The organism is Solibacillus sp. FSL K6-1554 (genome assembly GCF_038005185.1).
GTDB lineage: Bacteria > Bacillota > Bacilli > Bacillales_A > Planococcaceae > Solibacillus > Solibacillus silvestris.
Map to the genome: position 1 here is coordinate 916,372 of NZ_JBBOSS010000001.1, position 57,671 is coordinate 974,042.

At 38.9% G+C, this 57,671-nt stretch carries 61 protein-coding genes and 1 other annotated feature (2 of these 62 only partly in view); of the genes, 53 read left to right on the plus strand and 8 right to left on the minus strand.

Annotation, left to right across the window (positions count from 1 at the left end; all coding sequences use genetic code 11):
* The 3 genes from typA to MHB58_RS04365 form a co-directional block, all read left to right on the plus strand.
* Positions 1–66, plus strand: partial view of a translational GTPase TypA gene (typA, locus tag MHB58_RS04355; RefSeq protein ID WP_008403451.1) — the 3' portion only. The gene continues 1,785 nt to the left of window position 1, outside the view; 66 of the gene's 1,851 nt are visible here — the last part of the coding sequence; its start codon lies off the left edge, out of view; its stop codon occupies positions 64–66.
* A 24-nt stretch (positions 67–90) separates the two neighbouring features.
* Positions 91–489, plus strand: a complete 399-nt coding sequence (locus MHB58_RS04360) for a YlaH-like family protein (RefSeq protein ID WP_008403450.1) — start codon at positions 91–93, stop codon at positions 487–489.
* A 126-nt stretch (positions 490–615) separates the two neighbouring features.
* Positions 616–1,254, plus strand: coding sequence for a fucose permease (locus MHB58_RS04365; protein WP_340734760.1), 639 nt, complete (start codon positions 616–618; stop codon positions 1,252–1,254).
* Positions 1,255–1,293: 39 nt separating this feature from the next.
* Here the strand turns inward: MHB58_RS04365 and MHB58_RS04370 are convergent, their stop codons facing one another.
* Both MHB58_RS04370 and MHB58_RS04375 read right to left on the minus strand, forming a co-directional pair.
* Complete coding sequence (locus tag MHB58_RS04370) at positions 1,294–1,497, minus strand: YlaI family protein (protein WP_008403448.1); 204 nt, start codon at positions 1,495–1,497, stop codon at positions 1,294–1,296.
* Positions 1,498–1,509: 12 nt separating this feature from the next.
* The gene (locus MHB58_RS04375; RefSeq protein WP_008403447.1) at positions 1,510–2,010 is read right to left on the minus strand and encodes a hypothetical protein; all 501 of its coding nucleotides are present in this window, start codon (positions 2,008–2,010) and stop codon (positions 1,510–1,512) included.
* A 170-nt stretch (positions 2,011–2,180) separates the two neighbouring features.
* Here MHB58_RS04375 and MHB58_RS04380 point away from each other — a divergent pair, with 170 nt between their 5' ends.
* From MHB58_RS04380 to pyc, 3 genes are all read left to right on the plus strand, one after another.
* Positions 2,181–2,462 carry a YlaN family protein gene (locus MHB58_RS04380; protein WP_008403446.1) on the plus strand — a complete coding sequence of 94 codons (282 nt, stop codon included), beginning with the start codon at positions 2,181–2,183 and terminating at the stop codon, positions 2,460–2,462.
* A gap of 61 nt (positions 2,463–2,523) precedes the next feature.
* Positions 2,524–3,696 carry an FtsW/RodA/SpoVE family cell cycle protein gene (locus MHB58_RS04385; protein ID WP_008403445.1) on the plus strand — a complete coding sequence of 391 codons (1,173 nt, stop codon included), beginning with the start codon at positions 2,524–2,526 and terminating at the stop codon, positions 3,694–3,696.
* 17 nt (positions 3,697–3,713) lie between these two features.
* Positions 3,714–7,148, plus strand: coding sequence for a pyruvate carboxylase (gene pyc / locus MHB58_RS04390; RefSeq protein ID WP_340734761.1), 3,435 nt, complete (start codon positions 3,714–3,716; stop codon positions 7,146–7,148).
* A 438-nt stretch (positions 7,149–7,586) separates the two neighbouring features.
* Here the strand turns inward: pyc and MHB58_RS04395 are convergent, their stop codons facing one another.
* Entirely contained in the window at positions 7,587–8,498 is a 912-nt protein-coding gene (locus MHB58_RS04395; RefSeq protein ID WP_340734762.1) for a COX15/CtaA family protein, read from the minus strand.
* Between the two features lie 893 nt (positions 8,499–9,391).
* On the opposite strand from MHB58_RS04395, the gene coxB reads away from it, so the two are divergent.
* The 6 genes from coxB (at position 9,392) to MHB58_RS04425 (ending at position 15,262) form a co-directional block, all read left to right on the plus strand.
* Positions 9,392–10,459 (plus strand): cytochrome c oxidase subunit II, encoded by a 1,068-nt coding sequence (coxB, locus tag MHB58_RS04400; RefSeq protein ID WP_008403442.1) that lies wholly within the window; start codon positions 9,392–9,394, stop codon positions 10,457–10,459.
* Between the two features lie 38 nt (positions 10,460–10,497).
* Positions 10,498–12,438: a cytochrome c oxidase subunit I gene (locus tag MHB58_RS04405; RefSeq protein WP_014824560.1), complete on the plus strand. Its 1,941-nt coding sequence runs from the start codon at positions 10,498–10,500 to the stop codon at positions 12,436–12,438.
* Positions 12,438–13,064, plus strand: coding sequence for a cytochrome (ubi)quinol oxidase subunit III (locus MHB58_RS04410; RefSeq protein WP_008403440.1), 627 nt, complete (start codon positions 12,438–12,440; stop codon positions 13,062–13,064). Before MHB58_RS04405 ends, MHB58_RS04410 begins: the two co-directional genes overlap by 1 nt.
* A gap of 1 nt (position 13,065) precedes the next feature.
* The gene (locus tag MHB58_RS04415) at positions 13,066–13,410 is read left to right on the plus strand and encodes a cytochrome C oxidase subunit IV family protein (RefSeq protein WP_008403439.1); all 345 of its coding nucleotides are present in this window, start codon (positions 13,066–13,068) and stop codon (positions 13,408–13,410) included.
* Between the two features lie 392 nt (positions 13,411–13,802).
* Positions 13,803–14,714 (plus strand): cytochrome c oxidase assembly factor CtaG, encoded by a 912-nt coding sequence (gene ctaG / locus MHB58_RS04420; protein ID WP_008403438.1) that lies wholly within the window; start codon positions 13,803–13,805, stop codon positions 14,712–14,714.
* A gap of 86 nt (positions 14,715–14,800) precedes the next feature.
* Complete coding sequence (locus MHB58_RS04425) at positions 14,801–15,262, plus strand: DUF420 domain-containing protein (RefSeq protein ID WP_008403437.1); 462 nt, start codon at positions 14,801–14,803, stop codon at positions 15,260–15,262.
* A gap of 85 nt (positions 15,263–15,347) precedes the next feature.
* Here MHB58_RS04425 and MHB58_RS04430 read toward each other — a convergent pair whose 3' ends face one another.
* Positions 15,348–15,704: a YugN family protein gene (locus MHB58_RS04430; protein ID WP_008403436.1), complete on the minus strand. Its 357-nt coding sequence runs from the start codon at positions 15,702–15,704 to the stop codon at positions 15,348–15,350.
* A gap of 149 nt (positions 15,705–15,853) precedes the next feature.
* Here MHB58_RS04430 and MHB58_RS04435 point away from each other — a divergent pair, with 149 nt between their 5' ends.
* From MHB58_RS04435 to MHB58_RS04445, 3 genes are all read left to right on the plus strand, one after another.
* Entirely contained in the window at positions 15,854–16,903 is a 1,050-nt protein-coding gene (locus MHB58_RS04435; protein WP_065216476.1) for a CAP domain-containing protein, read from the plus strand.
* Positions 16,904–16,979: 76 nt separating this feature from the next.
* Entirely contained in the window at positions 16,980–18,461 is a 1,482-nt protein-coding gene (locus MHB58_RS04440) for a UDP-N-acetylmuramoyl-L-alanyl-D-glutamate--2,6-diaminopimelate ligase (RefSeq protein ID WP_008403433.1), read from the plus strand.
* Between the two features lie 48 nt (positions 18,462–18,509).
* Positions 18,510–18,956: a YlbF family regulator gene (locus MHB58_RS04445; protein WP_008403432.1), complete on the plus strand. Its 447-nt coding sequence runs from the start codon at positions 18,510–18,512 to the stop codon at positions 18,954–18,956.
* 229 nt (positions 18,957–19,185) lie between these two features.
* On the opposite strand, the gene MHB58_RS04450 is transcribed toward MHB58_RS04445, so the two are convergent.
* Entirely contained in the window at positions 19,186–20,094 is a 909-nt protein-coding gene (locus MHB58_RS04450; protein WP_014824557.1) for a glycerophosphodiester phosphodiesterase family protein, read from the minus strand.
* 276 nt (positions 20,095–20,370) lie between these two features.
* Between MHB58_RS04450 and MHB58_RS04455 the strand changes: the two genes are divergently transcribed.
* Complete coding sequence (locus MHB58_RS04455; protein ID WP_008403430.1) at positions 20,371–20,643, plus strand: YlbG family protein; 273 nt, start codon at positions 20,371–20,373, stop codon at positions 20,641–20,643.
* An 8-nt stretch (positions 20,644–20,651) separates the two neighbouring features.
* Here MHB58_RS04455 and MHB58_RS04460 read toward each other — a convergent pair whose 3' ends face one another.
* Entirely contained in the window at positions 20,652–21,041 is a 390-nt protein-coding gene (locus MHB58_RS04460; protein ID WP_008403429.1) for a DUF7147 family protein, read from the minus strand.
* 54 nt (positions 21,042–21,095) lie between these two features.
* Here MHB58_RS04460 and MHB58_RS04465 point away from each other — a divergent pair, with 54 nt between their 5' ends.
* From MHB58_RS04465 to coaD, 3 genes are read left to right on the plus strand one after another with little or no spacing between them, the layout of a single operon-like run.
* Positions 21,096–22,505, plus strand: coding sequence for an RNA polymerase II (locus MHB58_RS04465; RefSeq protein ID WP_340734763.1), 1,410 nt, complete (start codon positions 21,096–21,098; stop codon positions 22,503–22,505).
* 39 nt (positions 22,506–22,544) lie between these two features.
* Positions 22,545–23,117, plus strand: a complete 573-nt coding sequence (rsmD, locus tag MHB58_RS04470; protein ID WP_340735890.1) for a 16S rRNA (guanine(966)-N(2))-methyltransferase RsmD — start codon at positions 22,545–22,547, stop codon at positions 23,115–23,117.
* Positions 23,114–23,599 carry a pantetheine-phosphate adenylyltransferase gene (coaD, locus tag MHB58_RS04475; RefSeq protein ID WP_340734764.1) on the plus strand — a complete coding sequence of 162 codons (486 nt, stop codon included), beginning with the start codon at positions 23,114–23,116 and terminating at the stop codon, positions 23,597–23,599. Before rsmD ends, coaD begins: the two co-directional genes overlap by 4 nt.
* A gap of 86 nt (positions 23,600–23,685) precedes the next feature.
* Here coaD and MHB58_RS04480 read toward each other — a convergent pair whose 3' ends face one another.
* On the minus strand, positions 23,686–24,564 hold the full coding sequence (locus MHB58_RS04480) for a hypothetical protein (protein ID WP_051032371.1): 879 nt from the start codon (positions 24,562–24,564) through the stop codon (positions 23,686–23,688).
* A 213-nt stretch (positions 24,565–24,777) separates the two neighbouring features.
* On the opposite strand from MHB58_RS04480, the gene MHB58_RS04485 reads away from it, so the two are divergent.
* Positions 24,778–25,827 (plus strand): SepM family pheromone-processing serine protease, encoded by a 1,050-nt coding sequence (locus tag MHB58_RS04485; RefSeq protein ID WP_340734765.1) that lies wholly within the window; start codon positions 24,778–24,780, stop codon positions 25,825–25,827.
* On the opposite strand, the gene MHB58_RS04490 is transcribed toward MHB58_RS04485, so the two are convergent.
* On the minus strand, positions 25,824–27,032 hold the full coding sequence (locus MHB58_RS04490; RefSeq protein ID WP_340734766.1) for a nucleotidyltransferase: 1,209 nt from the start codon (positions 27,030–27,032) through the stop codon (positions 25,824–25,826). The two genes, MHB58_RS04485 and MHB58_RS04490, sit on opposite strands and share 4 nt — an antisense overlap.
* Before the next feature lie 184 nt (positions 27,033–27,216).
* Between MHB58_RS04490 and MHB58_RS04495 the strand changes: the two genes are divergently transcribed.
* The 33 genes from MHB58_RS04495 to ileS form a co-directional block, all read left to right on the plus strand.
* Positions 27,217–27,750 carry a YceD family protein gene (locus tag MHB58_RS04495; protein WP_340734767.1) on the plus strand — a complete coding sequence of 178 codons (534 nt, stop codon included), beginning with the start codon at positions 27,217–27,219 and terminating at the stop codon, positions 27,748–27,750.
* A gap of 23 nt (positions 27,751–27,773) precedes the next feature.
* Positions 27,774–27,947, plus strand: coding sequence for a 50S ribosomal protein L32 (gene rpmF, locus MHB58_RS04500; protein WP_008403415.1), 174 nt, complete (start codon positions 27,774–27,776; stop codon positions 27,945–27,947).
* Positions 27,948–28,102: 155 nt separating this feature from the next.
* The gene (locus MHB58_RS04505; RefSeq protein ID WP_340734768.1) at positions 28,103–28,867 is read left to right on the plus strand and encodes an enoyl-CoA hydratase/isomerase family protein; all 765 of its coding nucleotides are present in this window, start codon (positions 28,103–28,105) and stop codon (positions 28,865–28,867) included.
* Between the two features lie 245 nt (positions 28,868–29,112).
* Complete coding sequence (locus MHB58_RS04510; protein WP_008403412.1) at positions 29,113–29,499, plus strand: transcriptional regulator; 387 nt, start codon at positions 29,113–29,115, stop codon at positions 29,497–29,499.
* A 134-nt stretch (positions 29,500–29,633) separates the two neighbouring features.
* Entirely contained in the window at positions 29,634–29,846 is a 213-nt protein-coding gene (locus MHB58_RS04515; RefSeq protein ID WP_014824550.1) for an acetyl-CoA carboxylase biotin carboxyl carrier protein subunit, read from the plus strand.
* 17 nt (positions 29,847–29,863) lie between these two features.
* Positions 29,864–31,402, plus strand: a complete 1,539-nt coding sequence (locus MHB58_RS04520) for an acyl-CoA carboxylase subunit beta (protein ID WP_340734769.1) — start codon at positions 29,864–29,866, stop codon at positions 31,400–31,402.
* A gap of 69 nt (positions 31,403–31,471) precedes the next feature.
* A complete protein-coding gene (locus MHB58_RS04525; RefSeq protein ID WP_340734770.1) occupies positions 31,472–32,365 on the plus strand; it encodes a ketopantoate reductase family protein in 894 nt (297 codons plus the stop codon).
* A complete protein-coding gene (locus tag MHB58_RS04530; RefSeq protein WP_008403407.1) occupies positions 32,362–32,757 on the plus strand; it encodes a DUF3397 domain-containing protein in 396 nt (131 codons plus the stop codon). Before MHB58_RS04525 ends, MHB58_RS04530 begins: the two co-directional genes overlap by 4 nt.
* 145 nt (positions 32,758–32,902) lie before the next feature.
* Positions 32,903–34,519 (plus strand): bacillithiol biosynthesis cysteine-adding enzyme BshC, encoded by a 1,617-nt coding sequence (bshC, locus tag MHB58_RS04535; protein WP_340734771.1) that lies wholly within the window; start codon positions 32,903–32,905, stop codon positions 34,517–34,519.
* Between the two features lie 175 nt (positions 34,520–34,694).
* Entirely contained in the window at positions 34,695–35,126 is a 432-nt protein-coding gene (mraZ, locus tag MHB58_RS04540) for a division/cell wall cluster transcriptional repressor MraZ (protein WP_014824545.1), read from the plus strand.
* A 118-nt stretch (positions 35,127–35,244) separates the two neighbouring features.
* Positions 35,245–36,195: a 16S rRNA (cytosine(1402)-N(4))-methyltransferase RsmH gene (gene rsmH / locus MHB58_RS04545; RefSeq protein WP_008403404.1), complete on the plus strand. Its 951-nt coding sequence runs from the start codon at positions 35,245–35,247 to the stop codon at positions 36,193–36,195.
* Positions 36,196–36,198: 3 nt separating this feature from the next.
* Positions 36,199–36,579 (plus strand): cell division protein FtsL, encoded by a 381-nt coding sequence (gene ftsL, locus MHB58_RS04550; protein ID WP_008403403.1) that lies wholly within the window; start codon positions 36,199–36,201, stop codon positions 36,577–36,579.
* Between the two features lie 38 nt (positions 36,580–36,617).
* Positions 36,618–38,798 carry a penicillin-binding protein gene (locus MHB58_RS04555; protein ID WP_340734772.1) on the plus strand — a complete coding sequence of 727 codons (2,181 nt, stop codon included), beginning with the start codon at positions 36,618–36,620 and terminating at the stop codon, positions 38,796–38,798.
* A gap of 59 nt (positions 38,799–38,857) precedes the next feature.
* Positions 38,858–40,774, plus strand: a complete 1,917-nt coding sequence (locus MHB58_RS04560; RefSeq protein ID WP_014824542.1) for a penicillin-binding transpeptidase domain-containing protein — start codon at positions 38,858–38,860, stop codon at positions 40,772–40,774.
* A gap of 141 nt (positions 40,775–40,915) precedes the next feature.
* On the plus strand, positions 40,916–41,890 hold the full coding sequence (gene mraY / locus MHB58_RS04565; protein WP_087615480.1) for a phospho-N-acetylmuramoyl-pentapeptide-transferase: 975 nt from the start codon (positions 40,916–40,918) through the stop codon (positions 41,888–41,890).
* Positions 41,887–43,239 (plus strand): UDP-N-acetylmuramoyl-L-alanine--D-glutamate ligase, encoded by a 1,353-nt coding sequence (gene murD / locus MHB58_RS04570; RefSeq protein ID WP_087615479.1) that lies wholly within the window; start codon positions 41,887–41,889, stop codon positions 43,237–43,239. The genes mraY and murD overlap by 4 nt, the downstream gene beginning before the upstream one ends.
* Positions 43,240–43,281: 42 nt before the next feature.
* On the plus strand, positions 43,282–44,340 hold the full coding sequence (locus MHB58_RS04575; RefSeq protein ID WP_087615478.1) for an FtsW/RodA/SpoVE family cell cycle protein: 1,059 nt from the start codon (positions 43,282–43,284) through the stop codon (positions 44,338–44,340).
* Positions 44,341–44,345: 5 nt separating this feature from the next.
* Positions 44,346–45,212, plus strand: a complete 867-nt coding sequence (locus tag MHB58_RS04580; RefSeq protein WP_340734773.1) for a cell division protein FtsQ/DivIB — start codon at positions 44,346–44,348, stop codon at positions 45,210–45,212.
* A complete protein-coding gene (locus tag MHB58_RS04585; protein WP_087615476.1) occupies positions 45,193–45,933 on the plus strand; it encodes a DUF881 domain-containing protein in 741 nt (246 codons plus the stop codon). The genes MHB58_RS04580 and MHB58_RS04585 overlap by 20 nt, the downstream gene beginning before the upstream one ends.
* A gap of 23 nt (positions 45,934–45,956) precedes the next feature.
* Entirely contained in the window at positions 45,957–46,664 is a 708-nt protein-coding gene (locus MHB58_RS04590) for a DUF881 domain-containing protein (RefSeq protein ID WP_340734774.1), read from the plus strand.
* Between the two features lie 14 nt (positions 46,665–46,678).
* Positions 46,679–47,044, plus strand: coding sequence for a small basic family protein (locus MHB58_RS04595; protein ID WP_087615474.1), 366 nt, complete (start codon positions 46,679–46,681; stop codon positions 47,042–47,044).
* Between the two features lie 102 nt (positions 47,045–47,146).
* On the plus strand, positions 47,147–48,442 hold the full coding sequence (ftsA, locus tag MHB58_RS04600; protein WP_008403392.1) for a cell division protein FtsA: 1,296 nt from the start codon (positions 47,147–47,149) through the stop codon (positions 48,440–48,442).
* 36 nt (positions 48,443–48,478) lie between these two features.
* Complete coding sequence (gene ftsZ, locus MHB58_RS04605) at positions 48,479–49,642, plus strand: cell division protein FtsZ (RefSeq protein ID WP_008403391.1); 1,164 nt, start codon at positions 48,479–48,481, stop codon at positions 49,640–49,642.
* Between the two features lie 317 nt (positions 49,643–49,959).
* Positions 49,960–50,781 (plus strand): sigma-E processing peptidase SpoIIGA, encoded by an 822-nt coding sequence (locus tag MHB58_RS04610; protein WP_008403390.1) that lies wholly within the window; start codon positions 49,960–49,962, stop codon positions 50,779–50,781.
* 13 nt (positions 50,782–50,794) lie between these two features.
* Positions 50,795–51,505 carry an RNA polymerase sporulation sigma factor SigE gene (gene sigE, locus MHB58_RS04615; RefSeq protein ID WP_008403389.1) on the plus strand — a complete coding sequence of 237 codons (711 nt, stop codon included), beginning with the start codon at positions 50,795–50,797 and terminating at the stop codon, positions 51,503–51,505.
* Between the two features lie 90 nt (positions 51,506–51,595).
* Positions 51,596–52,366, plus strand: coding sequence for an RNA polymerase sporulation sigma factor SigG (gene sigG, locus MHB58_RS04620; RefSeq protein WP_008403388.1), 771 nt, complete (start codon positions 51,596–51,598; stop codon positions 52,364–52,366).
* Positions 52,367–52,487: 121 nt separating this feature from the next.
* The gene (locus MHB58_RS04625) at positions 52,488–52,727 is read left to right on the plus strand and encodes a PRC-barrel domain-containing protein (RefSeq protein WP_008403387.1); all 240 of its coding nucleotides are present in this window, start codon (positions 52,488–52,490) and stop codon (positions 52,725–52,727) included.
* Between the two features lie 75 nt (positions 52,728–52,802).
* Positions 52,803–53,471 (plus strand): YggS family pyridoxal phosphate-dependent enzyme, encoded by a 669-nt coding sequence (locus MHB58_RS04630; RefSeq protein WP_340734775.1) that lies wholly within the window; start codon positions 52,803–52,805, stop codon positions 53,469–53,471.
* Between the two features lie 11 nt (positions 53,472–53,482).
* Positions 53,483–54,019: a cell division protein SepF gene (locus MHB58_RS04635; RefSeq protein ID WP_008403385.1), complete on the plus strand. Its 537-nt coding sequence runs from the start codon at positions 53,483–53,485 to the stop codon at positions 54,017–54,019.
* Positions 54,020–54,041: 22 nt separating this feature from the next.
* Positions 54,042–54,302 carry a YggT family protein gene (locus MHB58_RS04640; RefSeq protein ID WP_008403383.1) on the plus strand — a complete coding sequence of 87 codons (261 nt, stop codon included), beginning with the start codon at positions 54,042–54,044 and terminating at the stop codon, positions 54,300–54,302.
* 199 nt (positions 54,303–54,501) lie between these two features.
* The gene (locus MHB58_RS04645) at positions 54,502–55,290 is read left to right on the plus strand and encodes a YlmH family RNA-binding protein (RefSeq protein WP_340734776.1); all 789 of its coding nucleotides are present in this window, start codon (positions 54,502–54,504) and stop codon (positions 55,288–55,290) included.
* A gap of 95 nt (positions 55,291–55,385) precedes the next feature.
* The gene (locus MHB58_RS04650) at positions 55,386–55,931 is read left to right on the plus strand and encodes a DivIVA domain-containing protein (RefSeq protein ID WP_008403380.1); all 546 of its coding nucleotides are present in this window, start codon (positions 55,386–55,388) and stop codon (positions 55,929–55,931) included.
* Between the two features lie 66 nt (positions 55,932–55,997).
* Positions 55,998–56,220, plus strand: a binding site (T-box leader).
* 237 nt (positions 56,221–56,457) lie between these two features.
* On the plus strand, positions 56,458–57,671 hold the start of the coding sequence (gene ileS / locus MHB58_RS04655) for an isoleucine--tRNA ligase (RefSeq protein WP_014824538.1). The gene runs 1,552 nt beyond the window's last position; 1,214 of the gene's 2,766 nt are visible here — the first part of the coding sequence; it begins with the start codon at positions 56,458–56,460; its stop codon lies off the right edge, out of view.

Consider the following 57,671-nt stretch of genomic DNA (forward strand, 5'->3'; position numbering starts at 1 on the left):
ATCCTTGATAAAGGTGAACGTGAACGTGTTGCTAAAAAGAAAAAGAACGCTGAGTTAGAAGCTTAATTGGCGTCATTAAGGAAAGGTTGAATGATGTTGAATATGATGGCTGTGTTTGGTAGCTATTTTAATTTAGTATTACTGGCAACTGTATCTACAAATGAAAGTGATTACGTGTTTAATCGTATGTCCGGAATTACAAGATATTTATACGAAAATTTACCTAGCTACGAAATAGCTGGCTATGCAACATTTGTTCTTGTATTCCTTATGTCGGCAATTGTATATAAACTAGGCTTTGCAAAAAAACTTTCATTCGGCAGAAATGTCATCATTTATACGTTCCTGTTTTTAGGATGTATGGTATTAACATTTTTGGCCCTATTCTTACCGATGATTGAAGGTTTAATTGTAGCTGCGTTAATTCTGATCGTCTATAAATCACGTTTATGGCGTGAAAAACGAGAAGAAGCGAAACAAATAAATTAATAGAGAGGGGAGTGTGTTAATTTGGACACATTCCCCTCTTTTTTTAAGACAATTTAATTGAAAACGCTTTATTCGGAGCGTTATAATTCATAACTGGGGATAATAACTAAAATGGAGTAGAGGAAAATGCATCTTACTAAAAAGCAGATCTTTATCATTGTTGGGTTAGCGCTAATTATTATATCTTGCGTTATTTTTATACCTGCAGTATTATCAGCAAAAAATGAAGATAATGCAGCAGCGGAATTAAGTGAAATTTATAATGACCAATTTGTTGTTACAAAGTCTACGGCACCTGCAATCGGGGACGATTTTGAAGTGACGGTCCAATCGGAAACTTCAAAAACAGTGTATGATTTTGATGTAAAAGACGGTAAATATTTTGGAGAATATTATGGTGAAAATGTAAATATGCAAGTAAATGAACTGATTCAACCGATCGTTGGGGAAGAGATATTAGTGATGTCAAATGTATTCCAGAAAGACTTGGAAGAAGAGACAGCACTTGAAGATGTGAAAGCGGAGAAAGCTACTGTGCACTTATTAGTGGACGAAGAAATTTCAGAAGCAACAGCACAGCAAATTGCAGATGCTTTAAAATCACACTTTGGCGAAATTCCAGTAACTGTTGAAGCATATGTCGTTGACGAAGAACGAGTTTTTGAAGGGGTAAAAACAGAAGTATTAAACTTCTTCCAGTTAAGCAAAATTAACGGAAAAAGCTTTGTCGACTTTAAATTCCACGAACAGTCTTTTGAATATTAATAAAAATGCGACGAGCTCTTTTAATGAGCCCGTCGCATTTTAAAATTCTTCATCAAATTTTGATGATGTTCGGAAAAAGCGGAATTTTCCTGTTGCTATTCTTGTATGTGTGTTTTCGGAAATACGTTCCGAACATTCTGTGCACATAAAAGTATGGATGGGACGATTGCGTAATTTTTTCGCTAAAGGTAAATCGTTTGGTAGTTCATGTAGTGTATCGCAAATGACACATTTTACACGCATGACGAAATCCTCCTATTGAATACGAATCGCACGCACATTTTTTATTGGATTTTCTACATTTGAACCATCAGCAAATAGCACATGTACTGGTCCATCTTCCAAAAGAGGTTTGCCATCCTGGCTGAATTTTAAAATGAAAGTTTCAGCCTGTTGTAATGGAAAAGCAAATTCCTCGCCTGTTGTACATTCAAAAACAACTTCATTTGCACTATCAGCAATTTCGGCATTTTTCAGAAATGGTTTAATTTCCATTCCGAATGTACCTGTCATCATGCCTTTACGGTCAAACTTACGTTCAGTTTTTAATGTAGGCGGAAATACTGCACCTTCCATAATTTCACGCGACCAGTGTGCGCCCATCTCACGTAAATACTTTTCGTTATTTTCTTCAACTTTTTCTGAAACAAAATATGTATTCAGATCTAGTTTACGATCATCAAAAATCCATACAGTAGGATCTAATGTTAGTTCAAATTTAACCGCGCCTTTAATTGGAATGATTGTTTCGGTCATTTTTCAGTCCCCCTTCACTATGTTCCTTCATAATTATAACGCGATTCCTCATAGAAAGAAATATAATTGAATTGAATGTAAAACATACAAAGACACTTGCATTTTTGAATGTAAAAAGATACACTTTACTAAGATAGAATCGAAGAAATATCATAGATGGGGGCGTCCTCATGGATACGAAAGCACAAGCTTCCTTTCAGGAAAAAGCATTAGAGCTGTTAACTGCGGATGCAGATAAAATTGCTCGATTAATTCGCGTACAAATGGATAATCTGACAATGCCATCTTGTCCGTTATATGAAGAGGTTTTAGATACACAAATGTTTGGTTTATCGCGTGAAATTGAATTTGCCGCGAAACTCGGGCTGATCGAACGTGAACAAGGCAAGCAAATTCTCGATTCGTTAGAGAAAGAGCTTTCTTTACTACATGATGCGTATACAGACAAATAAAAGAAAACTCAAACGCAACAATGCGGTTTGAGTTTTTTTTTTCAAAGATGAGGTTTTTAACATGAAACAATATTTTAAAAATTATTTTCGCAATTTTGATTATGGATTGTTGTTCGTTTACATTTTGTTAATGTTATTTGGACTTGTCATGATCTACAGTTCGAGTATTTGGGTATCTATTATTCAATATGATGCAAATCCGAACTTTTATTATAATCGCCAGCTCGTCAATATAATTTTAGCGTTAATTTTGTTTACGGTCGCTGTCATTACGCCCTATAAAAGATTATCCAATAAATCTATATTAGGTCTTTTGCTGGCAGTTATGTTTATACTAGAGTTATGGCTTTTAATAGCCGGTAATAGTGTTAACGGTTCTAGAAGTTGGATCAGCCTGTTCGGCCTTATGAATTTCCAGCCGTCCGAATTTGCCAAACTCTTTATTATTATTTTCTTTGCGGGAACTTTTTACCGTAAAAGTGTGAACCGTGGTTCGATGCAGCTATTAACATTTGATGATGTGTCGTATCCTCTGGGCATGTGGCTATTTATCGTACTTGTTGTCGGTTTTGAAACTGATTTAGGTGCACTTGTTATTATTGTTGCTATTGCACTTGTTGTCGTTATTACGAGCGGACTTAGAGGTAAGACGCTCGGCAGAATTTTTGGACTGCTCTCTGCTCTAGGGGTTGTCGGAATGATCGGAATCTTAATTTTCAAATGGGACACGGTTTTTAACGCAAGTCGGAGAGGCCGGATTACTTCCTATTTAGATCCTTTCAGTGATCCGCTTAATTCCGGGTATCATGTTGTCAACGGCTATTATGCAATCGGAGCAGGGGGCTTGGAAGGTCGAGGGCTCGGTCAGTCGATTCAAAAGCTGGGATATGTACCTGAACCGCAAACCGATTTCATTATGGCGATTATTGCCGAAGAGTTAGGGATTTTTGGTGTATCAATTGTTATTCTTGGTTTAGGCTTTATTGTGATGCGCGGTTATTATATCGCGATGTCAACAAAAGATCCGCTTGCACGAATGTTAGCGGCGGGCATTTCTACATGGATAGGATTACAGACTTTTATTAATTTAGGTGGATTATCGGGACTTATCCCGTTAACCGGAGTAACGCTACCTTTCATTAGCTATGGCGGTACTTCTATATTATTGCTCTCAGTGGCAATGGGGATACTTATTAATGTATCCACACATCACAAATTGGAAAAAAGAAAGTAATTGGGGGTTAAGGAGAAATGAAGTCGATTCAAAAGATTTTAGTTGCAAACCGTGGCGAAATCGCCATCCGTATTTTACGCGCCTGTAATGAGTTACATATTAAAACAGTGGCAATTTATTCTCGTGAAGATAGCGGATCTTATCACCGTTATAAAGCAGACGAGGCATATATCGTTGGCGTAGGGAAAAAACCGATTGATGCTTATTTGGATATTGAAGGCATCATTAAGATTGCAAAAGAGGCCAACGTGGATGCGATTCATCCTGGCTACGGTTTTTTATCTGAAAATGTTGATTTCGCGCGTCGTTGTGAAGAAGAAGGTATTCAATTTATTGGACCGACTTCAAAGCATCTTGATATGTTTGGTGACAAAGTAAAAGCGCGTGAACAGGCAGTTTCTGCACAAATACCGGTTATTCCTGGTACGGATGGTCCTGTAGCAAACTTGCAGGAAGTAGAACAGTTTAGTGATTCATATGGTTTTCCGATCATGATTAAAGCGGCTCTTGGCGGTGGCGGACGTGGAATGCGTTTAGTTAATTCCAAAGAAGAACTGCAATCGGCTTATGAGCGTGCAAAATCTGAAGCGAAAGCCGCATTTGGCTCGGATGAAGTATATGTAGAGAAGGCGATTATTAAGCCGAAGCATATTGAAGTACAAATTATCGGGGATACACACGGTAATATTGTCCATCTCTATGAACGGGATTGTTCGATTCAACGTCGTCATCAAAAGGTTGTGGAAATTGCACCGTCAAATTCCATTTCCGAACAGCTCCGTAATGATATTTGTGATGCGGCTGTGAAGTTGATGAAAAATGTCGGCTATATTAATGCAGGGACTGTCGAGTTTTTAGTTGCAGACAATCAATTTTATTTCATCGAAGTAAATCCGCGTATTCAAGTTGAACATACGATTACGGAAATGATTACCGGTCTTGATATTGTGCATGCACAAATTAAAGTTGCAGAAGGACTTGACCTTCATTCAAAAGAAGTAGGAATTCCTGCGCAAGACAAAATTCCGCTGTTCGGTTACGCAATTCAGTCTCGTGTTACAACGGAAGACCCTGCGAATGACTTTATGCCGGATACAGGGAAATTAATGGTATACCGTTCAAGTGGCGGCTTTGGTGTTCGTCTGGACGCAGGAAATGGCTTCCAGGGTGCTGTTGTCACTCCATACTATGATTCCTTGCTTGTGAAAATCTCGACTTGGGGAATGACGTTTGAAGAAGCTGCGGCGAAGATGGACCGTAACTTACGTGAATTCCGTATTCGAGGTGTGAAAACGAATATTCCGTTTTTGGGAAATGTTGTCTTACATGAAAAATTCATAAAAGGCGAATTTGATACAAGCTTTATCGATACGACACCTGAATTGTTTGAATTCCCGGAACGTAAAGACCGTGGAACGAAACTATTAAACTATATCGGGAATGTCACATTAAATGGATTCCCAGGTGTTGAAAAACGTACAAAGCCTATTTTTGTACAGCCAGATAAGCCAAAATTAGATATTCTTATTCCTTCTCCAGCAGGCACAAAACAAATTCTTGATGCGCAGGGTGCAGATGGACTTGTGAAATGGATTAAAGAACAAGAAGATGTTTTACTGACAGACACGACATTCCGTGATGCCCATCAATCATTGCTTGCAACGCGTGTACGTACGCAGGATATGCTTGAAATTGCAGACGAAACTTCCCGTTTAATGCATGACTATTTCTCGCTTGAAATGTGGGGTGGGGCAACGTTTGATGTTGCATACCGTTTCTTAAGTGAAAATCCTTGGGACCGTTTGGAAAAACTTAGAAAGAAAATTCCGAATGTTCTGTTTCAAATGCTGTTACGCGGAGCGAATGCGGTGGGTTATACGAACTATCCAGATAATCTGATTCGTGAATTTATTCAGGAATCCGCTTCTTCAGGTGTGGACGTTTTCCGAATTTTCGACTCGCTTAACTGGATTAAAGGAATGGAAGTAGCAATCGATGAAGTACGCAATAGCGGAAAAGTGGCGGAAGCGGCAATCTGTTACACTGGCGATATTTTAGATGACAGCCGAGCGAAATATACGGTTCAATACTACAAAGATATGGCACGTGAACTAGAGGCGACGGGCGCACATATTTTAGCAATTAAAGATATGGCGGGACTATTGAAACCACAAGCTGCATACCGACTTATTTCCGAGCTGAAAGATGCGACTAGTCTGCCAATCCACTTGCATACACATGATACGAGCGGTAACGGAATTTTCTTATATGCGAAAGCAATTGAAGCGGGTGTTGATATTATAGATACAGCACTAGGTTCAATGGCTGGTTTAACATCACAGCCAAGCGCAAACTCATTGTACTATGCAATGAAAGGTTCTGAACGTAATGTACGTGGAGATATCGAAAGCCTGGAAAAATTGTCGTACTACTGGGAAGATGTTCGTAAATATTACGTTGATTTCGAAAGTGGCATGAATGCACCACATTCTGAAATTTATGTACATGAAATGCCTGGCGGTCAATACAGCAACCTGCAGCAACAAGCAAAAGCAGTCGGTTTAGGCGATCGATGGGATGAAGTAAAGACAATGTATTCCCGTGTAAATCTAATGTTCGGTGATATTGTAAAAGTGACACCGTCATCTAAAGTCGTAGGGGATATGGCGTTGTTTATGGTACAAAATGATTTAACGGAAGACAATATTGTTGAGCGTGGACAAACAATTGATTTCCCTGAATCTGTTATTGAATTTTTCCAAGGTTATTTAGGACAGCCGCATGGCGGATTCCCGGAAGAAATTCAAAAAGTTGTCTTGAAGGATCGTACGCCTATTACGGTTCGCCCAGGAGAATTATTGCCGCCTGTTGATTTTGATCAGCTGACAGCAGAATTGACTGAAAAGTATGGACGAGCACCATCTAAACAAGACGTATTGGCCTATGCGCTTTACCCGAAAGTATTTGAGCAATATATTGATGCTGTAAATGCATTCGGCGATGTTTCTGTACTCGATACGCCTACATTCTTCTATGGATTGAAAATTGGCGAAGAAATTGAAGTAGAAATCGAAAAAGGTAAGACACTGATTGTTAAGCTCGTATCAATCGGAGAACCACAGCATGACGGAACACGTATTATTTATTTTGAACTGAATGGCCAATCTCGTGAACTGGTAATTCAAGACTTAACGGTTGAAGTTGACGGCAGCATTGCTTTGAAAGCCGATCCGTCCAACCCGAACCAAATTGGTGCAACAATGCCGGGTACTGTTCTAAAAGTCGTTGTTAATAAAGGAAGCACAGTAAAACGTGGAGAGCATTTATTAATTACTGAAGCGATGAAAATGGAAACAACAGTACAAGCGCCGAAAGACGGTATTGTAAAAGAAATCTATGCAAAAGCAGGAGATGCCATTTCGACAGGTGATCTGCTAATTGAATTAGAATAAGGTTAGAACATAATTAGTCCATTCAGCAGAACGAGAAATTGCACTATGCATTTTCTCGTTTTATGCATTTAAATATTTGGGAGTATACGTGAAAGGAAATATCATTTTTGAAGTAATTATTACGTAATGAAAATTTATATACTTGAAATTATGCAAGGTTCATTTTAAATAGAAAGATGATTTTTGTTCGTAGTGAAGGCGGCTAGTGCAACTGCCGGCTTCGCCTTTCGTTGCAGAGCGAAGCGGATTCGGAATAGTCACTCAACAGCTTCCTAGGGGACAAGCACGTGGGGGAGTGTACAGGCTCCACCCGTGCCCCCTGGAAAGCGTCCGCCGTAGCGGAAAACAATATATTCAACAGATAAAAATAAGACGTCCTAAACTTTAGAATTCAAAATTTGGGACGTCTTTTAATTTAAGATAATTTAATATAGGGTTTTATTTCGACCTTGAAACTAGCATAATCAAATAACATAATAAACCGAATAGAAGTGTTATTAATAACGAGTGCATTAATGAAACGAATAAGTGAAGTTTTAACAGGACTACGAGCATGCCTGCAATCACTTGTAAAATAACAAGTGAAAGGGCGATTGTCCAGCCCCAGAAAATTATCCGCTGATTTTTGTAGTTTCTGATAACATGGATAGCAATATAGGCAATCCAAATAACAAAGATTAACACTGCAAAACGGTGCCCCATCTGAACCCACTCATACATATTGTACGGCATCGTCATTGGCTGATCGTTACGGCAGAACGGCCAGTCCGGACAAACAAGACTAGCATCGGTATGACGTACAAGAGCCCCTGTATAAACAACTACATATGAATATAAAGTAACGCAAATAGTATGTATTCTTAATTTCCTGCTCATGTACAATCGATCGGCATCAAATTTTTTGTCGACTTCAAATACAATCAAGGTAAGCAGCAGTACAGCTGCAAATGAGATTAATGAAATTCCGAAATGTAACGCTAAAATAAAGTCACCTTGTCCCCATAATACTTGGGCAGCTCCAATGAGTGCCTGAAGAGCAAGAAAGAACAATGCCAAAAATCCTAAGAGCTTAACTTCACGAATATGGCCTAGTGCGCGCCATGTCCAAATAACAAGAATAAGTATAAAAATGGATACTGACCCTGTTACAAGACGGTGAGAAAATTCTATTAATACTTCGGTAGTAATTTCTTTCGGTATTAATGAGCCGTTGCAGTCCGGCCAGTTTCTACCACAGCCCAATCCGCTGTCAGTCTTTGTAACTAGTGCTCCACCTTGAAGGATGAGCAACATGCCGAGGGTAGATAAAACAGCAAACCATTTTAAAAATTTGTAATATTTTTGATGCATAAAATGAGCTCACCTACTTTAATTTTCGCTTCGCTACAAAGAGCGTCTCTAATTTTAGATAATAGCGAAAATATCTGAAAAATACAACCGTATTAAGGATTGGATTGTAAACGCAACCATTTTTTCACAAATTGTTCATAAATTCGTCTCCTTGCATTCACAAATATTGGCAAAAAATACATTACTATATAGTTGTTGATGTGGATTTCTGCATGTTTCGTCAAGTTTGAGATGAAGTAGTTTGAAATTTCATGAAACGTCTAGAAATCCTATCCAAATTTAGATATAGTTATGGTAACGGAATATGCTTACAAATTTGAAAGGAGAAGTAAGTTATTGGACTCTTTTACCAAAACCCGTCGAACTATGTATAATTTTAGCACAATTATTCTTTAAGTTTTCTTGCACTTATAAAGATTGAGATTGGTACTTCACATTAATGAAAACTTAAAGAAGAATTGAAGAATTCTAGAATTTTGCTTATTTTTCTAGCAAAATAGTTTAAACTATGAGTTAGTAGTGAAATGGGATATAAGTAAAAATGTCTCAATAATTGAAAAATCCTACTTGTTTCGTAAGCGGATTTTTGTAACCGATAGCAGCGACTGCTGTCAGCATGTGAGGACTAATAATTTTCTAAGCCATATCATTTAAGCGAAACTTTACTCAAATATCTTAGAATTTTTCCAATCGATCTGGAATTTTCGTTAATAGATTGGAAGAACAGGAGACTAATCAGTATTTGAATATAAAGTGAAGCAGCGATTATGGGCGGCTAATAAAATCGGGATTCTTTCCAGTATGGTATTGCACTGTACAAGAATTCACATAGACATAACCGCAGTCCTGGTTACACATTAAAATACAACAAAGAAAGAGGGGTTTATTAAGCTATGATGAAAGGGCTTAAAAAATGGCGTTTATTCTCGTTATTAACAGTAATGACAGTATTCCTTTCAGCATGTGGTGAAGAGTATATTTCGACGCTTCGTCCATCTGGTCAAGTCGGTAAAGAGCAATTAAACATCTTATATTTATCCATAGCTATTATGGCATTAGTCGTAATTGTCGTATCGACAATTTATTTAGTTGCTTTCTTTAAATTCCGCCGTTCAAAAGTTGGCGAAGACCATATGCCGAAGCAAGTGGAAGGAAGCCATACTTTAGAGGTGATTTGGACAGTTATTCCGATTATTTTACTACTTATCTTAGCTGTTCCAACACTGCACTATACGTATAAATTTTCAAATGTTGCTGCAATGGACAAAGTAGACGAAAGCGGTAACAATACAGCACTTACAGTAAATGTTACGGCAAAATTATACTGGTGGGAATTTGAATATCCAAACCAAGGAATTATTACAGCACAGGAACTGGTTGTTCCTACAGGAGAAAAAGTATACTTCAACTTAATCGCATCTGATGTGAAGCACTCATTCTGGATTCCGGCTATTGGCGGAAAAATGGATACGAACGTTGATGGTATCAACAAATTCTATTTACAGTTTGATAGAGAATCAGCCGGGTTAAACGATGGTGAAGGCGTATTCTACGGAAAATGTGCGGAGTTATGTGGTCCTTCACATGCTTTAATGGACTTCAAAGTAAAAGCACTTGAGCCGGAAGCGTTTAACGCGTGGGTAACAGCAATGCAGGCTACTGAAGGTGCTACAGCGGATAAAGAGTCATCTAATTTAGGTGAAGCGACATTTGCCAACTCTTGCTTAGGATGTCACGCAGTATCCGGAGTTGCAGGTAATGGATTAGGTCCTAACTTAACAACTTTCGGCGATCGTAACCGTGTTGCCGGTTACATGGAGCATACAGTAGAAAACACGGCAAACTGGATTTATTTACCTTCTGAATACAAACCAGGTAATACAATGCCGGATAAACTTGTGACAGAAGAAGAAGCACAAGCGATTGCTGACTATTTAATGACATTATCAGTTGAAAAGTAATTATATATTAGAGAGAAACATTGAAGGAGGTTAAAGGTGTGAGCTCTGTTACACAGAAAAAGGGCTTTGGAGCACATGTATGGGACTATTTAACAACGGTCGATCATAAAAAGATCGCGATCATGTATTTAGCAGCCGGTACTCTGTTCTTCGCAATTGCAGGATTTGAAGCGTTACTGATGCGTATTCAATTAATGTTCCCTGAAAGTACATTCATTTCTGCAGGCCTATTTAACGAACTATTAACGATGCACGGCACAACGATGCTATTCTTAGCAGCAACACCAATAATATTTGCCTTTATGAATGCGGTTGTACCACTTCAAATTGGTGCACGTGACGTTGCATTCCCATTTTTAAACTCATTAGGGTTTTGGTTATTCTTTATTGGAGCAGTATTCCTTCACCTTTCATTCTTTTTAGGTGGAGCACCTGATGCAGGTTGGACTTCTTATGCATCATTATCTTTATACTCACCAGGCCATGGTATTGACTTCTATATTCTTGGTCTGCAAATTTCGGGTGCAGGTACGTTAATTTCAGGTATTAACTTCATCGTAACAATCATTACGATGCGTGCACCGGGTATGACGTTCATGCGTATGCCTTTATTTACTTGGACGACTTTAGTATCAAGTTCATTAATTTTATTCGCATTCCCTCCACTTACAGGTGGATTGTTCTTAATGTTAGTTGACCGTATGTTTGGGGCAAACTTCTTTGATCATACAATGGGTGGTAATACAATTATTTGGGAGCACTTATTCTGGATTTTCGGTCACCCTGAAGTATACATTTTAGTACTGCCGGCATTTGGTTTATTCTCGGAAATTATTCCGGTTTTCGCTCGTAAACGATTATTCGGATACTCATCAATGGTATTCGCTACAATTTTAATCGGTTTCTTAGGGTTCATGGTATGGGCCCACCATATGTTTACAGTTGGTTTAGGTGCTACTGCGAACGCAATTTTCGCTGTTGCTACAATGGCGATCGCTGTTCCAACAGGGATGAAAGTCTTTAACTGGATTCTGACAATTTGGGGCGGTTCGATTAAAGTAACAGTGCCGATGCTTTATGCACTTGGATTTATCCCGTCATTCGTTGCGGGTGGGGTTACAGGAGTAATGCAGGCAACTGCACCACTTGATTATCAGCTGCACGATTCTTACTTTATCGTTGCTCACTTCCACTATGTAATCGTTGGTGGTATCGTAACAGGGTTATTCGGGTCAGCCCATTTCTACTGGCCAATTATGTTTAACCGTGCATTAAATCCTAAACTGGGAATGATAACTTTCTGGATGTTCTTCATCGGGTTCCACTTAACGTTCTTCATCCAGCATTTCTTAGGATTAATGGGTATGCCACGTCGTGTATTCACTTATATGGGTGGTCAAGGTTGGGATTTATTCAACTTTATCTCGTCAATCGGTGCTATTATGATGGGAATCGGGGTAGTATTGTTAGTAATCGATGCAATATTATCGATTAAATCAGAACCCGTTAACCGTCGTGATTACTGGGGCGATGGTCGTTCACTTGAGTGGGCGATTGAAACACCGCTGCCATTCTATAACTTTAAACAAACACCACTTATTCGTGGTTATGATCCGTATTGGATTGAAAAAGAAGAAGGCAACAAAGAAGGTATGGTCTATGCTGAGCCATTAGGTGAAATTCATATGCCAAACAATTCAATTCTGCCATTCATTATGTCAATTGGAATGATGATTGCCGCATTTGGTGCTCTATACAGCCCGTGGGGGGATCAAGTTCAGGCTGGTACAGCTACAGGAACAACACCTGCCATTTCTTTAGCATTAATTATTGGCGGTCTAGGATTAACAATTGCATGTATGATCACTCGTTCGTTCAAAGACGATTTAGGATTCCATGTAACAGTTGATGAAATTGAAAAAGTGGAAGCGGATTTAGCTCACTACCGTGCAACAGGTAATAAAGGGGGTATCAAGTAATGGATCTTAATCAAAAATTTACTCCACAAACTTGGCCGAAACACCCTGAACAAGCTACTATGGAAGGGAAAAACAAGTTAGTTGGACTTTGGATTTTCCTGGCATCGGATACAGTATTATTCGCGAGTGTATTTGCTACATATATCGCGCTTAAAGATAGCGGTCCGGCAGGGATGGAATTCGCGGCAAAGGATCTTTATGAATTACCGTTGGCGTTTGTGATGACAATGTTATTATTAACATCTTCATTAACTTCTGTATATGCGATGTACCATATGAGAAACTTTAACTATTCCGGTGTTCGTACTTGGATGGGCATTACAGTGTTATTGGGCTTAGGCTTCCTTGCGCTGGAAATCTATGAATTCCAGCACTACGTACACATCGGGTTTGGTTATACACAATCGGCGTTCTCTTCTGCGTTCTTTACGCTCGTAGGGATGCACGGTTTGCACGTTATTATCGGTTTAGTTTGGATTACGGGATTAATCATCCGCAATAGTAGCCGTGGATTGAACTTATACAATGCACCGAAGTTCTTTGCAGCTTCACTGTACTGGCACTTCATTGACGTTGTATGGGTATTCATTTTCACGGTAGTCTATCTGATGGGAGTGGTTGGATAAAATGGGACACGAAACTCATGTAGAAGTACGTACTCAGGCACAATTCGAATATGACAGAGAACATGCCAAAGCGCATATGCGTAAACAAGTAGTAAACTTTGCGATCATGATTTTCCTGACTTTTATCGCATTTGCCGCTGTACTGGCTGATTTTGCTCCAACATTTATCATTCCGATTATTTTATTATTGGCTGGAGTACAAGTAGTACTGCAACTTTATGCTTTTATGCACTTGGAAGATCGCACAACTCATATGGTTGGTGTTATTGAGTTCTTCATCTGGAGTGCAGCCTTCATCGCGTTTACGTTCTTCCTGGCGTTTACGACAATTATTTGGTGGGGTTAATCGCATAACAATGACGTCCTTAGCAAATGCTGGGGACGTTTTTTGTTTTTAAGGATGTTAGCAAATGCAATATTATATAGGTACATAGAAAATTTATTATATTAGGGTTTACCCGCAGAAAGCGTCCGCACGCAACGGAAATCAACGGACTATATTTAAAAGCTGAAATTGACTTTAGTCTATTTCTATTTAAAGTACAATCTAACCTGTATATAAAATACATGTTTGATTCAAGCAATTGTCATAGTTCTTTCATTGATGTTGGAGAAATTGCCATCTATAATAAGGTGAAACTACAATTAATGGGGTTTTCTTTATCACTACTGATTGTTAGTTAAATCAAACGGGCTTTTACGGGATAAAACTACTGATGTTTAAAGGAGCATGGTCATATGCCAATAAGTATATTCGGTTTTCAAGCATTATGGAGCCCATATTTATTCGGGTTTTTATTACTCGTAATGGCATTCTATTTTTTATTGACTGTTACGTGGCGAGAAAAGTTTAAAGTTAGCGAGCCGTTAAAGAAAAGTGAAGCAGCATATTTTGTACTAGGTATCATTTCTTTTTATATAATTAAAGGATCTCCAATAGATTTGCTGGGTCATATTATGTTTACAATGCATATGACGCAAATGGCATTTTTATTATTATTAGTGCCGATATTCTTTATTAAAGGAATTCCATGGTGGGTTTGGCAAGTAGTTGTGGAAGCACCGGTTATGCGAACAATTTTTAAAATTTTCACAAAACCGCTCGTTTCTATTATCGTCTTTATTGGCTTATTTTCGGTCTACCATTTGCCATCTGTATTTGACACGATAAAATTAAACGAAATTTACCACCTGGCATATACAGCAGTTCTGTTTATTTCTGCTATTTTTATGTACTGGCCATTATTGAATAATGTTGAAGGTCAGCATGAAATGAAGAATATGACTAAATTGGCCTATATTGCCTCGAATGCAGTATTAATAACGCCTGCCTGTGCGCTCATCATATTTGCTTCAAGCCCAATGTACGGTACATACAGTGATAGTGATATGTGGCTGAAGGCAATGGAATTATGTGTTCCTTCCTCTACATTGTCGGGACTTACATTGTCAGGACCAGAATTGTTCTCAAGCATGGATTTATTGAGCGATCAGCAAGTTGGCGGCGTATTGATGAAAATCATCCAGGAAATTATATTTGGTGTTATTTTATTTAAAATTTTCCGTAAGTGGTGGAATACAGAGCGCTCGAATCAGCAGGAAATTACGGATAATGCTTTAAAAGAGTTCCAAAATAGAACACAGTACTAATAAGATGTTAAACTGTGTAAAAATGGAGCAATCAACATAGTAATGTTGTTCATATTGATAGATTAAGTAAGAATGGAGATTTGAAAATGAATTTACCTATATTACCCACAATAAGCACGACGTTTATTGTCCTTAGTGCAGTGCTCGTAGCAATTGGCTGGGTATTGATCGCAAAGAAAAATGTGGAAGCACATAGAAAAGTAATGCTGGCAGCAGGTGTATCGGCACTGGCATTCTTTATCATTTATGTATCACGTACTGTGTTCATTGGCAATACAGCCTTTGGTGGACCGGATGAGCTGAAAATATATTACACAGTCTTTTTAGTTTTCCATATTACATTAGCGACAGTTGGAGCAGTATTCGGTCTGACAAGTATAATTTCAGGTCTTAAATCCAATCTGAAATTACACCGCAAAATTGGTGCGATTACGAGTATTATTTGGTTCTTTGTAGCCATTACTGGGGTTATTGTTTATTCACTGCTTTACGTTATTTATGAGGGCGGCGAAACGACGTCTGTCTTTAAAGCAATTTTAGGTTTTTAAATTTGGGGGCTTCCTATACATTAGTATAGGGAGCTTTTTTGGCAAATAAAAAAAGCTGGTTGGAAGTTGCCAGCTTTTAAAGGGATTAAATACCGTATGCTGATAGCTCTCTGCGAACATCTGCCAGTACTTTTTCACATTCTTTTACGAGATGTCCCGGGAATACCTCATCTGTGTATTCAACACCGTGTGGATAATAGTATTTTCCAATTGCAGGTTTGTTGATATTTAAAGTTGCATTATGTGCTCCTACATCTCCTGATACTGCATTACAAAAAACACGTAAATAAAAACGACCTTCACGTACATCATAGCAGCGGTCAAATGTCATCCGGTCATAATCCCATGCACCGTGGCACTCTAAACCGAATTTGCCCATTACTGTCGTTAAAACTTCTTGATCAACTTTAACATGTTCGAGTTGTGTGTTTTCAAAATACATTTCTATATCCTCCCTTTGCCTATCGTACATAAGTTTACGGTCAATTCTAATAATAGAACAAAATGGTAATTGATGCAATGACAACATTGTGTCATAGAGTCCAAAATTGGTATAATTATACTAACTGAAAATAATGTTGGAGGATTTTAATGAAAGTTTTATTTCGCATATTAATTATTGCTACTTGTATCGGGATTATTATTTATTATTCAAATGGAGTGTCCTCTCAAACAGAATTATTGGAAGGTCCGCCGAGCATTACGAAACCGGTAGTGGAACTTGAACCTTCTATGCCGTCTGAACAGTTTCTTCCGCGGCCAGCTACCGGTATTTCTACATTAATAGGAAAAACATCGAAGGAAATATTGGAAACATACAGTACCCCAAAACGAATCGATCCATCAGAATATGGATATGAATGGTGGATTTACGATACAGACAATGGACTATTAATGGTCAGTATGAAGGGGAATCGGGTAAATCAGATTTATACAAATAATAGCGAAATCGATATTGCACCGTTTGTAGTCGGGGAGCCACTGGACGATATATATCGTACGACAGTACTGGGGCAGGAGATAACGGTCGAAATCGGTGATAATATTTATATATTTGCAATGAATGAACAAGATTTACATGAACGTATTTTAGTAAAATATGATAATTTATATGCACAATTATACATAGATCATGAAACGAATCAATTACACAGTGTCCGTTTTCTGGATGGGGAAACACTCGTATTACATAAGCCATATGAAATGCAATTTATAGGGGAGCTCTATGAAGCAAGCACGCCATCCAGCTATATGCAAATTGACATCAACTTGGCGAATCGGAGACAATTGACGGATTTGGCAAATTCCTTGCGCGTAGAGTATGGGTTACCGAAATTATTGCCTACAGACACGCTCGCTTCCTTGGCGGATTATAATAGTGAACATATGTTTTTGGAAATGATGGATTCTCAAATCACAAATGATGAATATGCGATTGGAGACCAGTTGAATGAAGTACAGCAAAGTTATGAGCGGCATGGTGTCAATGTTGCAACAAATTATAAAGATGCCATTGAGGTAATTCATGGCTGGATGAACTCCAAAGAGCATCGGACATTGCTGATGGATGAGGAATTTACGCATATCGGTTCAGGAGCTTTTATGAATTACTATACTCAGCTGTATGTGAAACAAAAATGAAATAAATTAAAAATTAAACGCTGCGAAATGTAGCGTTTTTTTTTTGTCTTCATAAAGTAGGGTAAGGAGTGAAACCGTGCAAATTGGAGAATTAATTAAAGACTGGCCGTGCACTATGAAGGGCTCCATTAGAGTGGAAATAAAAAGAGTGGAAGACGATGCGAATCTTATTTTACCTGGAGATGCTTTTATCGCCAGGAAGGGAAATAATTCGAGTGGTATTTCGTATATTGATAGCGCTTTGGAAAAGGGCGCAGCAGCAATTGTAGTAGATGATGAAAATTACTTTAATGAAGCGGATTTACCTGTACCGATTATTTGGGTACCGAACTGTTTAAGTTTTATTGCTTATGCAAGTGCAAAAATTTATAATTTCCCTGCCGAAGCATTAACCGTAATCGCAGTAACGGGAACAAACGGCAAAACAACTGTTACACATTTTATAGGACAAATTTTAAACCAGTTGGATAAGCGCGCTATGGTGATCGGGACAAATGGTGTTTTTATCGACCGGGAAAAATGTTATCCGGAAATGGAAGCACTAACAACATTACAGGCGAAAAATATTCAATTTTTATTTAAAGAAGCAATCCGTCTTGATGTACCTTACGTTGTTCTGGAAGCTTCGTCCATTGGTCTGGAAAAGCACCGTCTGGATCATTGTGATATTGATATCGGTATTTTCTTGAATGTGACAGAAGATCATATTGAAGACCATGGTAGTTTTGAACGCTACAAACTATCCAAACAGATTTTATCGACTTTGGCGAAAAAAAATATTATAAACAGTGATGACAGTGTTTGTCGTTCAATCGGTTTAGCGACAAAAGGCAAGCGTATTTTTTTCGGCAAAGGGAGCCATGTCGACTACTTTTTCCAAACGCTAGTTGACGGACCAGCATCAACGACTTGCTGTATTCAGCATAAGAAAGAGAAGCATATAGTGAACATCCCGTTAGTGGGAGACTATCAATGCAGCAATGTGCTTGCAGCGATCAGCTGTATTGCACAACTTGATTTTCCGTTAAGTGACATCTGCAATACAATCGGAAATTTAGTATTGCCTGAAGGTCGTTTTGAGCATGTGGAAAATCAGTTAGGCTTATCGATCGTCGTCGATTATGCACATACACCGGATGCGATGAAAATGATTTTACAGACATTGAAAAAACATACAAAGCGCCGATTAATTGTCATGTTTAGTTGCGGCGGTAACCGAGACAAGGCAAAACGTCCAAAAATGGGAATGATTGCATCAATTTATGCGGATTATATTATTTTAACGACCGATAATGCCCGTAACGAAAATCCGCAGCAGATCAATAAACAGATCCGCGAAGGCTTTTCTTCTACACAGGAGTATATTGAGTGCCTCAACCGAAAAGAAGCCATTGAGCATGCACTTAATTATGCGGAAAAAGGCGATACAATCGTACTGTTAGGTAAAGGTCATGAAAAAACACAGCAAATTGGAGATAAACAAAAATACTTTTCCGATTTAGTATTTGTTCGGGAAATGATAAGACAATTGGAAAAACGTAGGTTGAACAATCATTGATTTTCCCTTCAATTCTGTTATGATAAAGTGAGATTGGAGGAATAAACAATGCTCATGACTTCTGATTGGGTTTTTATTTTAGATGAGGTCGATGAATTAAATGCGATGATCCTTTCCTCTGAGCAAGCCGAAAACCTTCGTCTTGCGAAAAAGGCAGTCTACGAGGATGCGGAATTAAGCGCACAAATTATGGCCTTTCAACGATTAAAAGACCAATATGAGGATGTACAACGCTTTGGCAAATATCATCCTGATTACAATATAATTATGAAAAAAATTCGAACAGAAAAGCGTCTGATCGATATGAATGAACAAATCGCAGCACTGAAGGTCGCGGAAAATGATTTTCAGGATCTTCTCGATGAAATCAGCCTGCTCATTGGCCATTCCGTTTCGGAAGCTGTAAAAGTTCCGGTAAGCAATCCATTTTTCGCCAGCAGTTCTTCTTGTGGCAGTGGATGCGGTACAGGTGGCGGTTGTTCGTGTTCAGCTTAATGAAATAAAAAGAGCTCCCGAAAATTTCGGGAGCTTTTGTTATGGTTGCCGTCTAAGCTAAAGCGCCAACTCCTCGCACGAGGCCCCTCCGTGCAAAAGTGGTGGAACGTTTACTTTTGCGTAGGCTCTTCCAATGGCTTGGGCTCACACGATGTGAGTCATTGGGGGCATGCAACAAGGATGTGGGTGTTTTGCCCACTCGGAGTTAAACGGGCGCTTTAGTCCTTGGTTATTGCGATACTTTTTGGATGAGCACTTCTGCGATATCCGGACGGTTTGTCACGATACCCATTGCTCCTTGTCGGATGACACGGTTCATTGTTACAAGATCATCAATGTCGCTGTAGATCGTCGGCACATTAAGTTCCGATAAAAACTTAACAAAGCGCGGTGAATCATAATTGAAAACACCCTGTTTTAATGGCACGATGAACAAGTCGACTTTTGGATGATACAAATGACCGAATTGACTTGTAAATGAAGTCATTGCTTTTTTGATGTCGCCTTCACCGGCACCAAGAGCGATGCGGTTTTGTGCATACAGATTGAAGCGGTCGATTTGTTCGCTATAAGGACTTGTCACAATCACTTGATATTGAATATTCAATTCTTCGATTAACCGCCATAGTTTAGAAGGCATTAAACTACCTTCATATGTGTCTGGACTATCTTGGATGTTTACGATAAATAGTTTATCTGGATATGTTTCAATTAATTGGCGTAATGTCACGGCCAGTACATGCTGTTCTCTGTATGGGAAAGCACCTTCTAAATCTTCAAAGTTATAGCCGATATTGAGTTCTTTTAATTGTTCGAATGTAAAATCTTTAATAAAGCCAGAGCCATTAGTTGTGCGGTCTACCGTTGCATCATGAAAAGCGATAATTTCTTCATCTTTTGAAAGGCGGACACTTACTGTAAAGCCATCCACACCGATTTCCGCTGCTCGTTCAAAAGCAAGTAACGAATGTTCAGGTGCCAGACCCGCGCCTCCATGTTGTGCGATAATAATTGGACGTTCAAATTGTAATGCTTCTTTTGATTCACGTTTTTGCGGCTTTGAAATCGCTTTTGTTCCTGCCCATGCCGCGGCACTAGCCGCCGCGATTGCTAAAGCTACTTTTGTCTTCTTACCCATTAAATTCGTCCTCCTCTAACCGTACATTGTTTCGTTGAAAGCTATGTGCAATAAATGAGTGTAAAAAGCTTGAAATAGTATGAAGTGTATATCTCACTCTACTATTTTCCATTATAACGGAAAAGAAGTGGAACTGTCTAAACTCTGTTGCTAACAATTTGCACATTTGGTATGCTTTTAGTGAAAAAGACGGCTTGAAACTGAGGTAATTTAAAGGAATTTGTTGCATGATTTGGCTGAATATAAATATTTTTATGAAGAAACGGGGAGTTTTCCATGAATGAAAGACAAGGTTTAATTATATACGTTCATCAATTAAAACATGCGAAGTCGTTAAGGAAGTATGGTCACGTAAATTTCATCTCCAGGAGATTAAAATATGTTGTAATTTATTGTAATCGGGACGAGATCGAAACATTGAAAAATAAAATACAACGCCTTCCATTTGTGAAAGACGTTGTGGAATCATACCGTCCATTTGTTAAAAATGAATTTGAAAATGCAAAGCCGGATAAGGCTAAAGAATACGACTATAAAATAGGTTTATAATTTTTCTTTTATTGCATAGGTGGTATGTATCGGTTTAATCTCAAAATACCAATTAAGTATTGATAATATTGATTTTTTTCCGAAAAAACAGATGAGTGTTTAATTTCAAGGATGTTTTCTTGCTGCTTAACATCTTGAATCGTTTGTTTAAATATCTCAATTCGCTTTGACAGTTTTTCCTCGTTATATGGAATCCCTTCGCGGCAAATATATATTGGCATAAATTTGCTTTCACCTGATGGTTTAAACGCCACGGCTAGTGAAGCGACTGAATTGCCATCATGAGTTGCAGTGAAAATAAATGCGTTATGGAATCGATGCTCATTTGTTTTGACCAGTTCGCAAAGCTCATATATATCGCCATAGCCTTGACCGAGTTCGATAAATTGTTGAATCATTTTTTTAGCACATCCTTTCTTTATAATAGTAACATGATGCAGGAGGTCAGGCACTTGAAAATTGCCGTTAGTATTTTTTCATTTTTAACGATACTAATCGGAACTATACTTTTTATGCAGTTCCAAGTTTATTCGGAGGAAGTGGATTCAGCTGAAAAAGGCTATCGTTATTCTCAGGAAATTGAAATTGCGTACCGAGACGAAAGCTTGGATATTCGTCAGCATTTTAAAAATTTACCGAATGAAGAATTGACGATTGAATGGCCGAAAGCTTCCATCAATCCTGATTGTTTTATAGAAAATGAACATAGCTGTGCTCGACTAAGTGAAGACTCCACGAAGTTTAAAGCTGGAGAAACGAGGGCACAATCGATTTCCTATGTCATTCCATTAAAGGACGGCTTACAGTCTCGTCAGCTTATGAAAAATGTATTTGCTACATTAAAAAACGGTGATGTTCAGTTTTCTACGGTTCATATTTCCACAGAAAAAGATGTGAAAGGACAGTGGGTAACGGGTTTGCCATTAATCGGTGAGCAAAATTTATCACTTGTCAACTATTCCATGTTCAGTGGGGAAGGCCCAGTGAAAGATCTGTTTTGGCAAGATGGAGACTTTGCGCTGCAAAATGAAATGGGTGCTGTCTCTATTTATTCAAGAACCCCATTGAAAGCTGCATTTTATGAAAAGCTTGAAAAAGTTAATTTTTTAAGCAATGAACATCTTGCCATCGTTAATGGAACAAATACAGATGGTGTCGATGGGTTCCGTATGATTTTTGTACCAAATGTGACAGTGGCAAAGGTGCAACAAAATGTCCTGCTTACACAACTGGAAGCAACCTATGATTTTGGTAACAGTCCACATTGGCTGAAAGAATTACTGGCATCCTTTTTAACGGGTACTGTATTTGGCGACGAGAAAACAAAAGAAGTCGCTGCAACAATTACTGGCCAACTAACGGATGGGCAACTGAAGGAGTGGCAAGAACGTTTAAGGGCACTGGAAGGTAAAACAATCAGCGGAGAATTGCTCGACAAGGAGTTGTCTGAAGTATTGGATGCTTCTACGAAATATATTTCGATGAATGCACAATCAGAAAAGTCCTATCCGTTTCTATATAATGACCCGCGTCAACTATATATCAATTCGGAAAAGCAGCCTGCCGTTCAAGTCGTCTTAAAAGATGGTGAAGTATTGTACGGGGCAGATATACTGCTGGAATCGATCGGTTATGATGTAAGTATAGGAAAACATGGGTATTATGTAGTAAGTGAAACACGTGAATTCAGATTTCCGAATGAACCGGGTTTTTATGTATTTAATCAGCGACGCTATGACACGGTATCTTTACCGGTTAAACAAGTAGCTGGCCAATATTTCATAGAGGAATCATGGTTGCAGCGTTTGTTTATAGTTGAAATTGAAAAAACGGAGGACCGAATTAATATTTCGGCTCCTTAAAAATGTTAGATGATTTAGTAGGAAAGTTTGGTGGAAATCATGCGCGTTGTCGCAGGAGACAGAAAAGGGATGCCATTAAAGGCAATTGCGGGAAATACAACACGACCGACAACAGATAAAGTCAAGGAATCCATTTTTAATATGATCGGCCCATTCTTTAATGGCGGTTTGGCGGTTGATTTATTTGCAGGGAGCGGCGGTCTTGGTATCGAAACACTAAGTCGCGGGGCAGATCATGCGCTGTTTATCGAGAAAGATGCCCGTGCTTTCCAAGTGCTTCAGGAAAATATAAAAAAATGCCGTTATGAGGATGTATCTGAACTTTTCCGTACAGATGCGATGCGTGCGGTGAAAGCCTTATTAAAAAGAGATATTGTCATTGACTATTTATTTTTGGATCCGCCATATCACAAAAAAGAATATTATGACTTAGTCGAAACACTTGTTGAAGGCGGAAAGTTGGCCCAAGATGCCATCATTATGTGTGAACATTCTACAGAAGTTACATTGCCGGAAAACTACGGCCGCTTTCACCTAATAAGACAAGAAGAATACGGCAGTACGATCATTTCTATTTATCGTCATGTAGAGGAAGAGGGAGAAATCGTTTGACAGAAAAAATCGCAGTAGTACCTGGAAGTTTTGATCCGATTACGAATGGTCATATTGACATCATTCGTCGGGCAGCCGATGTTTTTGACACAGTATATGTCGCAGTATTAAATAACTCATCAAAAAAACCACTATTTTCAATTGAAGAGCGTACAGCCTTAATCAAAGAAGTAACAAAAGATTTGCCGAATATTCGAATCGAAACTTCTTCGGGACTGCTGATCGATTATGCCCGTGAAAAGAAGGCGAAAGCCATTGTACGTGGCTTACGTGCCGTTTCCGACTTTGAATATGAAATGCAGATTACTTCGATGAACCGAGTGCTTGATGAAAATATCGAGACATTCTTCATCATGTCAAAAAATCAGTATTCATTTTTAAGTTCAAGCATCGTCAAAGAAGTAGCCAAATACGGAGGAAATGTAAGTGAACTCGTACCAGCCATCGTCGAACAGGCACTAAAAGAAAAATTCACTAAATAAAAAAGAGCTTCTGTGTAAGGAAAAATCCTTACACAGAAGCTCTTTTTTCATAAAGGAAATCGCCGGAAGATAATAAAACCCCTCTCTTATAAAAACAGCAGGAAAAATAATATTGGGATGACGATACTGTACACAATACGTATGAAAATATACGGACGAATTGCAATATTAGCAGAGCGGGCGATTACGATTACTTGCAGATGAATACTTAAACTTTGAGTCGTCAAGAATACAACTGTGAAAAAAATAAGCATGTCGCCATAGAGCTGCTGGTGAAGCAAATGTAATCCGTTCGTCACTTCAAGAAAGCTGGCAATTCCAATTTCTAAATAGGTAGGAATTGAATCGAAAACAACTTCGACACTATGTAGAAACACTTGGTAAATCGTCGTAAAAAAAATGATTGTTGTTGCAACAATTAATATTGTCGGAGCACTTTCCTTAATACTTGACGTAAAAGGTGTCGGATCTTTTGGTGCTTTATGCACTTCTTTTGAAAGCGGAGGGCAAATTAAATATACGGCAACCAATAAAATGAATGAAAAGCTATGTAGTAATATTAAATATTGCCAGCTGAATGTTGTAGAATTTAATAAGTCGCTTCCGACAAAGCCGAATAAAAAAAGCGGACTTGGACAATGGCAAATACCGAGCAAATAGGCAGCCTGCTGCTTTGTGATTGAATTACGTTTCACGAGTTGCGTAATTGTGGCAGCACCTGTAGGGTACCCTCCGACGGCACTAATTCCGTAAGTTTGCAAAAAAACGATAAATGGCGCACTGTTGTAAGAATGCGTCAATTTTAAAAGCCATGTTGTTAACACTAAATACGGCAGTAAATAGGGGAATAAAGCTTCCATAAAAAGCGATACACCAATGTCTGCGCCTACATGTGTCATTTCCGGAAAGAATAATAATAAACTAATTAATGTGATGCATAAAAGGATTGTCCAAATATTCTTCATCCTTTTCAATATTTTGTCATTCGCTCGTTCAAATGCTACACTAATTGTATGCAATTGAAGATTAAATTAGTATTTCAACTAGCCGGAACATAATTTTAAAGGAACGAATTTTGACATTAAATCGTCTTTGTTATTTGATCACGGCTTACAAAAATTGGTCCTGATACAATTGCGCCAATGCGAAATTGATTAATTATAGAGGAGTTTAAATACATGGGGAATAAAGGAAAAATAGCATTCGGCCTGTTTTTAGTTATATTAATGGGTTTGTCTTTTTATAGGTTGGATTATTATATTACAAAACCGGGTGGTACATATAATGTAAGCGATTTTCTGGCGATTCAGAATGGGGATCCGGACGATGAAGGTTCTTTTTATATGACGACCGTTGCAATGGGGCAGGCAACCCCGTTAACTTATGCGATGGCAGCTGTCGCGGATTATTATGATATTGTAAAATTAACAGATGTGCGACAAGAAGAAGAGGATGACGAAGAATATAATGTTCGTCAATTGAAATATATGACGGACTCCCAGTTTAATGCAACGTATGTAGCGTTCAATCGAGCGGGGCTTGATTATCAGGTGACCTACAAAGGACTTTATGTATTGAATGTTCTTGCAGAAGGTGCTGCTGACGGGCATCTAAAGCCGGGAGATGAGATTGTGGAAGTGGATAATGAGCGTATTGATAGTTTGGAAACGTTCGTTACCATCATTACACCGAAAGTAAAGGGAGATAAAATTAATCTAGTTGTAAAACGGGATGGAAAGCTCATTGATGAAACGCTGGAGATTAAAGAAATACCAGGCTCTGAAGGGCGTTTTGGCATAGGTATCACCTATTCCGAAAGTAAATCAATCAAAACCGATCCAAAAGTGACTGTGAAAACAGAAGATATTGGCGGACCGTCTGCCGGGTTAATGTTTACATTAGAGCTGTTAAATCAGCTAATCGATGAAGATCTGACAAAAGGCTATGAAATTGCAGGTACCGGTGAAATGCTGGAGGATGGAACGGTAGGCCGAATTGGCGGTATTGAGAAAAAGGTTGTTTCTGCTGATAAAGAAGGTGTCGATATTTTCTTTGCCCCTGATGATGAAATAACAAAAGAAATGCTTGAGTATAACCCAAGCATTACTTCAAATTATGAGGTGGCAGCTCAAACAGCAAAAGCCATTAATTCGGACATAAAAGTTGTTCCTGTCAAAACAATTGATAATGCCTTAAATTATTTAGATCAACTACAACCGAAAAATTAATAGCGAATAGGCGGAGTTTTATAATCTTCGTCTATTTTTTTATTTGAAAATTGCTGGATGCCTAATTGGTACATTTGGGTTGCATGCAGATCGATGGCCAATATTGGATCACTGACAGCTGCAACCCGGCTGATGAGCGGCAATGAAAGGGACTTTTTAATACGTGAAATATATTGCTGCCCTGCTGATGTCATGCCCAATATCCGAATATATGTAGGGCTGGAATAAGCATGCAGCTGTTCTTTCGTGACTCCGGTATAAATATGTGTCAACATTCGCTGGAGTCTTGTCCATGTATAACGTTTCGATTTCATCGCATTCATAAATTCCACAAAGTTCGAACTTGATCTTGCATATTTAATAAGCGAGTTTTCAAGCCCTTCTGATACGTCTGCATACTGTTTCAACTGCTGTGGAGTATGTCTTAAAATAGCATACTGTAAAAGTGGCCAAAAGCTTTCCCAGCTTGCAAAACGCCCATGTTCTGCCTGCCAGTGACCAAGCTGCTCAATACTTGCTTCGGGTAAATACTGTGTTACCTGTTCAAGCGACTGGCCGCTAAACAATGCCTGACGAATCCCGGTAGCACTGGCAATTTCACTGTCTGTGTCAATTGCATCATGATATCCCGCGGCAATTCGCTGAATGGTAGCAGGTCTCATAACTGTCTGAAGCTGCTCCATTGCTTCAACATAATGGAAGCCTAATATATTATTTGGTTGCCCTAAATCAATGTATGCATTCGGGAAAAGTTGTTTAAGCTGTTCATATGCCGCAAAAAGAGCTTGCGGGTAGCTTTTGCCTTGCTGAATTGTTTCTTTAATGATGGCGTTATAGAGCGTCCGATTGCTTTCGATTAAGTGAAAAGTGTTTAGAAACGGCGTGATGCTTCCTTGTTCGCTCCCGAATGCCAATGTCGTGCACTGCATTGCTTCCAATAGTTGGACAGCACCAGAAGCAAAACCAGTTGCCTGAGCGGTACTGAAAATATAAGGAAGTTCGATTACAATGTCAACTTCGCTTGCGAGTGCCATCTTTGTCCGATGCCATTTGTCGACGAGTGCGGGCTCTCCTCGCTGTAAAAATTGACCGCTCATAACAGCAACCGCAACATCACTGTTCGTTGTGCGTTTTGCTTCATTTACGTGATGCAGATGGCCATTGTGAAACGGATTATATTCAACAACTATACCGACGGCTTGCATAAACTTCCCCCTTACGCTAAAATAGTTTTTTGTTCGCATCAATACGTTCGAAATGAATGTAACTATGCAATATGTTAGAATTAATTTGATTATAAGCACGTTTTGTAATAGTGACAAGAAATTATCTTGACATCTTTTTTTATGGGCTATATAATAAACAGTGTTGTCTCGAGGTGATTAACGAATGAAATGGTCAATTCATCAATTATCAAAGTTTCGAAAAGACGGAATGCCAATTGATACAGTTGTTCAGTTGGATGAAGTAAAAAATCGTAACACCGATATACGTAACGTTTCACCCGTTCATGTAAAAGGGCTTTGTACTTTTGGTGCATCGCAAATGACTTGTCAATTAACGATTAGCACTACATTGACGCTTCCATGTGCACGCACGTGGGAAGATGTTGAATATCCTGTGAACATTGAAACGGTAGAAGTTTTCAGCTGGACCGATGAAAGAAATCGCGGGGATGTTGAGAGCGAATTCCATTATGTTGATGGTGACGTTGTTGATATGAAACCAGTCCTGGAGGAATTAATTCTTCTGGAAGTACCGATGCAAGTATTCAAAGAGAATACCGAAGGACAAGTGCAAGGCGGTAAAGGCTGGGACTATTCAACGGATGAAGATGTAGAAAATGCTAAGGAAGTTGACGAACCAAAATTGGATCCAAGACTGGCTGCTTTAGCTAAGTATTTTGATCAAACAGATGAATAAATATCTGTAAGGAGGTGCCATCAATGGCTGTACCATTTAGAAGAACTTCTAAAACTGCAAAAAGAAAGCGTCGTACGCATTTCAAACTATCTGTACCTGGTATGGTAGCTTGCCCAAACTGTGGAGAAGCTAAACTATCTCACCGTGTTTGCAAAGCTTGCGGACAATACAAAGGTAAAGAAGTAGTAGCGAAATAATTCAGTATTTGCGCTATATAAAGACTAGTTAAGAGACCATGGCTCTTAACTAGTCTTTTTTCTGTTTTTGCATAGAAACATTGTCAAAACAATAGTGGTCAACTATTATTAGAATAGTTTGATATATTGAAATAATTACTAAAGGGGATGGGCAAATGGATTACTTAATTCAGAATGAAGACGGGATTCTAACATTTACAATTAATCGCGAGGAAAAACGAAATGCCATAAACTATGCGGTGATGGATGGATTAAAGGAAGTTATTTCATACATAAAAGAACATAATGATGTGCGCTTTTTAGTTATTACAGGCGCTGGAGAAAAATCATTTTGCTCGGGCGGGGACTTGTCGGAATTTCATAGTTTGGAAACAGAAGAAGAAGCGTTTGGCATGCTGAGTAAAATGGGGCATATTCTATATGATTTAGCGACATTGCCAGTACCGACAATTGCCTTAATAAATGGAGCGGCTGTAGGAGGAGGTTGTGAAATAGCGACGGCTTGCGATTTCCGCCTCATTTCTTCTCATGCAAAAGCCGGCTTTATCCAAGGAACGCTGGCAATTACATCCGGGTGGGGTGGCGGTACTTATTTATTTGAGCGCGGCCTGCGCCATGATCGTGCATTAAAAATGCTGATTAATGCTAAGCCTTATGACGCGCAAACATTATATGAAATTGGTTGGGCAATGCGTGTGTATATTGAAGGGACGAAAGAGCAGGCTCTCGCAGATTTTATAGAGCACATGGCGAAAATCCACCCTTCTGTCCATCAGGCATATAAAGAAATTGAATTACGAAAGTGGCGTGAGCGCAATATGTATGAGCGTGTAATGGAAGAAATAAAACTATGCGCAAAACTGTGGGAATCCGAAGCGCACCACACTGCAGTACAGAACTTCCTCGAGAAGAAAAAGTAATTTGTTAACAGACTGCTTAAAGAATAATTTATAGGAAGTACGTTGATTGGAATGGAGAGGAGGGCAGCAGATTCATGCCTCAGTAGCACCGGCAACTGAGCAAAAGGAACAAAAGCCTCAACCCGCAATAGAAATCAGCTTCCCCTAGTTACGATGAAAACTATTTTTATCGTAACTTTTTTTGTTTTTAAGTCTATTTTGTTCATCATGGCATATAGTAGTAAAAAATATGAGGTGGTGCAACTGTGGAGCAAAAAAGAAGGAAAGATCAATGGACAATTGCAGACGATGAAAAGTTAGCTGAAATTGTGATTCAAACAGTTCAAAACGGACGTACACAACTAGAAGCTTTTGAACAGGCAGCACAGGAGTTAAACCGGACGAAGCAAGCTTGCGGCTTCCGATGGAATAAAACATTGCGAGCACAGTATGGACAGGTTTTGAACAGTGTCAGAAAGCGTCCAAAACAATTAATGCGCAGTCACTTAAAGTTGGCGTTATCTAGTTTTGAAGAATTGACTGAAGCCTATAATGAACTAGAAATGAAGTATTCGGAATTACAATCAGAGTACGACAAAATTTCGAAGTGGCTACAACAAGGGGTAGCCTTAACGAAGGGAAAACCGAGTTGAAGAAAAACTAGTTATAAATAGAAATAAAATAATTTTTCGAGAAAATAATTGTAATTAATTTTAAGGCTACTTACAATAGAAGTAGAAACAAAGCGCGAGTAGCGCAAATATCTTCTAACAAGGGGGCCTTTCGCATGGCAGAAGTAAAAGCACAAATGGCAGGGACAGTATTTGAGGTAAGTGTTAAAGAAGGGGATAGTGTGATAAAAGGGCAGACACTCATCATTTTAGAATCGATGAAAATGGAAATCCCGCATGAGGCAGAAACGGATGGGACAGTAGCAAAAATTACTGTTGCTGAAGGAGATTTTGTTGAAGAGAATGATATTTTAGTAGAATTAGCTTAAGTGATGGAGGGACGATAATGACACAGCCTACTTATAAAGAACACTTACAGCAAAAAATAGAAAAAATATACGCAGGCGGGCAACCAAAATATCACGAAAAGTTAAAAGAAACGAATAAACTTTTTGTCCGGGATCGCTTGAAGCAATTGTTTGATGATGGGGTTTATGAGGAAGACGCCCGTTTTGCAAATTATGAGGCCGGAGATTTGCCTGCAGATGGTGTTGTAACAGCTATCGGGCAAGTTGACGGGCAAACCGTTTGTGTTATGGCTAATGACTCTACAATCAAAGCTGGATCATGGGGTTCGCGCACAGTTGAAAAGATAATCCGTATTCAAGAGACTGCGGAAAAAATGCAAGTACCAATGCTTTACTTAGTCGATTCTGCAGGGGCACGCATTACAGATCAGCTGGAAATGTTCCCTGGGCGACGCGGGGCAGGCCGTATTTTCCATAATCAAGTACGTATGAGTGGGATGATTCCTCAAATATGTATACTATTCGGTCCATCTGCTGCAGGGGGGGCCTATATTCCGGCCTTCTGTGACATTGTAATTATGGTGGACGGAAATGCTTCAATGTACTTAGGATCACCGAGAATGGCTGAAAAAGTAATCGGTGAAAAGGTTACGCTCGAAGAAATGGGCGGAGCACGCATGCACTGTACCGTTAGCGGATGTGGGGACGTATTGGCTGAAAACGAAGAACAGGCAATCCTTGAAGCGAGACGCTATATTAGTTATTTCCCTGCAAATTTTGCGGAATTCCCGCCAATTGATGAAACAAAGGCACCGAAAAGCGGGAGAACGCTGGAAGAGATTATTCCGGAAAATCAGAATGCACCATTTGATATGTATGAATGTATCGAACAGCTGATTGATGAAGGCAGCTTCTTTGAAATTAAAAAGTTATTTGCTTCTGAACTGATTACAGGACTTGCCCGCATTGATGGGCAAGTTGTAGGGATTATTGCCAATCAGCCGAAAGTAAAAGGCGGCGTACTGTTTATCGATTCTGCCGACAAAGCGGCGAAGTTTATTACGCTTTGTGATGCGTTCTCCATCCCGCTATTATTTTTAGCGGATGTACCGGGCTTTATGATCGGTACAAAAGTGGAAAAGGCGGGCATTATCCGACATGGGGCAAAATTTATATCGGCGATGAGCTCGGCAACGGTACCGAAAATTTCGGTTATCGTTCGTAAAGCGTATGGAGCTGGCCTTTATGCGATGTGCGGCCCGGCATTCGAACCGGATGCAGTCATTGCATTGCCGACTGCCCAAATTGCGGTAATGGGTCCGGAAGCAGCTGTAAATGCTGTTTATTCAAATAAGATCGAGGCGATTGAAGATCCGAAAGAGCGGATTCAATTTGTGAAACAAAAAATCGAGGAATACAAAGAAGAAATCGACTTATATAAACTGGCTTCCGAAATGGTGATTGATGATATTGTCATGCCAAATCAACTGCGACATACATTAATTCAACGTTTTAATTACTATAATTCGAAACAAATTGCTTTACCATATCGAAAACATCCGGTATATCCAGTATAATAAATTTAGCTAAAGGTCTGTCTTGAAGGCAGACCTTTTTAATTCGAAATAAATTTGAGGTATAATATAATGCGAATTGAAATCATTGGTGCAGGTGCAGTTGGTTTATTAGTAGCAAGTTATTTTGCTGAAAAGAATATGGATGTGTACATTGTCGGGAAACCTACAGAGGAAACTGTATTTAAGGACATTCAGATTGCTAGAACAAACTTGAATCAATCTGTTACGACCGTCAACGTTAAATATATTTCGGCGCTTTCAAATAAAGCGAATTTAATCATTGTAGCTGTAAAATATGGACAACTTCATGAAGTGTATGCAAGTATGGAGCATGTAAAGGAATCTATTCCATTATTATTTTTACAGAATGGTTTAGCCCATTATGAGGAAGCACTTGCATTAAGTAAATTGCATATTGCATTTAGCTCGATTCAATTCGGGGCACTTAAATTTTCGGAGCACCATGTCGCCCATAAAGGGGAAGGTATGATGAAAATTGCGGTGGCAAAAGGCGCGGGCAGTGAGTTCAGTTTTTTAAACGGCCTTTCATCGGCGGAGCTTCCGATTGTATTCGAACAGGATGCTGAAAAAATGCTAATGGAGAAAGCACTGTTGAATTGTTTTATCAATCCGTTAACCGCGATTCTGCAAGTGAAAAATGGACAGCTAATTACACAAAGCCATACATTGCAATTATTGAAAGATTTATACAACGAACTCATGACGGCATTTCCGCAATTTAAAGAAACATTCCATTTTAATCAGGTCATTGCACTTTGTGAAAAGACTGCGGAAAATACATCGTCTATGCTGGCTGATCGTCTTGCAAATCGCAAAACCGAGATTGATACAATAGCAGGTGCGATTTTGAAAAAAGCGGAGCAAAATGAGAAAAAATTGCCTGTTTTACAAACACTTTATTATTTAGTGAAAGCATTTGAAGAGAGCGGTGAACAAATGTGATATTATTTTTTCAATATTTGGTGGCAACAATTATTGTATGCCCGATTATTGCTTTTATCACTGTGCTGCTCATATGCCGTAAGCTTCGAATAAAAAAACATAAAGCGATTGGCTTGGCAGCGGATATTACAACATTTCTTATGTTTTTTTCGATACCGATTGCGTTACAAGGACTATGGAATATTGGTATATTAATGCCGATGCTAATTGTTGTACTCGTAATCGCGATTGTTTTTACATATGTTGATTGGCGAACGAAAAAAGAAATTGAAGTAAAGCCATTACTGAAAAAAATTTGGCGATTTTACTTTTTATTGTTCAGCATCACTTATTTTATAATTTGGATTGTTGGAATTACCCATTCAGTTATGATGTTTATGATGGTTGATTAGGTGGCTAAACTTTTCTTTTACTGTAAACTAGTATCCGGGAAAACATTAAGCTTTCAAGGCGGAAAATTAATACCCGTTAATGTGGGATAAAACAGTGATTAAGGTAATTTCAAAATTGAGTAAAGAGAAGTAGAGGAGAATTTTCATGGAGCTAGAACAAATAAATTCACCAGTAACGAATAAGCTATTAGCGGACTATTGGTCTGAGAATGCCGATATCCATTCGTTTTTTGAATATAAATATACTGAGGAAGCTTTTGGACAACGATTTGCATATTTAAAAAATCGAACATATCGTTCGGAAGAGCTTGCAAAAATTATTCGCAGTTATATGGAGCGGTATGGCATCTCGGAAAAGACGGCGCACCATTTAGATGAACTTGAGCAAGGTGCAGTAGTCGTGGTGGGTGGTCAGCAAGCTGGTTTGCTGACGGGGCCTCTCTATTCTGTCCATAAAGCAATTTCGGTTATTCTACTGGCAGAACAACAACGAAAAATATTAAATGCACCGGTCGTACCAATTTTTTGGATTGCGGGTGAAGATCACGATATAGAAGAGATCAATCATACGTATTCAATGACAAATGGTGAAGTGAAAAAACGTGGTTACAGTGAACGTTCTAAGCTGAAGAAAATGGCTTCAACTACACAATTGAATAAAGAAGCACTACAACAGTTTATATTAAATGTATTTAAAGATTTTGGAGAAACAGAACATACAGCGGACTTATTGAATAGTGTTCTGAGTCATGCGGAAAATAGTGAAACTTTTACGGATTTCTTTACGTTGCTGATGAATGATTTATTTAAAAAGCATGGCTTATTAATGCTGGATGCTACATATGAGCCGTTCAGGAAGTATGAAAAAAACTATTTTGTCCAATTGATCGAAAAGAACGAATCGATTGCAACGGGTGTTGTAGCGCAGGAAAGAAAGCTTGGCGAGAAAGGCTATGCAATGCCGATTGATGCTTCAGAGCAAAATGCCAATTTATTTTACATTAAAGAAGGTGAGCGTTTTCTGTTGGAGCGCAGTGGCGGCCATTTTAAAAATGTGACAGCCCATGCCAATTTTTCGAAAGAGGAATTAGTAGCTATTGCGAATGAGTCTCCTGAATGTTTAAGCAATAATGTCGTTACCCGCCCATTAATGCAGGAAATGGCGCTTCCGGTACTGGCGTTTGTTGGTGGTCCTGGTGAACTGGCTTATTGGGCTACATTAAAACCTGCGTTTGATGAGCTGCAGCTGCAGATGCCGATATTTGCGCCAAGACTCAGCATAACGCTTGTTACACGTCAAGTTGATGCATTATTAGAACAAAAAGAGCTGACTGTAACGGATGTGCTAACAGGCAAAGTCGATGAACATTTAGCTCAATTTGTGGAAAGTGTAAAAGATGAGCAAGTTACGCGCGCAATTGAGCAGATGCAAAAACAGATGGAAGAGCAGTATGAGCAACTGACGAGTTATCTGCAGCATGGCAACTATCATGTAGAAGATCTATTGGAGAAGAATAAAAATTACCATGAACGTCAATTCCAATATTTACGTTCGAAACTGGAGCAGCAAAATATAGAAAAGTATGAAGTCGCAATTCGCCAATATAAAACAATTCAGTCACTATTATATCCGAATGATAGCTACCAAGAGCGCTTGTACAATCCATATATGTTCCTAAATACCTATGGGGAAAAGCTGATTGATGATTTATTGGAGTTACCTATGAATATTTCTGTGAAACACCAACTTATTACCTTATAAGAAACAAGAGTTATCTCATATGCAGATAACTCTTTTTTGTGTCTTTTAGCACCGAACGTATGTGTGAGAATATGCTCATTTACGTAATTTCGTTTTATTGTTATGAGAAGCAAGGAATTTGGTGGTAGAAAGTGGGGGGATGTGGTACATTATTTATTAAAGTGGGGTGAGTAGCATGTTCATGGGAGAATATCAACATTCTATTGATGCGAAAGGCCGTATGATTGTTCCTGCAAAGTTTCGAGAATCACTAGGAGAACACTTTGTAATAACACGCGGGCTAGATCAATGCATTTTTGGATATCCTATGGATGAATGGCGAAAACTCGAAGATAAATTAAAGGATTTACCGATGACCAAAAAAGATGCACGTGCATTTGCGCGGTTTTTCTTTTCGGGGGCAACAGAAGTAGAAGTGGACAAGCAAGGCCGAATTAATATTCCATCTACACTGATTGGATACGCTAATCTTGAAAAGGAATGCGTAATCTTAGGTGTATCGAGTAAAATAGAAATTTGGGCGAAAGAATCTTGGCAGCAATACTTCGAGCAATCGGCTGAATCATTTGATGAAATCGCAGAAAATCTGATTGGCTTTGATTTTTAGATTTAAAAGATGAAGAAATTAGAATTTTGGTCACTATTACATGTCCGACATGAACTTTTAATCCGGGTGTAATAGTACCGACACGTAATTGAATTAATATTAAGAGGTGCTTCAAACTATGTTCGATCATACAACCGTATTATTGAAAGAAACTGTTGATGGGTTGAACATCAATCCGGATGGTATTTATGTAGACTGCACATTAGGTGGTGCAGGACATAGTGAGTACCTTGTACAACAATTGTCAGAAAAAGGCCGTTTAATTTGTTTTGATCAAGATACAACGGCTATTGAAAATGCAAAAGTACGATTAGCCGATTATTTGGATCGCGTTATATTCGTACACTCAAATTTCCGCTATTTAAAAGAAGAGTTACACAAACTGAACATTCATCAAATAGATGGGATTTTATATGATTTAGGTGTCTCGTCACCACAACTTGATACACCTGAACGCGGATTTAGTTACCACCATGATGCTCCGCTCGATATGCGAATGGATCAGACTGCAGAACTGAGCGCATATCATGTTGTGAATGAATGGTCATACGAAAATCTAGTACGTATTTTCTTCCGCTACGGCGAAGAAAAATTTTCGAAACAAGTTGCGCGCAAAATTGAACAAGCCCGTGAAATTGCTCCTGTTGAAACGACAGGTCAATTAGTGGAGCTTATAAAAGATGGTATTCCAGCCCCAGCACGTCGCAAAGGTGGACATCCTGCAAAACGAATTTTCCAGGCTATTCGAATTGCTGTAAATGATGAATTAGGCGCAGCGGAAGATTCTTTAGTAGATGCAATCGATTTATTGAAAATTGGTGGTCGTATAAGTGTGATTACATTCCACTCATTGGAAGACCGCTTAACAAAAACACTATTTAAAGAGGCTTCATCACTGCCGGATTTACCTCCCGGATTACCGGTTATTCCAGAGCATATGAAACCAATACTTAAATTAGTGTCAAGAAAACCGATTTTACCGTCAGACGAGGAGTTAGCTGCGAATAATCGTTCACGTTCAGCAAAATTGCGCATCGCTGAAAAAATTAACGATAAAGGACGTGGGTAAAAAATGGCAGTAAGAGCAAGACAAACTTATATACAACAGCAGCCAGAACTACCTCAACATCAGCAGCAGGAACAAAGACTGCCGGTGCAGCCGAAAAAACGAAAAGCAAAGTATTTTTCGGCTCAGGAAAAGTTTTTGTTCCTAGTATTTGCAATCGTAGTAGCATCTTTCGCTATTTCCATATTACATACTCAAGGAGAAATCCAAACACTCAGTATGGAAATCCAAAAAATCGAACGCGACATAACTGAAGTCAATAACAATAATACAGATTTAAAAGTACAAGTAAGTGAACGCTCCACTCACCAACGTATTTGGGAAAAAGCGAAAGAACTCGGATTAACACTAAATGAGAAAAATGTGAAAGTAGTGCCGGGAGAATGAAAAAGAGAAGATTTCGTTACCAGATAGGAGCCTTTCTAATGTTTATATTCTTTGGAGGGCTCTTTTTACTATTATATTGGCGTTTTGCGTCAATTCAGGCGACAGGAATGGTAAAAGGGCATGAATTAGAAGAAGAAGCATTATCAAGGTACGAAACTGGTTATGTGTTATCGGCAGACCGTGGGAAGATTCTGGACCGCAATGAAAATGTAATTGCCGAAGATACATTGAGTTACCGTCTTGTAGCGGTAATTAAAGAATCGGCAACAGAAAACAAAAAAAATCCAAGGCATGTCGTCGATAAAGCGGAAACAGCAAAATTATTGGCGCAATATATTCCGATGGATGAAGAGAAAATTTATGAACGGCTAAACCCTTCCAAAGATTTATATCAAGTCGAGTTTGGACTGGCAGGGCGCGGCATCAGTCATGAAGTGAAAAAGAAAATTGAAGAGCTGAAACTGCCTGGGATTCTATTATATAGCGATAAAAAACGCTATTATCCTAATGGTGCATTTGCCTCCCATCTTATTGGCTTTGCGTTGCGTGAAACTGATGATGAAGGAAATTCATCGGTTGTCGGGAAAATGGGGCTTGAATATATTTATGACAAGCAATTAACAGGGACCGACGGGAAGTTAACATATCAGCGTGATGCCCGTAACTATTTATTGCCAAGCAGCGATAAAGTAATACAGGAAGCACAGGATGGAAACGATATTTATTTAACAATCGATAAAACAATCCAAAATTTCCTGGAAGAAGCAATGACACGTGTCAATGACGAGTATAAGCCACAGTCTATGGTTGCTGTCGTTGCGAATCCGAAAACTGGAGAAATATTGGCGATGTCACAACGGCCAACATTCAATCCGGATACACGTACAGGTTTAGATGGGAACTGGCTAAATGATGTCGTGGAAAATACGATTGAACCAGGTTCTACATTCAAAACATTTACAGTAGCAGCCGCAATCGACTCCAATAACTGGCATCCGAATGCGACTTATCAATCTGGACAGTATAAAGTTTATAACGATACAATACGAGACCATAATCGATACGGCTGGGGGAGAATTACCTATTTGCAAGGCATACAGCGTTCTTCAAATACGGCGATGACGAACTTGCTTGATATTATGGGATGGGAAACGTATGAAAGTTATTTAAAGGAATTTGGATTCGGCCAAAAAACAGGCATTGATTTACCGAATGAAGCGAGTGGCATTATTAACTCGCGCTATCCTTTAGAAAAGTATACGACAACATTCGGTCAAGGTTCGACTGTTACACCGATACAGTTAATTCAAGGAGTAACGGCAGTTGCAAATGACGGAAAAATGATGCAGCCATATGTAATTGATAAAATTGTTAATCCGAACACTGGTGAGGTTTTAGTAGATTCAGTACCTACTATAAAAGGTGAACCGATTTCGGCAGAGACAGCACAGAAAACACGTGAAGTTCTGGCTTCTACTATTTACGGGGAAGCAGGGAATGCGAAACGTTTCGAAATTGAAGGCTATAAAGTAGCAGGGAAAACAGGGACTGCCCAAATGCCGAAAGCAAACGGTATCGGTTATGACTGGGGTAAAAATGAATTCCTTTATTCGTTTTTAGGAATGGCTCCTGCAGAAGATCCGCAGCTGGCTGTATTTATTTCCGTTGCAAAGCCAAAACTAGGTGCAACCGAAATAGGTTCTGACCCAGTTTCGCAAGTGTTCAATTCTGTTGTTCTAAACAGTTTGAAGTATATGAATATCAATCCGTCAGACGTAGCGGAAGTCGAAACGACAAAGATTGACGATTATGTAGGTGAGCAGACAGATACAGTCATTACTCAACTGGAGGCAGAAGGACTGATACCGGTAATAATTGGTCAAGACGGAGAAATTACAGAACAGTTCCCTGCAGTGGATTCATCATTAACAAGTGGAAGTATCGTGTTCTTAAAGACCGATGGAGAAATTACATTACCATCGTTTAATAATTGGTCATTACGTAATTTACTTGCCTATAAGTCACTATCTAAACTGCCGATTGAAATTGTTGGGGAAGGCTATGTTGAAAGCCAAAGTGTATCTCAAGGGACGCCGATAACGGATGATTCACCAATCGTTGTCAAGTTGAAAACCCCTGAGGAAATGCATTTGACTCCGCCGGCAGAGGATATGGAGCTGGAAGACGAAGAATTTAGTGAAGAACCGCCACAAGATTAGAGAGATTTGAATACAAACTTCATCTTTAACATACGTTGTTTTAGGTGAGGTGTCATATTATGAAATGGGTAACTACAAAATCTAAAAAACGTTTAACATGGATCGCCATCGCACTTGTACTATACGGCGTGGCGATTTTTGTTAAACTAGTATCCGTTCAAATTATTCAGTATGATGAGCTTTCAACGAAGGCAAAAGAAAATTGGGACAGGGAAATTCCGTTCCATACACAGCGAGGCGAAATTACTGACCGTAACAACGAAGTAATCGTAACGAATAAACTTGCCCCGACTTTGTACTTCATGCCTTCACAAAACGAAGATAAAGAACAAGCAGCAGATGCCATTGCAAACGTAATCAATAAAGATCGAGCCAAAATATTGGAAAGACTGCAGCAACGGGTATCCCTAGTGAAAATTGCGCCAGAAGCGAAGAACATTACTTATGAGCAAGCGGAAAAAATTCAGCAGCTTCAAATTCCGGGCTTATACAGTGGTGTCGATTATGTAAGGTCTTATCCACACGGTAATTTGCTCGCACGCTTTTTAGGGTTTACAGGTGCCGATAACCAGGGTTTGGCAGGAATTGAGTACGAGTATGATGAACTATTAAAAAGCTCGGATGCGGCCATTCGGTTATTTACTGATGCGAAGGGGAACGCATTGGAGCATGTAGATGATGAATGGAAAGACGGAAAAGATGGAGCGACAATTCAGCTGACAATTGATTTAAAGCTTCAGAAAATTGTCGAGCGAGAATTATCGCAGGCGATGCTGGAGTATGATGCAGATCAGGCATTGGCTATTGCCATGAATCCAAACAGTGGTGAAATACTGGCACTTGCATCATTTCCGACATATGATCCGACGAAATTTTCGGAAGTGGAGCCAAGTATATATAACCGCAACCTTCCTGTATTTATGTCCTATGAGCCAGGTTCCACATTCAAAATTATTACCCTCAGTGCTGCTATTGAAGAAGGTGTAGTCAACATGGAGGAAGAACACTTTCATGATCAAGGCTATACAATGGTCGAGGGAGCACGATTACGCTGTTGGAAACGGTCAGGCCATAAAGACCAGACATTTTACGAAGTTGTACAAAATTCCTGTAACCCAGGATTTGTAGAGCTAGGGCAACGAGTAGGTTCAACAAAGTTACTTGAGTATATTCATAAATTCGGGTTCGGGAAAAAAACAGGCTCAAACATTGCCGGAGAATCATCAGGCATTTTATTTTCGAAAGAAGCATTTGGCCCGGTAGAGCATGCTACGACCTCTTTTGGTCAAGGTGTGTCCGTTACGCCGATTCAGCAGATGCAGGCGGTGTCAGCAGCAATTAATGGCGGTACATTATATACACCATATACGGTCTCGAAAATACTGGATTCCAAAACAAATGAAGTCATTATGGAGCAAGATCCGGAGGCGAAAGCCCAGGTCATCAGTGAAGAGACTTCGGAAAAAGTACGTCATGCATTGGAGCTTGTAGTTGCGAAAGGTTCTGGTCGCCAGGCATTTCGTGACGGCTTACGCATCGGAGGCAAAACAGGGACAGCTCAAAAGGTTGAAAACGGTCGCTATAAAGACGGAGACTACATTGTATCGTTTATCGGTTTTGCACCCGCCAATGACCCGGAAATTATTGTCTATGTTGCGATTGACAATCCAAAAAGTTCATTGCAATTCGGAAGTGTTATCGCTGCACCGATTGTAGGCCGCATTATTGAAGATGCAGCACCACTGTACAATATCGAAAAGCAAAAAGATCAAATAGAACGGAATTACGTTTGGGGCGATGAATTGACGGAGCGTACACCAAACTTTATTGGAATGACCAAAGAAGAAGTAATTCCACACTTATATCCTTATAAAATCGAATGGCACGGAGAAGGTGATAAAGTGATTCAGCAAGTCCCGTCAGCTGATAGCCTCATTCACCAAAGTGGTAGTGTTCATTTATATTTAGGAAATTAATTTGAATTTCCATCTTTCAAAATGCAACTAAAACAACTATTATAGTGAAGGACGTTTTTTCACAATAATAACTAGTGGTCGTAACCGTTGAAAATCAAACGTTCCACCATATTCAGACATAAGTTTTAAAGGAGATATATTATGACATTATCAACAACATTGACCATACTCTTTTCATCATTTTTAGTAACGGTCATTTTAGCACCAGTAGGAATCCCTCTTTTACGCCGATTGAAATTCGGGCAAAGCATACGTGAAGAAGGCCCTCAATCACATATGAAAAAAGCAGGAACACCTACAATGGGTGGATTAATTTTCTTGTTAGCCATTATTATTTCGACAATTGTAGTCGCAATGATTTTCGACTTGTTTACAACACAAACGATAGTACTATTACTTGTTTTAGTTGGATTTGGCGTAATTGGGTTTTTAGATGATGGGCTGAAAGTAATTTTTAAACGTAATTTAGGATTGACTTCCCTTCAAAAATTAATAGGTCAAATCGCAATTGCAATTGCAGCGTTTTTACTATTACGTTTAGGTTCATTTGATACATCTGTAGGAATTCCGTATACCGATGTATCGATTGATTTAGGAATCCTATATGTTGGGTTTTTAATTTTCTGGCTAGTAGGTTTTTCAAATGCTGTCAATTTAACAGATGGCTTGGATGGACTCGTATCAGGAACGGCTTCAATCGCATTTGCTGCATTCGGTGTTATTGCATTATTTAACGAACAAGCCGATATCGCCTTATTTGCATTTGCTGTAACTGGTGCATTACTAGGATTTTTGATCTTCAATGCAAACCCGGCAAAAGTGTTTATGGGAGATACAGGTTCCCTTGCGCTTGGCGGTGCATTGGCAATGATTTCGGTATTGGTAAAACAAGAATTGCTGTTACTGTTAATCGGTCTCGTATTTGTTATTGAAACATTATCCGTTATTTTACAAGTAGGAAGCTATAAACTGCGTAAAAAGCGTATATTCAAAATGAGTCCGATTCACCACCATTTTGAATTATCGGGCTGGTCAGAATGGAAAGTCGTACTTGTATTTTGGTCAACTGGATGTATCGTAGCACTTATAGCAGTATTAGCGGAGGCGTTATTATGATGGAATATGAAAGATTACAAGCTAAAAAAGTACTCGTTTTAGGATTGGCGAAAAGTGGTGTAGCGGCTGCCGAGCTTTTGCATCGGTTGGGTGCATTTGTAACAGTCAATGATGCAAAACCATTTGATGCAAATTCTGAAGCACAGGAGCTTTTATCGAAAGGAATTACCGTAATTTGTGGACGACATCCAGAAGATTTGCTTGACGAAGGTTTTGAGCTTGTCGTAAAAAACCCTGGGATACCATACACAAATCCGATCGTTGCCGATGCGATTGCAAAAGGTCTGCCTGTTATTACAGAAATAGAACTTGCCTATTTAGTAAGTGAAGCGCCATTTATCGGTATTACCGGTTCGAATGGTAAAACAACAACGACAACTTTACTTTTCGAAATGCTTAAAGTCGGCCGTTTAAAACCATTAATCGCCGGGAATATTGGAACCGTTGCTTGTGGTGTTGCAGCAGAAGCAAAAGCAGATGAAGTCATCGTTACGGAATTATCATCGTTTCAGTTAATGGGGACACGTGAATTCAGACCCCATATTGCAATTTTGACAAATCTGTATGAAGCCCATTTAGATTACCATGGAACGTTTGAAGAATATGCGGAGGCTAAATTTGGTGTCACACGCAACCAAACAGCTGACGATTATTTTATCTATAATGCCGATCAGGAAGTTGTCGCAAAATATGCTCAAAAATCAAATGCAAAACTCATTCCATTTACGACAAAAGGTCATGCAAACCAGGGAGTCAGTGCAGATAAAGAAAACATTTATTGGCAAGGCGATGCAATCTTAAAACGTGATAATATTGTATTGCCTGGAGAGCATAATTTAGAAAATATTTTATGTGCTGTGGCAGCGGCGCTACTGCAGCAATGTCCCGTTGAAGCGATTGAAGAAGTTTTAGGAACATTTGCAGGGGTACGTCACCGTACGCAGTTTGTCCGTGAATGGCAAGGACGTAAAATTTACAATGATTCAAAAGCAACTAATGTACTGGCGACGAAAAGTGCCTTGGCTGCATTTGAACAACCGATAGTATTATTGGCCGGCGGATTGGATCGCGGGCATTCGTTTGAAGAGCTTCGTAAAGAAATGACACGTGTAAAAGCAGTTGTCGCGTTTGGCGAGACTGCACTTCGCTTTATCGAATTTGCAAAATCATGTGGCATTACGAATATTGTGCGTGCAATTGATGTTGAAGATGCAGTCGGTTACGGAGCAAAAATGTCGGAAGAAGGTGACATTATTTTACTGTCACCGGCATGTGCAAGCTGGGATCAACATGCGAGCTTTGAAATTCGAGGCGACTTATTTATTGATCGTGTCATGAAACTTTCATAAGAAAGGATAGTTACACTGTCGCAAAAAAATCAACAGTATTTCATGATCAGTGCGATTGTATTGTCGCTTATTGGCATTCTCTTTATTTTTTCTGCAGGTACATATTGGGGGAATGTTCACTATGATGGACAAACCCCGTTTTACCTGAAGCAGGCAATCTATTTCATCGTTGCACTTATCATTTGTGCAGCAATTATGAACTGGGAGTTTTTACAGCAACCGAAAGTGTGGAAAATTTTTTATATCCTCTCACTTGGTTTACTTGTTGCTGTACTTATTCCGGGTATCGGGATTGTCCGAAACGGTTCGCAAAGTTGGATCGGAATCGGTCCTTTAACGATACAGCCGGCTGAAATTGCGAAAGTTACGACAATTATTTATATTAGTGCATTATTAACAGAGCGGAAATCGTATGAGCGCATTGTTCAAGTGAAGCATTTTCTCATATTGATTCTTCCCGCAGCCTTAATTATGCTTCAGCCTGATTTCGGTGCAGTCTTTATTTTAGTTGTAGTTGTTTTAATTATATTATTTATTGCACAATATCCGTTGCGTTTATATGTAGTCCTTATCACGTTAGGAATAGGCGGTCTTGCAGGGTTAATTATTGCGGCTCCATATCGTCTTAAACGAATCGAAGCATTTATCAATCCTTGGGCAGACCCGCTAGGAAGTGGCTTCCAGGCAGTACAATCTTTATTTGCGATAGGTCCGGCAGGCTTGTTTGGACATGGATTATTAAAAAGTAGACAAAAGTATTTATACTTACCGGAACCGCAGAACGATTTTATCTTTGCAATTATTTTAGAAGAAATCGGACTTGTCGGTGGAATGGGACTGCTGCTTATTTTTGCGTGCTTTTTAATTCTTGGCTATCGTTTGGCATTACAATGTAAGCATGTATTTCATTTTTATGCGATATGTGGACTTACAACGATGATTGCAGTACAGGCAGCACTGAATATAGGGGTAGTTATTAATTTATTGCCAGTAACCGGTGTAACACTGCCATTTATAAGCTATGGCGGAACATCGCTGGTAGTTGTCTGGGTAACGGTAGCCCTTATTTTAAATTTCTCTTATGAAAGAAGGAAGGAGTAGGGATAATGGAAAAAGTAATCGATATTACAGAACGAGTACCCGCTATGAAAAAACGCAGAAGACGCCGTACAAATTTTAAATTTTTAGCACTAGTGACGATTTTTCTTTTTATCATTATCATCCTTCTTTATTTTCAATTACCTTATAGTGATATAAAGAAAATTGATATTAAAGGGGCAGCCCTTAAGGAAGATACGTATTATATCGATCAGTCAAATCTAAAAATCAATGATTCGTTATGGGGCTTTAAAATTTCGGAAGTGGAGCAGGCAATTGCACAGCATGAATGGGTAAAATCCGTTACTGTCGAAAGGAAATTCCTGAATGAAGTTCAAATTACAGTAGAAGAATGGCAAAAAGTGGCATATATTTCACAAGACGGGGAATTTTACCCTATGCTCGATAATGGCATTGTATTTGAAGAATCCAATGAAATTGTCCCGATCGATGCACCGATTTTTCGGGACTTTGAAAATGAGGCACTTCGTAAAAAGCTTTTAAAGGAACTTGCGAATCTAAAGCCGGAAGTGCTGTCGCTCATTTCACAAATTAATGCAAATCCTACAGAAGCGGACCCGTATTCAATTACGCTTTTCATGAATGATGGCTATGAAGTACGCGCTGATGCGAATACTTTAGCAGAAAAATTAAATTACTATCCATCAATTATCGCCCAAATTGAAAGTGAGGACGTTTCTGAAAAAGGGATTGTAGATATTGAAGTTGGTTCATATTACCGACCTTTTTCAGATGAATATACACTCATAAAAGAAGACACTGAAAAAACTGAAGAGCCTGCAGAAGAAACAGAAAATGCGGATACTGATGAAGGGAGGCAACTGGAAGAACAAAATGAAGAAGAGCCAGAATGATAACAGCAGGCAGCCGAAGAAAAAATCAACCTTAATTTCGAAAAAGTATGGCGCTATACTAATTGTATGCGTAATCACAGGATTTATTATCGGCTTTTCGTATAATTTATCAAAGGACAAGCGTACATTAAGTTCTGCCTCTCCCCAGTTTGAGCAGGAAAATCAGTACATGGAAGATTTGACTGGAAAACAGGAAAGAAACAAAGAGCTTGCAGATGAGTTGGCCCAATTAGAGGAGAAAATTCGGATGTATGAAAAGCAGTATTCTTCGAACGAAACGCAATATGAACAGAACCGTCAAGATGCTGAACAATTGCGGCTGTTATTAGGACTAACAGATGGAATTGGACAAGGGATCACAATAACACTGCAAGATGGTGATTATAATCCGAAGACAACCAACCCAAATGAGTATATTGTGCACGAAAGTCACATATTTAAAGTATTAAATGAATTAAAAATTGCAGGTGCCGAGGCAATTTCGATTAACGGGCAACGTTTGAAACCAAACTCCTACATTGTCTGTAACGGTCCTGTCATTACAATTGATGGACAACAGTACCCTGCACCATTTGTAATCGAGGCGATAGGTAATCAGGATGTACTTATTTCTTCTTTAGAATTAACAGGGGGAGTATTTGACCAATTATTAAATGAACAAATTGTCGTTACATTGGAAACAAACGATTTAATTGAAATGAAAACAGTCAGCGATGAATAAGGCATAAGATCGGAGGGAAGATGATGACGAAAAAAATGTACCGTAATATTACAATTATCTCGTTCATCATCGGCTTTATGCTCGCAGTGCAGTACAACACTGTTCAAAATCCGACCGAACGAACGACAGTCGATATTTGGGAAATTCGTCAGCAATTATCTGTGGAACAGGAGCGGCATTCCGAACTGCTTACCGCAATAAGTGAATTATCCGAAACAGTAAATAAATATGAGGATGCAGAGTTTGATAATCCGGAAGTACTATTGCAGCAAACAGTTGATCAACTAAAAGAACGTGCAGGAATCTTGCCGGTTGAAGGGCCGGGGTTAACATTAACAGTTGGCGCTTCGCCCGAATTAATGGAGTTAGGCTATGAAATAAAGCCTGTATCCCCCGAACTGTTAATTCGGCTGATAAATGATTTAAATCGCTATAATGCCCGGGCGATTGAAGTGGATGACAAACGTTTAAGCTACAATTCGGCCATTCGCGATATTAATGGAAAAACGACGATCAATAGTGAACCGATTCAAAATACTGATATCGAAATAAATATTATTACGTTTACGTATGAGCAAGCCGAAAAAATGAAAAACCATTTGCTTGCATCTTCATTCCAGGATGAGTTTTATATTGATAATCTAGTATTGACGATTCATGAAGCAGAGCAGAATATACAAATTGATTCAGTTGCATCTGTACCAAGAATTAAGTATTTATCAGAAAAGTAGAAGGGGATGCGAATATGTGGTTACCACTTTTAGGTCTAATATTAGGTGTGGTATTAGGAATTTTAACAGATATTCAAATTCCATCTGTTTATGAAAACTATTTATCCATTGCTGTGCTGGCGGCTCTCGATACAATGGTCGGCGGTATCCGTGCGTTATTGCAACAAGTTTACGATGACAAAGTATTTATTTCCGGATTTTTCTTTAATATAATTTTAGCAGCGGGACTGGCTTTTCTCGGTGTCCATATAGGGGTCGATCTGTATTTAGCCGCTATTTTTGCATTCGGAGTTCGACTGTTTCAAAATATCGCAGTCATTCGTCGGCTATTATTGACAAAATATGAGAACAGTAGATTGAAAAAGGAGGAAAACTCTTAACAATCACGTTAAAATATCATTACAATTTATCGTTTTACTTAGACAATCAACGAAATTTACAATAGAATGAACTATAGGAGTAATCGAAGGAGGTGCAGAAAGTTGAATCATCAAGAAATTTATGTTTCTCTCGATATTGGATCATCTTCAATAAAGGTCCTGATCGGAGAAATGAACGGTGATCAATTGCACGTAATTGGTGTAGGTCATGTGAAATCAACAGGGATAAGAAAAGGTGCAATAGTTGATATAGATGCAACTGTACAGTCCATAAAAAAAGCTGTAGATCAAGCAGAGCGAATGACTGGTATTAATATAGAAGAAGTGGTGCTTGGAGTTCCTGCAAACCAGACAGTTTTACAACCTGTCAAAGGGGTTGTAGCGGTAAACGGTGAAGACCGGGAAATCACGGACGATGATTTAGCTAGAGTAATAGACTCTGCACAGGTAATGTCGATTCCACCAGAGCGAGAGTTAGTAAATTTAATACCTAAACAATTTATCGTGGACAACCTAGATGAGATTAAAGACCCGCGTGGTATGATTGGCATTCGTTTAGAGATGGATGCGACAATGATTACGACATCCAAGACGCTTGTACATAATGTTTTAAGATGTGTAGAACGTGCAGGCTTGCAAATTCGTGAGATTTATCTACAACCATTAGCAGCAGGTAATTTTGCGCTAACGGAAGATGAAAAAAATCAAGGAACTGCTTATATCGATTTAGGCGGCGGCTCGACAACTGTTGCGGTATTCAAAGATGGACTGCTGACAAATACAGCTGTGATTCCGGTAGGCGGAGATCATATTACGAAAGATTTATCGATCGTATTAAAAACACCGACTGAACAAGCCGAAAAAATCAAAAAGCAGTATGGACATGCCTTTTACGATGATGCTTCCGATGAACAAACATTTGACGTTCCTGTTGTTGGTACTGATACAACAGATCAATACAGTCAGCGCTTCATATCAGAAATTATCGGAGTACGTTTAGAAGAGTTATTTGAATTAGTATTGGATGAACTAGCACGTATGGGGGTACAGGATTTACCAGGTGGTGTCGTCATTTCTGGCGGGGTAGCACAGCTGGAAGGAATTGCCCAGCTGGCGCGACAAGTAATGTTAACGCGTGTTCGCATTTATACACCGGATTATATCGGTGTACGTGAACCGGCCTTTACAACGTCGGTAGGTTTAATTCGCTATGCAAATGCAGAAGACGAATTTTATGGAAGAAGTGAGCCGGTACCAGCTTCTTCATATGCAGCACCTTATCCTACTCAACCAACTCCTTCTAAAAAACAATCAAATGTGCCGGAGAGAGTAGAAAGCGCAAATAAAGTAAGTGTGATTGATCGCGCGAAAAACTTATTAAACAAATTTTTCGATTAAGAAAATGAATGACGTGAACAATTAGGAGGAGAAGAGATGTTAGAATTTGAAACGGATGTTGAACAATTAGCCGTTATTAAAGTAATCGGCGTTGGCGGAGGCGGTAACAATGCCGTAAACCGTATGATTGAACATGGTGTACAAGGTGTAGACTTTATCGCTGTTAATACAGATGCGCAAGCTTTAAATCTATCAAAAGCTGAATATAAACTACAAATTGGCGGTAAATTAACACGTGGACTTGGTGCAGGTGCAAACCCTGAAGTAGGAAAAAAAGCTGCTGAAGAAAGTCGCGAACAATTGGAAGAAGTATTACGTGGTGCCGATATGGTATTCGTAACTGCCGGTATGGGCGGTGGTACTGGTACAGGTGCAGCACCGGTAATCGCTTCAATCGCACGTGATTTAGGTGCATTGACAGTAGGTGTTGTAACACGTCCGTTTACATTTGAAGGCCGTAAACGTCAAACTCAGGCAATCGGCGGTATTACTTCAATGAAGGAAGCGGTTGATACTTTAATCGTTATTCCAAATGATAAGTTACTGCAAATTGTAGATAAATCAACACCGATGCTTGAAGCGTTCCGTGAAGCCGACAATGTATTGCGTCAAGGTGTACAAGGTATATCTGACTTAATTGCAACACCTGGTTTAATTAACCTGGACTTTGCCGATGTAAAAACAATTATGTCTGATAAAGGTTCGGCATTAATGGGTATCGGGATTGCAGCAGGTGAAAACCGTGCAGTAGAAGCAGCTAAAAAGGCAATTTCTTCTCCATTACTGGAAACATCTATCGATGGAGCAAAAGGTGTTATTATGAACATTACAGGCGGAACGAACTTAAGTTTATTTGAAGTTCAGGAAGCGGCCGATATTGTACAGCTTGCTTCAGATGAAGAAGTAAATATGATCTTCGGTTCGGTAATTAACGATAACTTAAATGATGAAATTATCGTAACGGTAATTGCAACAGGTTTCTCGGATGACTTTATTATTCAAAAGCCACAGCCTGTACGTCCATCAATCGGTGCTCGTCAACAAGCTGCAACAAGCTCAACTCAACAGCAACAACAGCAGCCTGTACGTTCACAAGATCCAGTGCAGCAAGAAGCGCCACGTCAAACACAACAAACAAACTATCAGCAGGACGATGCATTGGATATTCCGACATTTTTACGCAACCGTCGCAATCGCTAATAGTACAAGTTTTCATAATATGAAAAACGATTATTTACATTTTTATGTGAATAATCGTTTTTTTTTAGTGTAAGAGATTCTTAAGAAATGTGTTGCTTTGTGCATGTATTGGAGTGAAAAGAGCTGAATAAATTTTGTGCATCTTATCGGAACTTCCTCATATCCCCTTGTTACACCTTAACTTTCCTGCCACCAACTTTTTGTCGATTGGATTTGAATAGCGTAACTATATGTCATACGATTCTTCCAAATTTATGCAACGGTTAGACAAAAATCTCTAGGGAGCTTTGATAATCTTATTTACAGGAGGACAATACATGTATGCAGAGTGGATTCTTTTAATGAACTTTTTAATGAATCTCGTACTACTAAAATTTACCGCAACTATAACATATACCATCATTCCAATTTGGAGATTACTATTAGGTGCCTTTTGTAGTGCGCTGATCGCTGTGTTATTTATAGGAAACATATTCATGTTGCTTGTAAGTTTCATCGTACTACTAGGGATTGCCTTTTCATTTAAATGGAAAATTTTTCGCGAACAAGGGAAGTGGATTGTAGTCGCTACTTTGCTCGCAGGTGGATTAATAACAGCAATACAACCATTTTTGCTTGCATCTCCGTTTTTCGTTTATATTTTTATATGTTTCGGCATAGTATGTATTAGTTTGACAGTGATGAAACAAGGCTGGTTTCAAAAACTGCAGAATGTTGCACAAAGTCGTTATGTAACGACAAGCAAAGTAGAACTATTTGAACATCAAATGGAACTCGTAACATATATCGATACCGGAAATGAAGCTACTGAACCTTTGAGTCAGGCACCGGTCCATTTTATATCGTTTAAATCAGTTCAATCGATGTTACCAGATGAATTTAGTGAATGTCTGCTCAAATGGAATGAGCAGGAGCCTTACTCATTGACAATGTTTTCAAAGGAAATACAGAAAAGAATACGGATTGTTCCTATTACAACGGTCCAAAAAGGCACATTACTCGTACCGGCCTTTCGTGCCACAATTGTCATTCAGAACAAGACGTATCCAAATCACTATGTTGTATTTACGAAAAATGATGCGCGATTTCCGCAAAATGCACAAATGATTGCACATGTGTTTGTCCTAACGAATTCATAAGGGAGGATCGATATTGCTTAAAAAAATTCAATCGATAATTGTAAACATACTAAGCTACTTTAGAAGAAAAAAAGGGACATACTATATAGGGGGACATGATTCATTGCCTATTCCATTAACTAGAGAAGAAGAAGTTGTCGTAGTCGAAGCATTTATGAATGGTGACTTGCATGCCAGAGATATGTTAATTGAAAGAAATTTACGTTTAGTCGTTTATATTGCAAGACGTTTTGATAATACAAGCACGCCGATTGAGGATTTAATCAGCATCGGTTCAATTGGCCTTATTAAAGCGATTGAAACATTCAATTTGGATAAAAACATTAAATTAGCGACATATGCATCACGCTGTATTGAAAATGAAATACTGATGCATTTACGAAAGACGAGCCGCATGAAAGGCGAGGTTTCCTTTGATGAACCGTTAAATGCGGATGCAGATGGCAATGAACTATTGCTTTCAGACATATTAGGGACAGAAGAACATATAATAACACTTGATGTGGAACGTAAAATTGAACGTCAGCATATGTTTAATGCCATTAATCAGCTGACACCTCGTGAAAAATATATTATGGAATGTCGTTTTGGTCTAAACGGAAAAGAAGAAATGACTCAAAAGGAAGTAGCGGACCATTTAGGTATTTCACAATCTTATATTTCAAGATTGGAGAAAAAAATTATTATGGATTTACGTGAATTCTTGAACGAACCAATTGCATAAGATGGTTAAATTTGGCGCGCATAGCGATGACCATTTCGGACAAAATGATTGAAAAGACAAAAGACAATCTAGTTCGGAAGGTGAAGTTGGATGCGTACAAAAGTCGAATTATGTGGTGTGGATACATCTACATTACCAGTACTGAAGCCAGATGAAATGAAAGATTTATTTATACGATTACAGCAAGGAGAATGGATTGTTCGAGAGCAGTTAGTTTTCTGCAATTTACGATTAGTGCTGAGTATTGTCGGCCGTTATGCCTATCGTGGCGAACAGGCAGATGATTTATTCCAAGTAGGATGTATTGGTTTATTAAAAGCGATTGATAATTTTGATTTAAAGCATAATGTTCGATTTTCAACATATGCTGTACCGATGATTATGGGAGAAATCCGCCGCCACCTGCGCGATCATCATGCATTGCGTGTGTCTCGTTCATTGCGTGATATTGCATATAAAGCGATGAAAGCGAAGGAGCAATTTATTGCGGAACATTTAACAGAACCCACAATCGAACAATTGGCACAGGCAATAGAGATGAAAAAAGAGGATGTATTGTTTGCACTTGATGCAATTCAAGACCCGATGTCACTGCAGGAACCGATCTATTCCGATGGTGGCGATGCAATCTTTATGATTGACCAAATTAAAGATAAAGTAACAGAAGAGCATTGGGTCGGCTCGATTTCATTGCAAGAGAGTATGAAAAAGCTAAATAGCAGACAAAAAATGATTATAGAAAAGCGCTTTTTCCTAGGTGAAACTCAAACGGAAATTGCTCAGTCTTTAGGAATTTCACAGGCTCAGATATCAAGATTGGAAAAGAGTGCGGTAGAATTGATGAAACGGGATTTCCGTTAAATAGATAGAAATTCTGAGGGACTGTCCAACACGTAGGGCTGTCCCTTTCATCATAATTTCATGATGTTTAAATACTTATAATGAGGTAATTGTAATTAAATAATACAGAGAGGATGGAGGAATGCGGTTTTCATCCGTTCAGGAAAAGGAAATCATTGAGGCGACAAGCGGAAAATTTATCGGTTATATTGTAGATGCGGAAGTGGACGAAAAAGAAGGTGCCATTACTGCATTTATAATTTCCCCGCCCAAAAAGTTTTACCACTTATTTCAAGGGGAAGAATTAGTTAAGAAAATTCACTTTAGTAATATACTTACAGTCGGAAAAGATGTCATCTTAGTGAAGTCACCGGATGAATAGTTCACGCTATTCATTGAAAATTAAACTATCACTTGATACAATGAGAGAAACTATTGTTGTAAAGTTGGGAAAAAAGTGACGAAAATCATAGAAAACTTAAAACAGATTCAACATCAAATAGAAATTGCAAAACAACGTGTTAATGCACAACAGACAGTCGAAATTATTGCTGTGACAAAAGAAGTAGATGTTAACCGGACAGAAGAGGCAATAGAGGCGGGTCTCATCCATTTAGGAGAAAATCGTCCGGAAGGTTTATTAAATAAGCTAGATTCGATTAACTCGGCTGTTTCCTGGCATTATATTGGTTCATTACAGACGAGAAAAGTAAAGCAAGTAATTGATCAGATTGACTATTTACATTCTCTTGATCGATTAAGCCTGGCAGAAGAAATTGAAAAAAGAGCAACAAAACGAGTGAAATGTTTCGTACAAGTAAATGTTTCCGGTGAAGAATCAAAACATGGCTTAACGAGAGAACAAGCGCTTGATTTTGTAAAGCAGCTTGAGCATTTTCCAAAAATTGAAGTAGTAGGTTTAATGACAATGGCTCCTTTTACAGAAGATGAAACGATGATTAGACAAGTGTTTAAACAGTTAAAACAATTGCAACAAGAAGTGTCACAATTGAATATTCCAAATGTACCTTGTACTGAATTATCGATGGGCATGTCAAATGACTACGAAATTGCAGTTGAAGAAGGGGCAACATTTGTTAGAATTGGAACAGCTCTTGTTGGTTAAGGAGGATTAATATGAGCATTAAAAATATTTTTGACAAGTTCTTTTATTTAGAAGAAATAGAAGAAGAATATGCTCCTGCCCAAACGCAAACAGCGCAAAAACAAGCACCAAAAGCAGTTCAAAATGAACCACAGCAATTTTACCAGGATTATGGACAAAAGCAGCAACCACAACTCATTCAAAATCGAATGAAGAAGGAGCGTAAAATGCAACAGCAACCACCACGCAATGAAGTCGTGATGCAAAATCATAACAATGTTGTGAGCCTTCAAGCTGCGTCTTCATCGAAGAATTCAAAATTAGTGTTATTAGAACCACGTGTATATGCAGAAGCACAGGATATCGCTGAACATTTAAAAAATAAACGTGCTACCGTTGTCAATTTACAGCGTATCGACCGAGATCAAGGGAAGCGAATAATCGATTTTTTGAGCGGAACAGTGTATGCTTTAGGTGGAGATATTCAGCGTATTGGAAATGATATTTTCTTATGTACACCAGAAAATGTAGAAGTATCAGGAGAAATTTCTAATTTAACGTTCGAGTAATTAAATTTTGTGAGGTAAAAACATGATTCTATTTTCAATTGTATCAACAGCATTTCTTGTTTACCGTTTTATGCTGATTGGATACATATTAATGTCTTGGGTTCCGGCACTGCAAGAATCGGCTGTTGGTCGTTTCCTGGAAACAGTATGTGAACCGTATTTAGGATTCTTCCGTAAGTTCATTCCACCAATTGGTATGATTGATATTTCACCAATTGTCGGATTATTCGCGTTAGTATTTATCGAGCGAGGCGTCTATAGCGTCCTAGCATTTTTCTTATAATCTAATTGAACTCCTGCAAATGTAGGAGTTTTCTTTATTTACGTTTGTTTAGTTGTTATGAATTAAGGTTATTAATAATTAATGGACCTGTATGTGTAACAGCATTAAAATGCAGGTTATTTATACATAAAATAAAAGTTTAATTTAATTGAAATATGGAGAAATTAGTAACACAGTTTAGAAGAAAGTAGGAATTGTGATGGAGCATTTAATCCAACATTTTCGTAAAGATGAACAACCTTTTATTGAACAAGTCATTGGATGGCAACGTGAGGTAGAAGATCGCTATGCTCCAAAATTGACCGATTTTTTAGATCCGAGACAGCGTTTTATTGTAGAGTCCATTGTTCAGCAATCAGATGACCTCCATGTATTCACAGAAGGGATATTTGAAGAGGCAGAGCGCAAACGCATGCTCATTGCCCCTTCCTATTACGAGCCGGCACAAGCCGATTTTCAAATTGCCGTGTATTCATTGAATTACCCGACAAAATTTGTCCAGCTGCGCCATCCGGATGTTTTAGGTGCATTATTATCGATTGGGCTAGACCGCAGCAAGTTTGGGGATATACGACTTGCCGATAATACGGTTCAATTTGCAATTGCATCGGAAATCTCGGATTATGTGCGGGCGAATTTAACGAGTATCGGCAAAGTAAAGGTAAGTGCTGAGGAAATGGATCCGACTACACCATATATCCAAAACGAGGAGCAATGGGTCGAAAGCTCTCATACCGTTTCTTCAATGCGCCTGGATGTCGTCTTAGCGACAATCGTCAATATCTCCCGTCAAAAATCACAAAGCTTAATCAATGCCGGAAAAGTAAAAGTTAACTGGACTGTCAGGGAAGCAGTGGCGTTTGAATTGCAGGAGGGCGACATTATTTCTGCACGAGGATACGGGCGGTTGAAAGTCATCCTGACAGAAGGGCGGACAAAAAAAGATAAGATTCGATTACAAGTAGGTCGTTTAGAGCAAAAAGTATAATTTTCAACTGTTTTTTAGGAAAACATGATGTTATTCCCAAAAGAAACGTTTATAATACTTGTAAGAATGTACGTAAAAAAGGAGAGTAGAACGATATGCCATTATCACCTCTTGATATACATAATAAGGAGTTTACACGTGGGTTCCGTGGATATGCAGAAGACGAAGTAAATGAATTTTTAGATCAGATTATAAAAGATTATGAGATTGTTTTACGCGAGAAAAAAGAGCTTGAAGAAAAGATTAAGATGATGTCAGAACAGATGAATCATTACAATTCATTGGAAGACACATTACAGAAATCAATTGTTGTTGCTCAAGAGGCAGCTGGCGAAGTTCGTCGCAATTCCGAAAAAGAAGCAAAGCTCATCGTTAAAGAAGCTGAAAAAAATGCAGATCGTATTGTAAATGACGCATTGGCAAAAGCAAGAAAAATAACGATTGAAATTGACGAATTGAAAAAACAGTCGAAAGTATTCCGCAACAGATTTAAAATGTTGGTGGAAGCACAGCTTGATTTACTGAATACAGGCGATTGGGATCAGTTACTGGAATATGATGTGGACTTAACGGAAATTCAGGACCACAATCGTAAAGAAACCAATGAAGAGAACCAAAATGACGAAAATGCCGTGTATTAGTCAACGATACTTGACATTATATACAGCCTTTTCATATACTGAAAAATAATGAATAGGATGCACTTGCATCATGCTTTGACGGAGACAGTAAATTTGACATTGTGGGGTAGCGATTCGAGGATGGTGAGAGCTCGAACGAAGCAAGTTAAATCGAAAATCACTCCTGAGCTAAATAACTGAAATTCAAGTAAGTTATTTCGTAGCACACGACGTTACAGTGTCTAATGAGGCTAATTTTATTTAGCGAATTTAGGGTGGTACCACGAGACTAATGCTCCTCGTCCCTTTTTACAGGGATGGAGGGGCTTTTTTGTTTAAAAGTTCCTAAACCCCTATTGGAGCATTAAAAGCATGACAATCGATGAAACGCGGTCATTTTTGCTGAAACGTTGATTGGAATGGAGGGGAGGCGACTCCAGCGGGAATAGCGTGACGCCTGAGACTACAGGCTCAGGCCACGCCCGCGGAAAGCGTCCGTCCCGGAATGGAAATCAACACTCGATAAGATCACTAGGAGGAATTTACAATGGTAGAGTATAAAGACACATTATTAATGCCGAAAACCGACTTCCCTATGCGCGGCGGTTTACCAACAAAGGAACCGCAAGTTCAAGCACAATGGGATGAAATGGATATCAATAAGCTAGTACTGGAGCGTACAAAAGATCGTCCTCACTACTTGTTGCATGATGGCCCTCCATATGCAAACGGAGACATCCATATCGGTCACGCATTAAACAAAGTTATCAAAGATATGATTAACCGCCAAAAATCAATGTCAGGATTCCATGTACCTTATATTCCAGGTTGGGATACACACGGTTTACCAATCGAGCAGGCACTGACAAATAAAGGTGTTAAACGCAAAGAAATGTCGGTTGCAGAATTCCGTGAACTTTGTGAGAAATATGCTTATGAACAAATTGAAAACCAAAAAAGCCAATTCCGTCGTCTAGGTGTACGTGGTGACTGGGCAAATCCATATATTACATTAAAACCTGAATTCGAAGCACGTCAAATCGAAGTATTCGGGAAAATGGCAGAGAAAGGCTATATTTATAAAGGCTTAAAACCAGTCTATTGGTCACCGTCTTCTGAATCTGCATTGGCAGAAGCGGAAATCGAGTATAAAGATGTTGAATCGTATTCAATTTATGTTGCATTCGGCATTAAAGACAGCAAAGGCGTAGTACCGGCAGATGCTAAATTTGTTATCTGGACAACAACGCCATGGACAATTCCAGCAAACTTAGGGATTTCAGTTAACCCTGAATTCACTTATGTTGTCGTTGAAACAAACGGCAGCAAATATATCGTAGCAAAAGATTTACTTGAAAAGTTATCAGCAACATTTGGTTGGGAAGATGTTCAAATCGTTCAGGAAGTACAAGGTGAACAACTTGATATGATCGTTGCAGAACATCCTATTTACAAACGTGATTCATTAGTAATGGTTGGTGACCACGTAACTGCTGAAGCTGGTACGGGTTGTGTACACACAGCGCCGGGCCACGGTGAAGACGACTATCAGATCGGGAAACGCTATGGCCTTGACATTTTATCACCAGTAGATAACGGTGGCTGCTATACAAATGAAGCACCTGGTTTTGAAGGATTATTCTACGAAAAGGCAAATCCGGTTGTTATTGAAAAATTAAAAGAAGAAAATGCATTATTGCATGTTTCTAAATTTACACACTCATACCCGCATGACTGGCGTACGAAAAAACCGGTAATTTA

Coding starts and splice junctions, on each gene's coding strand:
- MHB58_RS04375 (WP_008403447.1), bottom strand. CDS start 2,010: ATGACCGAAACAATCATTCCAATTAAAGGCGCGGTTAAATTTGAACTA.
- MHB58_RS04385 (WP_008403445.1), top strand. CDS start 2,524: ATGAAACAATATTTTAAAAATTATTTTCGCAATTTTGATTATGGATTG.
- MHB58_RS04555 (WP_340734772.1), top strand. CDS start 36,618: ATGTTTATATTCTTTGGAGGGCTCTTTTTACTATTATATTGGCGTTTT.
- coxB (WP_008403442.1), top strand. CDS start 9,392: ATGATGAAAGGGCTTAAAAAATGGCGTTTATTCTCGTTATTAACAGTA.
- MHB58_RS04635 (WP_008403385.1), top strand. CDS start 53,483: ATGAGCATTAAAAATATTTTTGACAAGTTCTTTTATTTAGAAGAAATA.
- MHB58_RS04495 (WP_340734767.1), top strand. CDS start 27,217: ATGAAATGGTCAATTCATCAATTATCAAAGTTTCGAAAAGACGGAATG.
- MHB58_RS04430 (WP_008403436.1), bottom strand. CDS start 15,704: ATGTATTTTGAAAACACACAACTCGAACATGTTAAAGTTGATCAAGAA.
- MHB58_RS04645 (WP_340734776.1), top strand. CDS start 54,502: ATGGAGCATTTAATCCAACATTTTCGTAAAGATGAACAACCTTTTATT.
- mraY (WP_087615480.1), top strand. CDS start 40,916: ATGACATTATCAACAACATTGACCATACTCTTTTCATCATTTTTAGTA.
- MHB58_RS04365 (WP_340734760.1), top strand. CDS start 616: ATGCATCTTACTAAAAAGCAGATCTTTATCATTGTTGGGTTAGCGCTA.
- MHB58_RS04515 (WP_014824550.1), top strand. CDS start 29,634: ATGGCAGAAGTAAAAGCACAAATGGCAGGGACAGTATTTGAGGTAAGT.
- MHB58_RS04625 (WP_008403387.1), top strand. CDS start 52,488: ATGCGGTTTTCATCCGTTCAGGAAAAGGAAATCATTGAGGCGACAAGC.
- MHB58_RS04560 (WP_014824542.1), top strand. CDS start 38,858: ATGAAATGGGTAACTACAAAATCTAAAAAACGTTTAACATGGATCGCC.
- MHB58_RS04650 (WP_008403380.1), top strand. CDS start 55,386: ATGCCATTATCACCTCTTGATATACATAATAAGGAGTTTACACGTGGG.
- MHB58_RS04640 (WP_008403383.1), top strand. CDS start 54,042: ATGATTCTATTTTCAATTGTATCAACAGCATTTCTTGTTTACCGTTTT.
- murD (WP_087615479.1), top strand. CDS start 41,887: ATGATGGAATATGAAAGATTACAAGCTAAAAAAGTACTCGTTTTAGGA.
- MHB58_RS04410 (WP_008403440.1), top strand. CDS start 12,438: ATGGATCTTAATCAAAAATTTACTCCACAAACTTGGCCGAAACACCCT.
- MHB58_RS04450 (WP_014824557.1), bottom strand. CDS start 20,094: ATGGGTAAGAAGACAAAAGTAGCTTTAGCAATCGCGGCGGCTAGTGCC.
- ctaG (WP_008403438.1), top strand. CDS start 13,803: ATGCCAATAAGTATATTCGGTTTTCAAGCATTATGGAGCCCATATTTA.
- rsmD (WP_340735890.1), top strand. CDS start 22,545: ATGCGCGTTGTCGCAGGAGACAGAAAAGGGATGCCATTAAAGGCAATT.
- MHB58_RS04370 (WP_008403448.1), bottom strand. CDS start 1,497: ATGCGTGTAAAATGTGTCATTTGCGATACACTACATGAACTACCAAAC.
- MHB58_RS04435 (WP_065216476.1), top strand. CDS start 15,854: ATGAAAGTTTTATTTCGCATATTAATTATTGCTACTTGTATCGGGATT.
- MHB58_RS04380 (WP_008403446.1), top strand. CDS start 2,181: ATGGATACGAAAGCACAAGCTTCCTTTCAGGAAAAAGCATTAGAGCTG.
- MHB58_RS04460 (WP_008403429.1), bottom strand. CDS start 21,041: ATGATTCAACAATTTATCGAACTCGGTCAAGGCTATGGCGATATATAT.
- MHB58_RS04505 (WP_340734768.1), top strand. CDS start 28,103: ATGGATTACTTAATTCAGAATGAAGACGGGATTCTAACATTTACAATT.
- MHB58_RS04395 (WP_340734762.1), bottom strand. CDS start 8,498: ATGCATCAAAAATATTACAAATTTTTAAAATGGTTTGCTGTTTTATCT.
- MHB58_RS04525 (WP_340734770.1), top strand. CDS start 31,472: ATGCGAATTGAAATCATTGGTGCAGGTGCAGTTGGTTTATTAGTAGCA.
- MHB58_RS04490 (WP_340734766.1), bottom strand. CDS start 27,032: ATGCAAGCCGTCGGTATAGTTGTTGAATATAATCCGTTTCACAATGGC.
- sigG (WP_008403388.1), top strand. CDS start 51,596: ATGCGTACAAAAGTCGAATTATGTGGTGTGGATACATCTACATTACCA.
- MHB58_RS04520 (WP_340734769.1), top strand. CDS start 29,864: ATGACACAGCCTACTTATAAAGAACACTTACAGCAAAAAATAGAAAAA.
- ftsL (WP_008403403.1), top strand. CDS start 36,199: ATGGCAGTAAGAGCAAGACAAACTTATATACAACAGCAGCCAGAACTA.
- ftsZ (WP_008403391.1), top strand. CDS start 48,479: ATGTTAGAATTTGAAACGGATGTTGAACAATTAGCCGTTATTAAAGTA.
- mraZ (WP_014824545.1), top strand. CDS start 34,695: ATGTTCATGGGAGAATATCAACATTCTATTGATGCGAAAGGCCGTATG.
- MHB58_RS04590 (WP_340734774.1), top strand. CDS start 45,957: ATGACGAAAAAAATGTACCGTAATATTACAATTATCTCGTTCATCATC.
- MHB58_RS04575 (WP_087615478.1), top strand. CDS start 43,282: ATGATCAGTGCGATTGTATTGTCGCTTATTGGCATTCTCTTTATTTTT.
- MHB58_RS04425 (WP_008403437.1), top strand. CDS start 14,801: ATGAATTTACCTATATTACCCACAATAAGCACGACGTTTATTGTCCTT.
- MHB58_RS04455 (WP_008403430.1), top strand. CDS start 20,371: ATGAATGAAAGACAAGGTTTAATTATATACGTTCATCAATTAAAACAT.
- MHB58_RS04610 (WP_008403390.1), top strand. CDS start 49,960: ATGTATGCAGAGTGGATTCTTTTAATGAACTTTTTAATGAATCTCGTA.
- MHB58_RS04445 (WP_008403432.1), top strand. CDS start 18,510: ATGCTCATGACTTCTGATTGGGTTTTTATTTTAGATGAGGTCGATGAA.
- MHB58_RS04585 (WP_087615476.1), top strand. CDS start 45,193: ATGAAGAAGAGCCAGAATGATAACAGCAGGCAGCCGAAGAAAAAATCA.
- MHB58_RS04485 (WP_340734765.1), top strand. CDS start 24,778: ATGGGGAATAAAGGAAAAATAGCATTCGGCCTGTTTTTAGTTATATTA.
- MHB58_RS04580 (WP_340734773.1), top strand. CDS start 44,346: ATGGAAAAAGTAATCGATATTACAGAACGAGTACCCGCTATGAAAAAA.
- MHB58_RS04595 (WP_087615474.1), top strand. CDS start 46,679: ATGTGGTTACCACTTTTAGGTCTAATATTAGGTGTGGTATTAGGAATT.
- MHB58_RS04360 (WP_008403450.1), top strand. CDS start 91: ATGATGTTGAATATGATGGCTGTGTTTGGTAGCTATTTTAATTTAGTA.
- pyc (WP_340734761.1), top strand. CDS start 3,714: ATGAAGTCGATTCAAAAGATTTTAGTTGCAAACCGTGGCGAAATCGCC.
- MHB58_RS04480 (WP_051032371.1), bottom strand. CDS start 24,564: ATGAAGAATATTTGGACAATCCTTTTATGCATCACATTAATTAGTTTA.
- MHB58_RS04415 (WP_008403439.1), top strand. CDS start 13,066: ATGGGACACGAAACTCATGTAGAAGTACGTACTCAGGCACAATTCGAA.
- bshC (WP_340734771.1), top strand. CDS start 32,903: ATGGAGCTAGAACAAATAAATTCACCAGTAACGAATAAGCTATTAGCG.
- rsmH (WP_008403404.1), top strand. CDS start 35,245: ATGTTCGATCATACAACCGTATTATTGAAAGAAACTGTTGATGGGTTG.
- rpmF (WP_008403415.1), top strand. CDS start 27,774: ATGGCTGTACCATTTAGAAGAACTTCTAAAACTGCAAAAAGAAAGCGT.